Origin of the sequence: Marispirochaeta aestuarii, from assembly GCF_002087085.1 — a bacterium.
GTDB classification, from domain to species: domain Bacteria; phylum Spirochaetota; class Spirochaetia; order JC444; family Marispirochaetaceae; genus Marispirochaeta; species Marispirochaeta aestuarii.
The window spans coordinates 114,545-172,215 of record NZ_MWQY01000009.1; the positions used below are offsets into that span (position 1 = coordinate 114,545).

General features: G+C 54.6%; 55 protein-coding genes (2 of these 55 running past the window's edge). 33 read left to right on the top strand and 22 right to left on the bottom strand.

The window, feature by feature from the left end:
- The 13 genes from citF to B4O97_RS09550 form a co-directional block, all read right to left on the bottom strand.
- Positions 1–926 carry the 5' portion of a citrate lyase subunit alpha gene (citF, locus tag B4O97_RS09490; protein ID WP_083050345.1) on the bottom strand. It extends 613 nt beyond the left edge of the window, so 926 of the gene's 1,539 nt are visible here — the first part of the coding sequence; it begins with the start codon at positions 924–926; its stop codon lies off the left edge, out of view.
- On the bottom strand, positions 919–1,815 hold the full coding sequence (locus B4O97_RS09495; protein WP_083050346.1) for an aldolase/citrate lyase family protein: 897 nt from the start codon (positions 1,813–1,815) through the stop codon (positions 919–921). The genes citF and B4O97_RS09495 overlap by 8 nt, the downstream gene beginning before the upstream one ends.
- A gap of 4 nt (positions 1,816–1,819) precedes the next feature.
- The gene (citD, locus tag B4O97_RS09500) at positions 1,820–2,110 is read right to left on the bottom strand and encodes a citrate lyase acyl carrier protein (RefSeq protein ID WP_083050348.1); all 291 of its coding nucleotides are present in this window, start codon (positions 2,108–2,110) and stop codon (positions 1,820–1,822) included.
- Entirely contained in the window at positions 2,107–3,081 is a 975-nt protein-coding gene (citC, locus tag B4O97_RS09505) for a [citrate (pro-3S)-lyase] ligase (protein WP_158084234.1), read from the bottom strand. Before citC ends, citD begins: the two co-directional genes overlap by 4 nt.
- Positions 3,082–3,221: 140 nt before the next feature.
- Positions 3,222–3,860 (bottom strand): response regulator, encoded by a 639-nt coding sequence (locus B4O97_RS09510; RefSeq protein WP_083050352.1) that lies wholly within the window; start codon positions 3,858–3,860, stop codon positions 3,222–3,224.
- Between the two features lie 4 nt (positions 3,861–3,864).
- A complete protein-coding gene (locus tag B4O97_RS09515) occupies positions 3,865–6,948 on the bottom strand; it encodes a ligand-binding sensor domain-containing protein (RefSeq protein ID WP_143305630.1) in 3,084 nt (1,027 codons plus the stop codon).
- Positions 6,949–7,011: 63 nt separating this feature from the next.
- Entirely contained in the window at positions 7,012–7,557 is a 546-nt protein-coding gene (locus B4O97_RS09520; RefSeq protein WP_083050355.1) for a DUF1847 domain-containing protein, read from the bottom strand.
- Between the two features lie 15 nt (positions 7,558–7,572).
- The gene (locus B4O97_RS09525) at positions 7,573–8,856 is read right to left on the bottom strand and encodes an FAD-dependent oxidoreductase (protein WP_083050357.1); all 1,284 of its coding nucleotides are present in this window, start codon (positions 8,854–8,856) and stop codon (positions 7,573–7,575) included.
- Positions 8,856–10,172 (bottom strand): radical SAM/SPASM domain-containing protein, encoded by a 1,317-nt coding sequence (locus B4O97_RS09530; RefSeq protein ID WP_083050358.1) that lies wholly within the window; start codon positions 10,170–10,172, stop codon positions 8,856–8,858. Before B4O97_RS09530 ends, B4O97_RS09525 begins: the two co-directional genes overlap by 1 nt.
- Before the next feature lie 205 nt (positions 10,173–10,377).
- On the bottom strand, positions 10,378–11,055 hold the full coding sequence (locus tag B4O97_RS09535) for a methyltransferase domain-containing protein (protein WP_083050360.1): 678 nt from the start codon (positions 11,053–11,055) through the stop codon (positions 10,378–10,380).
- A 37-nt stretch (positions 11,056–11,092) separates the two neighbouring features.
- Entirely contained in the window at positions 11,093–11,533 is a 441-nt protein-coding gene (locus tag B4O97_RS09540) for a MarR family transcriptional regulator (protein ID WP_083050361.1), read from the bottom strand.
- A gap of 80 nt (positions 11,534–11,613) precedes the next feature.
- The gene (locus tag B4O97_RS09545) at positions 11,614–12,123 is read right to left on the bottom strand and encodes a 3-isopropylmalate dehydratase small subunit (RefSeq protein ID WP_083050363.1); all 510 of its coding nucleotides are present in this window, start codon (positions 12,121–12,123) and stop codon (positions 11,614–11,616) included.
- The gene (locus tag B4O97_RS09550) at positions 12,120–13,394 is read right to left on the bottom strand and encodes a 3-isopropylmalate dehydratase large subunit (RefSeq protein ID WP_083050365.1); all 1,275 of its coding nucleotides are present in this window, start codon (positions 13,392–13,394) and stop codon (positions 12,120–12,122) included. The genes B4O97_RS09545 and B4O97_RS09550 overlap by 4 nt, the downstream gene beginning before the upstream one ends.
- 142 nt (positions 13,395–13,536) lie before the next feature.
- Between B4O97_RS09550 and ald the strand changes: the two genes are divergently transcribed.
- Entirely contained in the window at positions 13,537–14,646 is a 1,110-nt protein-coding gene (gene ald / locus B4O97_RS09555) for an alanine dehydrogenase (RefSeq protein WP_083050366.1), read from the top strand.
- A gap of 86 nt (positions 14,647–14,732) precedes the next feature.
- On the opposite strand, the gene B4O97_RS09560 is transcribed toward ald, so the two are convergent.
- On the bottom strand, positions 14,733–15,713 hold the full coding sequence (locus B4O97_RS09560; protein WP_198947049.1) for a tripartite tricarboxylate transporter substrate binding protein: 981 nt from the start codon (positions 15,711–15,713) through the stop codon (positions 14,733–14,735).
- Positions 15,714–15,896: 183 nt separating this feature from the next.
- Here B4O97_RS09560 and B4O97_RS09565 point away from each other — a divergent pair, with 183 nt between their 5' ends.
- The 10 genes from B4O97_RS09565 to B4O97_RS09610 all read left to right on the top strand — a co-directional run bounded on the left by B4O97_RS09565 (position 15,897) and on the right by B4O97_RS09610 (position 26,897).
- Positions 15,897–17,903 (top strand): sigma 54-interacting transcriptional regulator, encoded by a 2,007-nt coding sequence (locus tag B4O97_RS09565; RefSeq protein ID WP_158084235.1) that lies wholly within the window; start codon positions 15,897–15,899, stop codon positions 17,901–17,903.
- A gap of 91 nt (positions 17,904–17,994) precedes the next feature.
- Positions 17,995–18,519: a tripartite tricarboxylate transporter TctB family protein gene (locus B4O97_RS09570; protein WP_083050369.1), complete on the top strand. Its 525-nt coding sequence runs from the start codon at positions 17,995–17,997 to the stop codon at positions 18,517–18,519.
- 12 nt (positions 18,520–18,531) lie between these two features.
- Positions 18,532–20,052: a tripartite tricarboxylate transporter permease gene (locus B4O97_RS09575; RefSeq protein ID WP_083050371.1), complete on the top strand. Its 1,521-nt coding sequence runs from the start codon at positions 18,532–18,534 to the stop codon at positions 20,050–20,052.
- Between the two features lie 129 nt (positions 20,053–20,181).
- A complete protein-coding gene (locus B4O97_RS09580) occupies positions 20,182–20,619 on the top strand; it encodes a GatB/YqeY domain-containing protein (protein WP_083050373.1) in 438 nt (145 codons plus the stop codon).
- 111 nt (positions 20,620–20,730) lie between these two features.
- Positions 20,731–21,456 (top strand): GntR family transcriptional regulator, encoded by a 726-nt coding sequence (locus tag B4O97_RS09585; protein ID WP_083050374.1) that lies wholly within the window; start codon positions 20,731–20,733, stop codon positions 21,454–21,456.
- A 24-nt stretch (positions 21,457–21,480) separates the two neighbouring features.
- On the top strand, positions 21,481–22,569 hold the full coding sequence (locus tag B4O97_RS09590; protein WP_083050376.1) for a zinc-dependent alcohol dehydrogenase: 1,089 nt from the start codon (positions 21,481–21,483) through the stop codon (positions 22,567–22,569).
- A 23-nt stretch (positions 22,570–22,592) separates the two neighbouring features.
- Entirely contained in the window at positions 22,593–23,861 is a 1,269-nt protein-coding gene (locus tag B4O97_RS09595; protein WP_083050377.1) for a nickel pincer cofactor-dependent isomerase, group 22, read from the top strand.
- A gap of 61 nt (positions 23,862–23,922) precedes the next feature.
- Positions 23,923–24,477: a chromate transporter gene (locus B4O97_RS09600; RefSeq protein WP_083050379.1), complete on the top strand. Its 555-nt coding sequence runs from the start codon at positions 23,923–23,925 to the stop codon at positions 24,475–24,477.
- The gene (locus B4O97_RS09605; protein WP_083050380.1) at positions 24,474–25,013 is read left to right on the top strand and encodes a chromate transporter; all 540 of its coding nucleotides are present in this window, start codon (positions 24,474–24,476) and stop codon (positions 25,011–25,013) included. Before B4O97_RS09600 ends, B4O97_RS09605 begins: the two co-directional genes overlap by 4 nt.
- Positions 25,014–25,268: 255 nt before the next feature.
- Positions 25,269–26,897: a DEAD/DEAH box helicase gene (locus tag B4O97_RS09610; protein ID WP_083050382.1), complete on the top strand. Its 1,629-nt coding sequence runs from the start codon at positions 25,269–25,271 to the stop codon at positions 26,895–26,897.
- 35 nt (positions 26,898–26,932) lie between these two features.
- Here the strand turns inward: B4O97_RS09610 and B4O97_RS09615 are convergent, their stop codons facing one another.
- The gene (locus B4O97_RS09615) at positions 26,933–27,598 is read right to left on the bottom strand and encodes a lysophospholipid acyltransferase family protein (RefSeq protein WP_158084236.1); all 666 of its coding nucleotides are present in this window, start codon (positions 27,596–27,598) and stop codon (positions 26,933–26,935) included.
- 113 nt (positions 27,599–27,711) lie between these two features.
- Here B4O97_RS09615 and B4O97_RS09620 point away from each other — a divergent pair, with 113 nt between their 5' ends.
- Genes B4O97_RS09620 through B4O97_RS09630 form a run of 3 tightly spaced genes read left to right on the top strand, consistent with a single transcriptional unit; the run spans position 27,712 to position 31,735 of the window.
- Complete coding sequence (locus tag B4O97_RS09620) at positions 27,712–29,610, top strand: aldehyde ferredoxin oxidoreductase family protein (RefSeq protein WP_158084237.1); 1,899 nt, start codon at positions 27,712–27,714, stop codon at positions 29,608–29,610.
- Entirely contained in the window at positions 29,583–30,107 is a 525-nt protein-coding gene (locus B4O97_RS09625) for a hypothetical protein (RefSeq protein ID WP_083050385.1), read from the top strand. The genes B4O97_RS09620 and B4O97_RS09625 overlap by 28 nt, the downstream gene beginning before the upstream one ends.
- 2 nt (positions 30,108–30,109) lie before the next feature.
- Positions 30,110–31,735 (top strand): iron-containing alcohol dehydrogenase, encoded by a 1,626-nt coding sequence (locus B4O97_RS09630; protein ID WP_158084238.1) that lies wholly within the window; start codon positions 30,110–30,112, stop codon positions 31,733–31,735.
- Positions 31,736–31,752: 17 nt separating this feature from the next.
- Here B4O97_RS09630 and B4O97_RS09635 read toward each other — a convergent pair whose 3' ends face one another.
- On the bottom strand, positions 31,753–32,970 hold the full coding sequence (locus tag B4O97_RS09635; protein WP_083050389.1) for a pyridoxal phosphate-dependent aminotransferase: 1,218 nt from the start codon (positions 32,968–32,970) through the stop codon (positions 31,753–31,755).
- 1 nt (position 32,971) lies between these two features.
- Entirely contained in the window at positions 32,972–33,829 is an 858-nt protein-coding gene (locus B4O97_RS09640) for a hypothetical protein (RefSeq protein ID WP_083050390.1), read from the bottom strand.
- A gap of 105 nt (positions 33,830–33,934) precedes the next feature.
- On the opposite strand from B4O97_RS09640, the gene B4O97_RS09645 reads away from it, so the two are divergent.
- From B4O97_RS09645 to B4O97_RS09660, 4 genes are all read left to right on the top strand, one after another.
- On the top strand, positions 33,935–35,095 hold the full coding sequence (locus B4O97_RS09645) for an HD-GYP domain-containing protein (RefSeq protein ID WP_083050392.1): 1,161 nt from the start codon (positions 33,935–33,937) through the stop codon (positions 35,093–35,095).
- 65 nt (positions 35,096–35,160) lie between these two features.
- On the top strand, positions 35,161–36,336 hold the full coding sequence (locus B4O97_RS09650; protein ID WP_083050393.1) for a hypothetical protein: 1,176 nt from the start codon (positions 35,161–35,163) through the stop codon (positions 36,334–36,336).
- A gap of 27 nt (positions 36,337–36,363) precedes the next feature.
- Positions 36,364–36,660: a J domain-containing protein gene (locus tag B4O97_RS09655; protein ID WP_083050395.1), complete on the top strand. Its 297-nt coding sequence runs from the start codon at positions 36,364–36,366 to the stop codon at positions 36,658–36,660.
- A gap of 64 nt (positions 36,661–36,724) precedes the next feature.
- Entirely contained in the window at positions 36,725–38,389 is a 1,665-nt protein-coding gene (locus tag B4O97_RS09660) for a nucleoside kinase (RefSeq protein ID WP_083050396.1), read from the top strand.
- On the opposite strand, the gene B4O97_RS09665 is transcribed toward B4O97_RS09660, so the two are convergent.
- Entirely contained in the window at positions 38,383–39,999 is a 1,617-nt protein-coding gene (locus B4O97_RS09665; RefSeq protein WP_143305632.1) for a hypothetical protein, read from the bottom strand. The genes B4O97_RS09660 and B4O97_RS09665 overlap by 7 nt on opposite strands.
- A gap of 136 nt (positions 40,000–40,135) precedes the next feature.
- Between B4O97_RS09665 and B4O97_RS09670 the strand changes: the two genes are divergently transcribed.
- From B4O97_RS09670 to B4O97_RS09705, 8 genes are all read left to right on the top strand, one after another.
- Entirely contained in the window at positions 40,136–41,410 is a 1,275-nt protein-coding gene (locus B4O97_RS09670; RefSeq protein ID WP_083050400.1) for an SPL family radical SAM protein, read from the top strand.
- Between the two features lie 98 nt (positions 41,411–41,508).
- A complete protein-coding gene (locus tag B4O97_RS09675; RefSeq protein ID WP_083050401.1) occupies positions 41,509–42,108 on the top strand; it encodes a hypothetical protein in 600 nt (199 codons plus the stop codon).
- Entirely contained in the window at positions 42,101–42,439 is a 339-nt protein-coding gene (locus B4O97_RS09680) for a transcriptional regulator (protein ID WP_083050403.1), read from the top strand. Before B4O97_RS09675 ends, B4O97_RS09680 begins: the two co-directional genes overlap by 8 nt.
- Entirely contained in the window at positions 42,436–43,194 is a 759-nt protein-coding gene (locus B4O97_RS09685) for an outer membrane lipoprotein-sorting protein (RefSeq protein ID WP_083050404.1), read from the top strand. The genes B4O97_RS09680 and B4O97_RS09685 overlap by 4 nt, the downstream gene beginning before the upstream one ends.
- A 14-nt stretch (positions 43,195–43,208) precedes the next feature.
- The gene (locus tag B4O97_RS09690) at positions 43,209–44,396 is read left to right on the top strand and encodes a hypothetical protein (RefSeq protein WP_083050406.1); all 1,188 of its coding nucleotides are present in this window, start codon (positions 43,209–43,211) and stop codon (positions 44,394–44,396) included.
- Positions 44,397–44,407: 11 nt separating this feature from the next.
- Positions 44,408–45,100 (top strand): ABC transporter ATP-binding protein, encoded by a 693-nt coding sequence (locus B4O97_RS09695; RefSeq protein ID WP_083050407.1) that lies wholly within the window; start codon positions 44,408–44,410, stop codon positions 45,098–45,100.
- Positions 45,097–46,314, top strand: a complete 1,218-nt coding sequence (locus B4O97_RS09700) for an ABC transporter permease (RefSeq protein ID WP_083050409.1) — start codon at positions 45,097–45,099, stop codon at positions 46,312–46,314. Before B4O97_RS09695 ends, B4O97_RS09700 begins: the two co-directional genes overlap by 4 nt.
- Positions 46,315–46,326: 12 nt before the next feature.
- Positions 46,327–47,559 carry an ABC transporter permease gene (locus tag B4O97_RS09705; protein ID WP_158084239.1) on the top strand — a complete coding sequence of 411 codons (1,233 nt, stop codon included), beginning with the start codon at positions 46,327–46,329 and terminating at the stop codon, positions 47,557–47,559.
- Here the strand turns inward: B4O97_RS09705 and B4O97_RS09710 are convergent.
- Positions 47,556–48,443 carry a carbohydrate kinase family protein gene (locus B4O97_RS09710; protein ID WP_158084240.1) on the bottom strand — a complete coding sequence of 296 codons (888 nt, stop codon included), beginning with the start codon at positions 48,441–48,443 and terminating at the stop codon, positions 47,556–47,558. The two genes, B4O97_RS09705 and B4O97_RS09710, sit on opposite strands and share 4 nt — an antisense overlap.
- On the opposite strand from B4O97_RS09710, the gene B4O97_RS19495 reads away from it, so the two are divergent.
- From B4O97_RS19495 to B4O97_RS09735, 6 genes are all read left to right on the top strand, one after another.
- Complete coding sequence (locus B4O97_RS19495) at positions 48,427–48,708, top strand: hypothetical protein (RefSeq protein WP_158084241.1); 282 nt, start codon at positions 48,427–48,429, stop codon at positions 48,706–48,708. The genes B4O97_RS09710 and B4O97_RS19495 overlap by 17 nt on opposite strands.
- Positions 48,709–48,744: 36 nt before the next feature.
- The gene (locus tag B4O97_RS09715; RefSeq protein WP_083050414.1) at positions 48,745–49,860 is read left to right on the top strand and encodes a branched-chain amino acid ABC transporter substrate-binding protein; all 1,116 of its coding nucleotides are present in this window, start codon (positions 48,745–48,747) and stop codon (positions 49,858–49,860) included.
- 186 nt (positions 49,861–50,046) lie between these two features.
- Positions 50,047–50,955 carry a branched-chain amino acid ABC transporter permease gene (locus B4O97_RS09720; protein WP_083050415.1) on the top strand — a complete coding sequence of 303 codons (909 nt, stop codon included), beginning with the start codon at positions 50,047–50,049 and terminating at the stop codon, positions 50,953–50,955.
- 12 nt (positions 50,956–50,967) lie between these two features.
- Positions 50,968–52,215 carry an ABC transporter permease subunit gene (locus B4O97_RS09725; RefSeq protein ID WP_083050417.1) on the top strand — a complete coding sequence of 416 codons (1,248 nt, stop codon included), beginning with the start codon at positions 50,968–50,970 and terminating at the stop codon, positions 52,213–52,215.
- Positions 52,208–52,999 carry an ABC transporter ATP-binding protein gene (locus B4O97_RS09730; protein WP_083050419.1) on the top strand — a complete coding sequence of 264 codons (792 nt, stop codon included), beginning with the start codon at positions 52,208–52,210 and terminating at the stop codon, positions 52,997–52,999. Before B4O97_RS09725 ends, B4O97_RS09730 begins: the two co-directional genes overlap by 8 nt.
- Positions 52,992–53,702, top strand: coding sequence for an ABC transporter ATP-binding protein (locus tag B4O97_RS09735; RefSeq protein ID WP_083050420.1), 711 nt, complete (start codon positions 52,992–52,994; stop codon positions 53,700–53,702). The genes B4O97_RS09730 and B4O97_RS09735 overlap by 8 nt, the downstream gene beginning before the upstream one ends.
- Before the next feature lie 148 nt (positions 53,703–53,850).
- On the opposite strand, the gene B4O97_RS09740 is transcribed toward B4O97_RS09735, so the two are convergent.
- A complete protein-coding gene (locus B4O97_RS09740) occupies positions 53,851–55,962 on the bottom strand; it encodes a thioredoxin domain-containing protein (protein ID WP_083050422.1) in 2,112 nt (703 codons plus the stop codon).
- Between the two features lie 223 nt (positions 55,963–56,185).
- On the opposite strand from B4O97_RS09740, the gene B4O97_RS09745 reads away from it, so the two are divergent.
- Positions 56,186–56,545, top strand: a complete 360-nt coding sequence (locus tag B4O97_RS09745; RefSeq protein WP_083050423.1) for a 4a-hydroxytetrahydrobiopterin dehydratase — start codon at positions 56,186–56,188, stop codon at positions 56,543–56,545.
- A 110-nt stretch (positions 56,546–56,655) separates the two neighbouring features.
- On the opposite strand, the gene B4O97_RS09750 is transcribed toward B4O97_RS09745, so the two are convergent.
- On the bottom strand, positions 56,656–57,498 hold the full coding sequence (locus B4O97_RS09750) for a methyl-accepting chemotaxis protein (protein WP_083050425.1): 843 nt from the start codon (positions 57,496–57,498) through the stop codon (positions 56,656–56,658).
- A 3-nt stretch (positions 57,499–57,501) separates the two neighbouring features.
- Positions 57,502–57,671 carry the end of an oxygen-binding di-iron domain-containing protein gene (locus tag B4O97_RS09755; RefSeq protein WP_394701370.1) on the bottom strand. The gene runs 595 nt beyond the window's last position, so 170 of the gene's 765 nt are visible here — the last part of the coding sequence; the start codon falls outside the window, past its right edge; it ends in the stop codon at positions 57,502–57,504.

Here is a 57,671-nt window from a genome sequence, read left to right on the forward strand (position 1 = left end):
ATTCCCCCAAGGGCCCAGCTGCAGGTGACCCCGCGCCTGCGCATGTAATCCGAAAGGTAGCGGGTTGTCGCCAGGGAGGCGCCGCCGGAACCGGTCTGCAGGGAGAAACCGTCTTCAAAATAGGGGGAATAGGCGATTACATCAGCAGCGTTCTGGGCGATCAGGAGGTCCTTGGGGTTACTGGTTATACGGGTCGCCCCTGTGGCTATGCGGCTTGAGTCCCCCACGGAATCCACGACAACGATATGGTCCACCAGGTCCTGATCGATACTGAAGGGAGTGTTCGGGTATTCCACCAGATTGTCCGTAATAAGTACGACCCTGGAGGCATGCTTGGCGTCGACAATCGCATAGCCCAGGGACCCGCAGGCGGATGTCCCGGTAAAGCCGTTGGCATTTCCGTATACATCGCTGGAGGGTACCCCTAAAAACGCGACATCGATCTTTATCTGGCCCGTCTCCACGGCCCTGGCACGGCCGCCGTGGGAATGAAACAGGACCGGCACATCCATGATTCCAGCGGAGATCTGCTCACCGAGCCTGCTCCTGAGGCCGCTGGTTATTATGCGGCTTATGACCCTGTTCTTAATATGCGGAAGCAGTTCGTCATGGACAGTCGTCAGGGAAGAACTTGCCAAAGTCAGGTTTTTTATTCCCAGGTTGGCAATGACATCCAATACCATGTTGACGACCTTGTCGCCGTTGCGGAAATGGTGATGGAACGAGATCGTCATGCCGTCTTTAAGCCCGGTTTTCAGAACCGCCTGCTCCACCGTATCCAGCAGTTTGTTCAGCCGGGGAAGGTTGCGGTTTCCCTTTTCCTGACGCACCAGCGGGGTATTGGCAAAGGCCCCCTGGAAGGGTTTCAGCTTTTCACAGCCGGGTATTGAATCCGGGATTTCCCGGCCAATCGCGTTCTCAGACATGTAACTCCTCCTCGGGGATACGCTGGCCCGAAGCCTTGGCCATTTCGATTACCCGTTCGGCCCGGTCGACCATGGGCTTGTCCACCATCTTGCCGTCCACGGTAATAACACCCGTGTTGCGCTTCTTCGCTTCCGCAATGCCGCGCATGACCCGGAGGGCGGCCTCAACTTCCGCCTCGGTGGGGGCGAAAACATCGTGGACCGGCCGGATCTGCCGGGGAGATATGATGGACTTGCCGTCGAAGCCGAGCTGTTTGGCCATGCGGACCTCTTCCACAAAGCCTTCCTCATCGTTCAGGTCGGAAAACACCGTATCCAGGGCATAGATTCCCGCGGCCCGGGCGGCAGTTACCAGGGCGGAACGGGCATAGAAGATCTCCGAACCTGCCCGGCTCCTGGAGGTTTTCATGTTGGTGACATAATCCTCCGCTCCAAAGGCAATGCCGATGAGCCGGGAACTTGCGGTGGCTATCTGGTAGGCGTTCAGGATTCCCAGGGGACTTTCGATGGCGGCCATCAGGGCGATGCTGCCCTCTTCAAGGCCAGCGGCTTTCTCCTCCTGCCGAATAAGCTCCTCCACATCCTGGATGTCCCGGGCGGTCTCGGTCTTGGGAAGCCGGATTATATCGGGTCCAGCGTTGACCATGGCTTTAATGTCGTCCCGGCCGTAGGGCGAATCCAGGCCGTTGATCCTGACCACCGTTTCTGTGCCTTCGTAGTTCAGGGTGCGCAGAGCGTGGAAAACCAGGAGCCTGGCGCTGTCTTTTTCGTTTACGGCGATGGAATCTTCCAGATCGAACATTATCGCGTCGGAACGGTATATATGGGCATCCTTGACCATGGCGGCATTGCCCCCGGGAACGTACAGCATTGTTCTTCGCAGTTTCATAGGCTCAGCGTCTCCACCGCATCTGGCTTATGCCCGCGGCACGGTATGCTGCCGCTTCCAGGCGGGCCCTGACGGTGCAGTCCAGGGCACCCTTGTCCTGCAGGCTTACATGAACATCCTTTATTCCAAGACCTTCCAGGACTTCGTTGACTACGGCGATAATCCGGTTTCCGAACTGCTTTTTTACGATGCTCTCCAGCTCGATCTTTATGCCCGGATCCGTGGGGGGACTGACGGTAACAAGAACATCGCTGGACTCCAGAGTCCCGGCAATGCCTTTTTTGGTGATCTTCACGCAGATCCTCCTTGAAGTTTGTTGCGGATATCCTCCGCTTCCGCGGAAGTCAGGTATGTGTAGGTACTGGGAGGTACGATTTTCGCCGTCTCTTCTGTTTTACCGGCGGCAATGAGGCGCCGGACCTCGGATGCACTGATGGCAGTATTGTCAGATTCCCGGCGCTCAATCTCCACGACATCGAGACGGTATTCCGGCAGGATTTCGTGCATGCTCTGGTTGTAGCGCCTGGTTACCGGGCAGAAGGGTTCCTGGCCGACATAGCGGCGCCGGATTCCGGCGGCAGGGGCGATTTTCTCCCCAAAGATCGTCAGGTCCAGGCGGGTATGGGCATCGAAAATCTTTCCCTTGTCCTTGATGAAGTAGCTGGGGAACGTGGCGTTGGAGATAATATAGTCCCCGCCGGGGATCACCCGTACATTCTCAAGGTCCTGCACCCCATCCTCAATCAGCTTTTTCCGGACGTGAAAGGGAAACACCGAGCGATCCTCCTGAACAACAAATAAAAGAACCAGGGGATTTTCTCCGGCAGCACGTTCCACAAGGTATCGATGTCCCAGGGTAAAGGGGTTGCAGTTCATTACCAGGGAAGCTGCGGGCAGGCCCATGGGATTGAGCCTGGAGAGTCCGGAAAGAAACAGACTGAAGTTACGGCTGTTGTCTTCCAGGAGGAGGACCTCCTCCGTGGAGGCTATCTCGGTATATCCCAGGGCGTTGAAATGCGCCCTGTTCTGCGGCAGTGTGTAAATAAACAGGGAATCGATGCCCCGGTTATGGGCCCGGACCTTCAGATAGGTCAGGACTTTGGCGGTAAGATCTTCGCCCCGGTGCTCCTCATCGACGACGACACCTTTTACAACCTTTCCGGAAAGGGATCCGGTGGCCACCATGGTCTCACCGTTGAAGATACCGATGGAATACTCAATATCGTCCTCATAGTCGAGGCCGTGGCGGGCCAGAAACCTGACCACCTGTTCCCTCTCCGTCGGAACCCGGGGCGACAGGCTCCGGACAATTACATTTGCTCCCCAATCCATGAGTACAGTGTGGGGCAGGAAATTTCAGCTGTAAGTAAGAGTATCTTTGATTTCTTTGTAGGATTTTTCCTACATCAGCCCATGGGCATCAGCTTGTGCCTGAAGACATACTGGGTAAGCTGAGCATTGTTTTTCAGGTTCATCTTCTCCAGCAGCCGGCTGCGGTAGGTACTTACGGTTTTTACGCTTATGTAGAGTTCGTCGGCAATCTCCGAAAGGGTTTTTCCCGATGCTATGGAGAGCATGACCTGGGTTTCCCGTTCAGACAGAAGCTCATGAGGCAGGGCGGTACCGGGGTGCCGGATGGTCTCCAGCAGAATACTGGAGGTCGTTTCGTTCATGTAATGTTCCCCCCGGGCCACCTGACGCAGTGCCCGGACAAGCTCTTCCGGTGCTGTCGCTTTATTCAGGCAGCCCGCCGCGCCGAGTCTCAGGGCCCGGGCCGCGTACTGGGTCTCCGGCTGTATGCTCAGCATCAATACAGGCAGGTCGGGGAACTCCTGCTTTACCTCCGCCAGGACAATCATTCCGTCCTTGTCCGGCAGGCTTATATCCAGGATAAGAACATCAACGGGGTTCTTTCGCAGCATGGAAAGTACATCGCAGCCCTTCCCGGTTTCGTATATTCCGGAGACCGAAAGGGACTCTTCCATGAGCTGAATAAGCCCCCGGCGCAGTACCGGGTGGTCGTCTGCTATCAGTACACGCAGCATGTCATCATCCTGTTACAGGGACTCTCAGGAAAACGGTGGTTCCCAGGGGAGTGGAATGGATCGATATTTCACCGCCAAGATGCTTGGCCCGTTCCTGCATACCGATTATACCATAGGATTCAGCGTCGGTAAGTTTGTTTTTCGCCATACCTACTCCGTCATCATGGACAGTCACGTAGAGAATGCCCTCATTAGTCACAAGGGACAACGAGGCACTGGCAGCGTTTGAATGCCGGACTATATTCGTTACCGTCTCCTGAATAATGCGGAATACCGCCGTGGCCCGCTCCACATTCATCTCCGGGGTGGGACCGACGGAACGCTGAAAACGCAGAGACGAATGGCGCTCCGTCTCGTCCAGGAGCCAGTCCACAGCTTCACCGAGGCTGAGATTGTCCAGGATAACCGGACGCAACCGAGTCGCAAGGTCCTTTGACCAGTCCAGGGTTTCGTTGATAATGCCGAGCATCGATTCGTAGCGGGCCTGACGCTGTTCAAGCATTGAAGCAGCGTTTCTTGAGAGCCAGAAGATATGCATCTTGAGGGTTGTAAGCAGCTGCCCCAGTTCGTCATGTACATCCCTGGCGATGGCCTTGCGTTCCTCCTCCCGGATGTCCTGCACATAGTTGGAGAACTGCTGGAGCATGCGGTTCCGCTTATCGAGGCCGGCAATCCGGATCCTGCCGATAACAAAGAAAACCGAAACAAGCAGCCCCCCCATCAACAGGGCAAAGTACCAGGTCTGGTAAAAGGGGGGTACCACGGTTATTTCGAGATCAGCATAGTTGTTGCTCCAGACCCCGTTACTGTTGGTGCCCATAACCTGAAGAATGTAGGACCCCGGAGGAAGACTGGAATAGTAGAAGGTGTTCTCTGTCCTCAGATAATGCCAGTCGGTATCAAAGCCGTTAAGCCTGACGGCATATTTGTTTTTCCCGGAATCGGCATAATCCAGGGATGCAAAGGAGAAACCGATAAAACTGTCCCCGGGATAAATGGTCAGACTCTCTGTCAGACAGATATTCCTTTCCAGATAGACCCGGTCCCGCACCGGCAATCCCACCGGGATTTCCTTATTGAACAGGCTGAAGCCGGTGATCCGGATATCCGGGGAATAGGAGTTGACATGGATTTTTTCCGGATCGAAGCTCAGAAGACCCCGGGCTGTTCCGAACAGAAGGTTTCCATCGGAGCTGCGAAAATAGGCGTTCCGGCCGAACTGGTTGGAGAGGGTGCCATCGGATCTCCACAAGTTGGTAATCTGCTCGGTTATAAGGTCAAAGCGGGACAAGCCGTTGGCGGTACTGACCCAGAGGAACCCGCTGTCATCCGGAAGGATACCGAAAACATTGTCGTCGGACAGACCGTCCTGTACCCGGAAAGCATGAAAACTCCCTTTTTCCCGATCAAAACGGTTTAAACCGCCTCCGGAGGTTCCCACCCAGAGATTCCCTTCGCCGTCCTCGGATATGCAGTTTACGCTGTTGTCGCTGAGGCTGCGGAGGTCCCCGGGGTCCCGGGTATAATTGCGGAACCGGTCCTCTCCCCGGATCTTCATGCTCAATCCCCCGTCCCAGGTACCTATCCAGAGATTACCAGCGGAGTCCTCGTAGAGGGCCCGAATCGAGTTTCCCAGCAGGGATTCCGGGCGACCGGGAATATTCATGAAACGCTCGAATCGGTTCTCTTCAGGAAGAAACCGGTTCAGTCCGCCTCCTTCGGTCCCGATCCAGAGATACCCCTCCCGGTCCACCTGAAGAGCCCATACTACGTTCGAACTGAGAGCAGAGGGATTATCGGGGTCCGCGTAATACCGAAGAAAACGGCCGTCCCTTCTTCTGTACTGCATGAGCCCGTCGCCGTCGCTGCCGATCCAGATATTGCCTTCAGGATCCTCCGCCAGGGAGTAGAGATGGTTGCTGTTTATGCCCTGCGGGTCACTTTCGGAATGAAGATAGTGGCGTAGAGTCCCCTGCCGGTCCATCCGCAGGAGGCCCTGGCCGTCGGTGGTTATCCAGAGATCGCCCTCCCCGGATTCGAGAATCTTCCTGACATCGTATCCGCCCTGGAGCAGATAGGTAAAACCCCTGGCCCGGGGATTATAGCGGTCGACTCCGCCTCCCCTGGTGGCCACCCAGACGATACCGGATTTATCCACATAAATATCTCGGATAAAATCGCTGCTCAGGGAAAAGTCGTTGTTCTGATCATGGACAACGGTACGGGTCGTGTAGCCTCCGTCCACAAGCACCAGTCCGCTCCGTTCCGTACCTGCCCAGATAGTACCGAAATCGTCCTCAGCAATGCAGCGTACGCTTTTTTCCCCGAATACCTGCCGGAACGAGGGCTCCCCTGACGCAGAATCGGCGACATAAAGCCCCTCGTTCTCAAGACCCACCCAGATCCTTCCCAGGGAATCTTCAAATACCTCCCGGACGGTGGACTTGTCAAAGAAGTTGTTCAGAGAAAACCCGTCCCGGAAGAGGGAAAGCCCTCCCCCCTGGGTCCCGATCCACATACGATCTCTTGAATCCCCGAGAAGAACCCTGATAACATCACTTTCGAGGCCTTCAATTCCCGAGTGGGAATAGCGGATGAATTGTTCCGTTTCCGGTAAAAAGATCGCAATGCCCGCATCCCCGGTTCCGATCCAGATTCGTCCGGCGGAATCCTCTTCCAGACAGAAGACCTTCTGGCTCGGAAGGGAGTTGGGGTTTCCCGGTTCCGCCTGGTAGACAGAGAAGGAACCGTCGGAAAAGTCATACCGGTTGAGTCCTCCTCCGTCGGTCCCGATCCAGAGGCGCTGTCTGGAATCCTCGAATATGTCAAAGATAACCGAACCGGAGATACTCTCGGGACGCGCCTGTTCCGGCTTGAAAACCTGAATGTTCCGGCCGTCGTAGCGATTAAGTCCCGAGAAGGTACCGAACCACATGAAGCCCAGATAATCCTGATAAACCGCGAAAACTGAGTTGTTGGAGAGTCCCTCCCGCAGGGAGAGATGGATAAACTGCATTGGCTCCTCGGCATACTGCGGGACCGGTGCCAGCAATACGCCGAGAAGAACCAGAAGCATGGTCTTCTTCACGCCTGAATAGTATCGTATAATGAGCGGTACTTCAAACAGGAAATGACCGGGAATCCCCGGTTCTTACAGCCCTTTCAACGGTGAATGTCCGTGTACGCGGTCTTTCACCGCCAGGGTCGTTACGTCGCCCTCGATGTACCGGTTGAAGAGGATATCGTGGCCCAGGCAGAGTCCCATGGTTACCGTAAGATCCGGCCCCGCGGCATTCAGCTGGGCAGCCTGCCCCAGGGGGTTGCAGGAAACCCCCTTGAGTTCGCTTTTGCTGTTGACCAGGTTCTGCGGCAGGGCACCGACGGTGCAGGATACGGCCTCGACCTTTGCCCCGGACTCCCTGAGGCGGACGCGGGCACGGGCGGCCTGCTTCTCCATTCCGTAGCAGTAGGCAAGACCGACCTTTTTTAGTCCCTGGTCGCGGATATATTCAACCAGCTCCTGCACCCTGTCGAGAGTTCCAGCCCTGCCGCCGTCAACAAGGCGGGCAGCGCTTTCCACGATGCTTGCGTTCCGGTCCTCGCGATAATCACAGACCAGGGAATCCGGGTCGAAGGTTTCCGCTCCGCAGCTCACGGTGCTGCGGCAGGATCTGGCGGTACAGAGGGTGCAGTTCACAGCAGGCCTCCCTGCTTATTCCATCTCTTTGGTAACCGCAATGGCTGCTATTGTGCCGTCGGAAACCGCGGTGGTTATCTGCCGGTAGCGTTTGGATTTAACGTCTCCCGCAGCGAAAACCCCGGGAAGGTTTGTACGCATCTCCTCGTCGGTCTGCAGGTACCCCCACTGGTCCAGTTTCAGCCGGTCGTCGAACATCTCTATATTGGGCATAAAGCCTACGAAAACAAAAATTCCGTTGGTCCGGACCTCCCTGCGCTCCCCGGTCTTGAGATCTTCCACAACGACTCCCATATCCATGCTGCCGTACTTCCTGAACTCCCTCGGTTCATGCTCGAACAGGAACTCGATTGCCGGATCGGCAAAGGCCTTCTCCTGAGCCTCCCTGTTGGCCTGCAAATGGTCGAACTGGTGTACCACGGTGATCTTTTTGGCGAATTTGCTGATAAACAGGCTCTCTTCGATGGCGGAGTTGCCGCCCCCGATAACCACAACCTCTTTATCCTGGAAATACTTGGCGTCGCAGGTGGCGCAGTAGGAGATACCGTTTCCGGCGTATTCCTGCTCTCCGGGAACACCCAGGGGCCGCGGCCGGGAGCCGGTGGCAATGACCAGCTTCCGGGCTTTGATGGTCTCGTAGCCGTCTATTTTGAGACACCTGCAGTCCAGATCCACGTAGTCGATCTCCACTGCCGCCCGGAACTCGACACCGTTGGCTTTAGCCTGCTCACTCATATAATGGGAAAGCATGTAGCCGTTCTGAGCCTCCACAAAGCCCGGGTAGTTGGAAACCTGGTGGGTAGTGGCAACGTAGCCGCCGGGAAGGGCTATATCCACGAGGATGGTCTTTAACCTGGCCTGGGCGAGATAAACACCTGCGGTAAGACCCGCGGGGCCGCCGCCGAGGACGACCACGTCCGTTTCGGTGGTCTTCTCTTCAATCTTAGCGCGGATCTCTTTTACCTTTTCCTCCGGCAGCAGGGCGTCGAGGTTCCGCATGATGTCGGACCGCTTGATTCCCCCCGCAAGCCTGTCTCCAACGATCTCCCCGTCTTTATAAAAAAGCAGAGTGGGTGATCCGGTAACATCCAGCTTCTTTGCGAGTTCACGGTTTTCCTGACGGAATATCTTTACAAAAGCCACATCGTCCCCATACAGCTCGCTTAAGGGTTCGAATTTGGTAGCCAGCGCCTCACAGGGAGGGCATTCCGTGGAATAAAAGTCCAGTACCGCCAGCGGTTTGTTCAGTACCGCCGCCTCATACTGGTCCTGATTGATCTCTGTAATTTTTCCAGCCATTATTTGTCTCCTGGTATAGTAAAATAGAGGGGTATTCCCATGCTCAGCAGCTTGTCCGTGGGCCGGCAATCCGGTGACAGAATTTTACCCTTTGTGTTTTTCGCCACTGCGGCACAGCCGCCGCCGCAGGTAAGCTGCAGATTGCAGTTCGCACATTCGGGAATGGAGGTGACGTCCCGGTCTTCCCACTCCTCTATGGCCTCGTCCCTCCGGGATATTTCCGGATAAAAAGTTCCCAGTTCCTCTCCCTTTTTACCCACCGTGGCCGTACAGGCGTAGACCTTTCCGGTATAGTCCAGGGCCCATTCGGTCTTGGTCCCGGGACAGGAGTCAAAGAGGGGGTCCGGCAGTTCTCCGTGTTCAAAAAGGAATTTGGTCACCGAATACGCGGGCCGATGGAACTCCAGAAACTCTGGGTTCTCTTTTATCAGCGCATAGAGTTCCTCATACAGGCTGATCCGGGAGTAGAGCTTCTTCTGATCGATCTGACAGGTATGAAGTTCGTAATTTCTGCCGAGCTGGGTCTTGAAGAGAGGATTCCCTGTCCATCCCCGTGCGATGGCGAACCGGGCGAGCTCCGGCAGATGGGGCAGATTCTCCCTGTCCACAACTGCCCGCAGGTTGATCGGGATTCCCGCCGCCAGAGCCGCGTCGATCCCCCGGACGATCCGGTCAAAGGTGGCACCGCCTCCATGCAGGGGACGCCGTCTGTCATGGACCACCCCCACCCCGTCGAGGGTAACCTGGACCTCCCGGATACTAGCTGAGGATAAAAGGGGAATATAGTTCTCCAGCTCATACCCGTTGGTCACAACCGCTACGCTCAGCTTACGATCCGCCGCCTTTGTCAGGATTCTCTCCAGCACATTCCGGGAAGCTGAGGAAGGGAGGAGGGGCTCGCCGCCGAAAACAGTTATGTACTTTTTTCGTCCCGCCAGTTCCGTATCGAGCCAGCGGAAAAAAGCATCGGTAAGCTCCGGATTACGGCTGTCGTTCGCGTGGTCATAACTCTCCTGGTAACAGTAGGAGCAGGCAAAGTTGCAGGCATAGGTGGGGACAAAGAAAACCTGAACCTCCTCCGCTTCCCTGGCTTCGATAAAAGAGAGGTAAGCATTGCGATAACGCCTGTTTTCTTCCCCTTCATCAGACAGGTAACCCTTTTCAATGAACTCCGTCGGATCCGCGATGTTTCCCTTTTCATACTCCCGGGCCAGTTCCGGGGAAAGGATATCCGCCTGCTTTGACAGGGGATTCAGCAGGATATAATTATCCGAGTCCTTCAGTTTCCTGAAGATGTTATGTTTCGAGCGGGTCATTTTCTCTTCCTGAGCTTTGTAATCTAAAGTTCCCGGGGGAGTACTCCCCCGGGATGCAGGTCCTAATCGTGGCAGCCCGCGACAATCTTTGAGGTCTTGGCGCAGCACTGGGCTACGGCCTGACCGGAAGAAGGAGTCTTCTTCACCAGGGAAAGCATTTTTTTCTTCATGCCTGTCTCCTTATCTCCTCTTCAATTATATAGTATCAGCTTTTCTTTCCGGGCTTGTATCCCCGGATAGTCCAGCTGGATACTTCAATTTCTCCCTTGGGGTAGGGAGCGCTCTCTTCCAGAACGCTGATTTCGGCGAAGCCGGCGTTCTGAAGATGCATAAGGTATTCATCACGGGTTACGGAACCCGCCCAGCATTCCGCGACCGCCTCCGGGTCGTTACGGTATTTTTCCGGGACCGGCGCGGTACTGTAAATGTCGCTCACCACAAAACGTCCACCGGGCTTGAGTATGCGGAATACCTCGTTCCAGACCTTCTGTTTGTCCTCGGCATGATTGATGGTGCAGTTGCTGATAACCAGATCAACCGTTGCATCATCGAGCTTCAGGTGTTCCAGGTCGGTTTTAATTACCTGTCCGTTGCTGATGCCGAATTTCTCCAGGTTGCGTTCAGCTTTGCGGATCATACCATCGGATATATCGATTCCGATAACCCGCCCGCCCGTACCTGTCTCTTCCGCGAGGCGTATCAGGTCGAGACCCCGGCCGCTGCCCAGATCGACGCAGGTCTCTCCAGGGGCAGCTGCCGCATGGTTGATGGCACCTCCACAGGAGAGACAGCAGGATGTTTCTGCCAGCTCACTGTATCGTACATTTATACTGCTGACCGTGCTTTGCGACTGTGCAGTGCAGCAGGATTGTGTTTCCGTCATATCATCTCCCTGTATAGTTCTCTTTGAAGTCCGGGTATCATACAACCTGCAGCAGAAGTTTCATGCCCTGTCGAACCTGTTCGATCTGCCTGGTGTCAAGCTTTTCAAGGAAATCACGTTCGCAGGTGTCCTTTATCCGGCTGAGATCCTTCAGATGCTCCTTCCCTGCAGAGGAAAGTCGTATTATTGAGCTGCGCCGGTCATCGGCATCCTGTTCCGAAACGAGCAGTCCCCGGTCAAGAAGGCCTCCGATAATACGGCTTCCTCTGGATGTTGAGACCCCGAGCCTCATGGACAGCTCCTTTGAGCTCATGCTGATATTATTCAGCAGGAAAATCGTCATGACCTCCCGGGGGGAAAGTCCGTATCTGCTGCCGATTTTTTCCTCGATATTACAGCGGTTTTTGAAGTCTATTACGAGATCGATAAGTCGTTCAGGTTGTTTAAGCGCTTCGTTGCCCACAGCAATTGTTGCCATGAGCAACTAATATCAGTTATATAACTTTTTGTCAATATGGTTTTTTTATTATATTATTCCTCAAAGGCAAAGGCTGCCAATCAACGTGTCTTCCCCCGGGTCTTATCAAGAAATATCGCCTTTATGCCCCCCTTGTCGAGGATATTCATGGCGTAGGAGGAGAGCTTCTCCCCTTCAAGGACTTTTCCAGTCCGGGAATTAGTAACGGTCCCCTGTTCCAGATCGATTTTTAGTGTGTCTCCGCTTTCCACCCGGGAGGAAATTCCCTTGCACACCAGAAGCGGCAGGGCCAGGTTGATGGCGTTGCGGTAAAAGATGCGGGCAAAGGACTCGGCCACCACCGCCGCAACGCCGGCATGCTTCAGTGCTATGGCTGCGTGCTCCCGGCTCGAGCCGCAGCCGAAGTTTGTACCCGCAACGACGATGTCCCCGGGCTGAAGCTTTGAGGCGAAGGAGGGATCAGCCCCCTCAAGGCAGTGCCGGGCTATCTCGTCAGGTTCCACCAGCTCGAGGTACTGTCCCGGGTAGATCTGGTCCGTGTCTATGTTTTTTCCAAAGAGGTGGGCTTTTCCTGTGTATCCGGTCTTCATACTGATGCTCCTTGAGGGGTGTCGAGGTATTTGCCGGGATCCGCCAGGCTGCCTTCCAGGGCGGAGGCGGCCACCAGGGCCGGGGAACCAAGGTAGATCTCTGCTTCCGGGCTTCCCATGCGTCCCGGGAAATTTCTGTTCGTGGAGGAGACGCAGACTTCTCCCCTGGCCAGGATTCCCGCATGAGTCCCCAGGCAGGGGCCGCAGCCGGGGGCGTTGAAGGTTGCACCGGCTTCGATCAGGGTCTGTACGTAGCCCTTTTCCATGGCTTTTTTGTATACCTCCATGGAGGCTGGAATTACGACCATCCGCGTGGCAGGGGCTATTTTCCTTCCCTTTACCACCTGTGCCGCAGCCTCCAGGTCCTCCAGACGTCCGCCGGTACAGGAACCGATGAATGCCTGGTCCACCTTCACCGGGGAAACCTCCGAAAAAGGAAACACATTGTCCACACTGTGGGGACAGGCAAGCTGGGGCTCCAGGGAGGATACATCGAAGAAGTGCTCCCCGGCGTAGGTGTAGCCCGGATCGGTCTCGTCCAGGATGTAATCAGTCCCGAAACGCTCTTCCACGTAATCCAGCACGGCCCGGTTGGGCTTCATCCAGGCGGTCTTGGCTCCCATTTCCACCGCCATATTGCAGACGGCCATCCGCTCCGATACCCCCAGGCCTTCCACGTACTCCCCGCAGAACTCCACCGCCTGGTAGACCGCCGCATCCGCCTTGAGCTTTCCGATGATGTGAAGAATCACATCCTTGGCATAGACCCCGGTCCGGGGCTTGCCGGTAATCTCGATTTTTATTACTTCCGGGACCCTGAACCAGAGTTCCCCGGATATCAGCACCGTGGCAGCGTCGGTTGCCCCGATTCCGGTACCGAAGGCCCCGAAGGCCCCGTGGGTAGTTGTATGGGAATCCGTGGCCACCAGGATCATACCCGGACGGATCAGCCCAGCCTCGGGCATAACCTGATGACAGACCCCTGCATTGATATCAAAGTGATGGGTAAGGCCCTGTTCCCTGGCGAAGTCCCGCATCTCCTTGTGGATCTGGGCGGTGCGTATCGTCGGGGCCGGGGAATAATGGTCAAATACAAAAGATATCTTCGTCGGGTCCCAGACCTTTGTGCCTCCCATCTCGTAAAAGGAACGGACCACCTGAAGGTACAAATCGTTGAGTTCGATAAAATCAACCGAGCAGTTCAGGATCTCCCCGGGTGTAACGGAATCGACCCCCGCCGCCCGGGCGAGCATCTTTTCTACTGCGTGCACTGAAATCTCCTTATTCTATAATATCAGGGACAGTATAGCAGAGAAAATACCGGGAGGGGGATCGATCTTCAGCTAGAAAAACAGCGGTTTTTTGCTGACTCCCATGGTATAAAGATAGAGTAGTCAACCCAGGGAGGTACCCATGATACTAGGCTGTCCAAAGGAAATAAAAAAGCAGGAATACCGGGTGGGACTGACGCCCCACTGCGTTTCCGCCTATTCCCGGCGGGGACACAAGGTTCTGGTTCAGAAAGGAGCCGGGGAAGGTTCCGGTTTCGAGGACCAGGAATACGCGGAAGCGGGAGCCAGACTCGTGGAGACAGCCGCGGAAGCCTGGGCCGCCGATATGGTGGTCAAGGTAAAGGAACCCCTGCCGGAGGAGTATCGGTTCTTCCGCAGAGACCTGATTCTCTATACCTATCTGCACCTGGCTGCGGCGGAGGAATTGACCCGGGAGATGCTCGAAACGAAGGTAAAAGGTATCGCCTATGAAACAATCCAGACCGATGACGGGCACCTGCCCTGTCTTACACCCATGAGCGAGATCGCAGGACGACTGAGCGTACAGGAGGGGGCCAAGTACCTGGAAAAGACCTTCGGAGGCCGGGGTGTTCTGCTGGGAGGGGTCCCTGGAGTCGAACGCGGAAAGGTGGCCATCCTCGGCGGCGGTGTCGTCGGCATGAACGCCTGTAAAATCGCCGTAGGCATGGGAGCGGAGGTAACCATCCTGGATATCAGCACAGCCCGGCTGGCCTACATGGACGATATATTCCAGACGCAGATAACAACCCTGGTTTCCAGTGAACGGAATATTGAAAAGATCGCCCGGGAGAGCGATGTGATTATAGGGGCAGTCCTGATTCCCGGAGCAAAAGCACCGCGGCTGATCCGGAGGGAACACCTCAAGCTGATGAAAAAAGGCGCCGTGCTGGTGGATGTCGCCGTGGACCAGGGGGGCTGCTTCGAAACAACCAGGGCCACCTATCATGATGACCCGGTCTATCTTGTGGATAATGTAATCCATTACTGCGTGGCAAATATGCCCGGTGCCGTCGCCCGCACATCCACCCTGGCCCTGACAAACGCCACCCTGAACCATGGCCTGCTCCTTGCCGACAGGGGGGTGGAAGCCGCCTGCGCGGAATCAGCCCCTTTACGAAGGGGTCTGAACACCCTCGACGGCAGATGCACCCACCGGGGTGTGGCGGAGGCCTTCGGCATCGCCTACACCGATCCCGCAACACTGCTATAGAGTCGAAATTCATTACCCGGGGAATAAAAAAAAGCCCCCGATGCATCCTTCAGGATGCAGTCGGGGGCTGAGGATACAATTTTTCCCTATTTGCCCATGATAGACTTGTACATCGCTTCCTGCTTGCTCAGGAAGTCGAAGGTGTCGTCAGGAGTCATATAGGTGGCGGTTACCAGCAGAGTCTTTTTGGCCTCGGCGGCGTAGTCGGGGTTGTTGACCACGTTTTTCAGGGCTGCGGTAAAGGTCTCTACGATGCTGTCCGGGGTCTCCTTGGGAAAAGCATAGTAGAAGAATTTTGTAAAGGAGACGTCATAGCCCATTTCCTTGAAGGTGGGAACATCGGGGAAAGATGGATTCCTCTTATCGGACATAACGCCCAGGGCATGAAAGTCGCCGCTTTTGATATAGTCGGAGACAAGACCGTACTGGGTACCGATAATATCAATCTGGTTACCAAGAAGTGCCGCAGTCTTGGCAGCAGCACCGCCGACGTCGACGATATTCAGCTTTACACCGGCGGCCTGCTGGTATGCCAGCAGATGCAGGTGAGTGAAGGAACCTACCTCGGTTGCAAAGGAGATACTCTCGGGGTTCTTCTTTGATGCTTCTGTAATGTCCCTCATGTCCTTGTAGGGAGCCTTTGCGCTTCCAACAAAAGCATTGGTTTCGTCGAGAACAGCGAGTCCGCCGAGTTTGTAGTCCTGGAAGGAGTAGTCAACAAGGCCGAGAAGCTTGTTCAGCAGAAGTCCGGGATGGAAGAAGAGAATGGTGTTGCCGTCGGGTTTGGCATCCAGTACTCTCCGGCTCCCCAGGGAACCGCCGGCTCCGCCGACATTCACAACAACCACCGGCTGTCCGAGTTCCTTTTCAAGGTACTTTGCGAGAATACGGCTGTTGACATCGGTGTCGCCGCCGGGACCTGCAGGAACGATTACTTCGATAGGCCTGGTGGGCCACTCAGCGGATTTCGCAGCTGCCTGCCCGCCCTGTTCAGCCTCACCGTTGGCGAACATCAGGGGCGCCGCCAGCGCAGTTATCAATAAAACAATCAGTAGGCGTTTCATCATGAAACCTCCCTTTGTGGTGATGATACAAATACAGAAGCAGGAATCGTGCCAGTCCTTCCCCCGGGGAATTCGGCTGATTTGTAGTAATTTTATGTTTCACGGATTGTTTCTAAGTGTTACATCATGTTACACTCTGAACAGCCAATGAAACACAACGATGATTCTTTCGAGGAATATACGAGGATGAGTAAACACGAAAGGGATCACAGAGAAGGATCCTCTGAGCTGGCAGTCCGCTTGATCCTGATTGCCCCTTTCAAGTCATTTGCCGATCGTTTTGAAGCCACGTTTCATGAGCATAATGCCAGGCACGTGAGCGCCCCCTATGAAATTTACAAGTACGACCTGAATACCCTTATCGCCGAAGGAGCCGAAGAGATAAAATCCATAGACCTGGATTGCGATGTGGTTATTGCCCGGGGTTTTACCGCCGCGGATCTTGCAAGCCGCAATACCTATATTCCTGTTGTCGAGGTTGCCGTGGAGGCAACGGATATCCTCGACAGGATGGTAGAGGCCCGCCGTCTTTTTCCTGACAGCAAGATCGCCGTTGTAGGGTCCTCCAACATGGTGATGGGGATCGAACGGATATCCACCTTAAGCGGAATCGAAGCCCGGGCTTTTACCTGTGAGGACAGGGAGGAGATCGAGAAAATCGTACATAATCTGGCCCGCAGCAATTACGGGGTCGTAATAGGCGGGGTACGGACCATTGACTATGCACGCAACATGGGGATGGAAGCTCTGCTGCTGGAATCCAGCAGAGAGGCTATGTGGCATGCCATTACCCAGGCAAAAAAGTACGCCTATATAAACCGCAAGGAACGGGAGCGCCGGCACAGTCTTTCCACGGTGCTGAACCAGACGAATGAGGGCATCATATTCCTGAACAGAGAACACAAAATCGACGTTTTTAATATGGCCGCCTCTCGTATTCTCGGGATACAGTCGAACAGAGCCCTGGGAAAACGAATCGACCAGATCCTTCCCAGCCCCCAGTTCACCGGCTTTCTGAGCAACTCCAAGGTTCAGAAGGACGAGATCATCGAGCTGAGCAAAGCCCGCCTCGCCATAAGCAAGAGTCCCGTCTACATACTGGGGGACCGAATCGGTACGGTAATTACATTTCAGGATGAAACCCACATCCAGCATCTCGAGAGCCGGGTCAGGGTCCATCAGCACGCCCATGGTCATGTGGCCAGACACACCTTTGATGATATTCTGGGCACAAGCCAGCCCATACGATCCGCGGTCAGGATGGCAAAGCAGTACAGTCAGGTGGATTCTAACGTCATAATCACCGGACAGACCGGTACGGGAAAGGAGATTTTTGCCCAGAGTATTCACAACCACAGTTCCCGCAGGGACGGCCCCTTCGTGGCCGTCAACTGCGCTGCCCTGCCGGAATCTCTTCTGGAGAGCGAACTCTTCGGATACGTTGAAGGGGCCTTCACCGGCGCGGCGAAGGGGGGCAAGGCGGGTCTGTTTGAACTGGCCCACCGGGGAACGATTTTTCTGGATGAGATTTCCGAGATGCCCCCCCTGCTCCAGGGACACCTGCTGCGGGTTGTTCAGGAAAAAGAGATACGGCGGCTGGGTCACGACCGGGTTATTCCCATCGACGTCCGGATAATCGCCGCTGCAAACCGCGATCTTGCAAGCCTGGTCAAGGCCGGCCAGTTCCGGAGCGATCTGTACTACCGTCTGCACATACTGCACCTTCATCTTCCGACCCTGGACGAACGCAAAGACGACATACCTCTCATGGTGGAACACTGGGTGCGCTGGTACTCACGGGAGTTCGGTTTTTACGACGTGCGGGTTACCGAAGAAGCCAGACATGCCCTGGCAGCTTATTCATGGCCCGGAAATCTTCGTCAACTCATGGGAGTATGCGAACAGCTTGTGGTGCTGCATCAGAAAGATACCATCGATGCAGAAAGCGTGCATGCAGTAATGGGGGGAGATCATGGTGCCGGCATGAACAAGATTGCGCCGGATCCCGAGTCGATTGCTCCATCGGATATACGCGGATTCAAACCTGTCCTGCCCCAGGATAAGGAACACTTCGAGCGGGAAAAAATCCTGTCCGTACTCCAGCTTTGCGCCAACAATCGCACCCTGGCGGCACGCATGCTGGGAGTAAGCCGCACTACCCTCTGGAGGCATATGCAGAAGCTCGAGATCTGACGCAGCCGGTGTTGTGCAGATCCTTTGGCATGGATATTGCATCTCTTGATGACGTATCAATTCTATTGACAACCGCAAGGAGGTTTTCTTAATGCTGGATTTCTTTCGTAAAAACAGGGATACCGCCCTGGGACTGATGTTCATCCTGCTGTCCATCGGGGTCTACATCGCGTCCTTTTCCATACGGGAGGTGGTGGACATCTCGGTGGGTCCGCGGTTTGTTCCACGCCTGGTGGCTGTCGCAATGGCGATACTGGGTGCAGTTCTGATTGTGCAGAATATTATCATACGCCGAAAAATAGCAGAAAAGGTCGGGGAAGAACTGGCCGTGGAAGCTGTAACCGAGGATCCGGATACCACCCCGGTGGACCAGATAGATCAGCGCGCGGTTCTTGGAACCATCCTGCTCCTTATTCTGTACGTATCCCTGATCTGGACCTTCGGCTTTGTCCCGATGACCATACTGTACCTGTTTTTCCAGTTCTGGGTACTTACCCCGAAGGACAAGCGTCGCTGGTGGCTCCTGATTCTGATCGCGGTGCTTGTTCCCCTGGGGATAAACTATCTGTTCGTTAACTGGTTCAGGCTGATGCTGCCTTCCGGAATGATCTGGTAGAGGAGATTGAATATGCTGACCATGATTCTTAACGGTTTCAACGAAGTTCTCGCCCTGCAGCCGATGCTGCTGATCATTGGCGGTGTCGCCACGGGTATTATTTTCGGCGCGATTCCCGGTCTGACCGCTACCATGGCGGTTGCCCTCTGTCTGCCCCTTACCTTCGGCATGACCCCGATTTCCGGAATGTCCCTGCTTGTAGGGCTCTACATCGGAGGCGTCTCCGGAGGATTGATTTCCGCCATTCTCATCAACATTCCGGGGACCCCGTCCTCCATATCAACCACCTTCGACGGTGCCCCCATGGCACAGCGGGGACTGGCGGGCAAGGCTCTCGGCGCCGGAATGCTTTACTCCTTCCTGGGGGGACTCTTCAGTATTATCATACTCACCTTTGTATCCCCGCCTCTGGCCCGCTTTGCCCTGCGATTCGGTCCCTTTGAATACTTCGCCATCGCAATCTTTTCTCTTACCATGATTGCAACGGTAAGTGCCGGTTCCCTTATCAAGGGACTCCTGAGCGGTATGGTCGGAGTTCTACTTGCCACCGTCGGGGTGGCGCCCATCGACGCTTTTCCGCGCTTCACCTTCGGGCTGTATGAACTGTCCGGAGGGTTTAACCTGCTGCCGGTTCTGATCGGTCTCTTCGCCATATCAGAAATCCTGAAAACTGCGGAGACGGCTATCAATCCCGATATAAAGGTGATTCAGAAGTACAAGGTCAAGGGCTTCGGCCTGTCCATGAAGGAGTTCCTGGGTCAGACAAAGAATTTTTTCCGTTCCAGTCTGATCGGTACAGGAATCGGTATTCTGCCGGGCATCGGCGGAGGAACCGCAAATATTATAGCCTATATCTCCGCCAAGAAGGCCTCGAAGCACCCGGAAAAGTTCGGGACCGGGGTTCTGGACGGCGTGGTGGCCTCCGAATCCGCCAATAACGCCGCTGTCGGGGGTGCACTGATCCCCCTGATCACCCTGGGTATTCCCGGCGATACCGTAACCGCCATGCTCCTGGGCGGTCTGATGATCCACGGTCTTGCTCCGGGGCCCATGCTTTTTGTCACCAGCGGCAACGTCGTGTACGGTATTTTCGTCGCCCTCTTCATAGCCAATATAATCATGCTGGCCATGGAGTTCTACGGCATGCGTATTTTCGTGCGCCTCCTGGATATACCCAAGTACTACCTGCTTCCGGTAATCATGGCCCTCTGTGTTGTCGGGGCCTACGGCTTGAACAACCGGGTCTTTGATGTCTGGTCCCTGGTCTTCTTCGGCCTCCTGGGATACGGGCTCCTGAAAACCGGTTTTCCTTTGCCCCCGGTCATTCTGGGCTTCATTCTCGGACCCATCGCGGAGACCAATCTGCGCCGGGGATTGATGCTTTCAAAGGGAGATTTTACCCCTTTTCTGACACGACCCATAGCGGCGATCTTTCTTGGAATCACCGTAATTTCCATTGCCCTGTCCATTTACAATGAACAGCGCCGGGCCAGGCAGCGAATTGAAGAAGCTGCTCAGGAACTGCAGGAATAACAGTTCAGGGCCTGTATTGATCGAGGGTAGAGAATTCCCCCCGGAAATCTCTACCCATTTTAGTCCCGACGCCAGCCTTCACAGATATCCGCAAATCGTGAATAATACCTCTGTATCGGAGGTAAAAAGATGCCAACTGTCCAGGAATACCAGAAGCAGCGGATGCTTATACGAAAAAGCGACCCCAGGCGGGCCGACGTGCTCGGTCTGATCCTCGATACCGCCAAAAAGGCGGCAAAGGAAGAAAACCGGGAAACCACTGAGGCCGATTTTATCGCAGCAGTGAAGAAGCAGATCAAGGCCATGGAAAAGACCGTGGAACTGGTGCAGGCAAACAATGGAGATACCAGCAGCCAGGTAGCTGAAATCGCCATAATGCGGGAGTATCTTCCTCCCATGATGAGCGAAAAGGAGCTGAACGCCGCAATTGACAGGATCCTGGCGGAATTCCCGGAAGAGGAACGGATTAAAAAGAACCAGGGAAAGTTCATGGGCAGACTTAAAGTCCTGGGAGATTCCGTCGACATGGGAATGGCAGCCAGGATTCTGTCTGGAAAACTCGGCTGATTCATTACATGAAGAGATACCGGTTTTTTTCTTCGTTTTTTTTAAATTTCATATTTAAAATTCTTCAATTATAAAGTAGAATATATACTCAGAAATACGGCGGAATTAGACATGAGTTCACTAGATCAGAAAATTTTTCAGAAATTCGAAAAAGCCAGCCGGGCGGATACCATATACGAAATCATCAAGGACGGCATCCTGCAGGGGGTATGGAAGCCCGGGGACAAGATCGATGACCAGGAACTGGCAAAGAGACTCGGGGTAAGCCGACTTTCGGTACGGGAAGCCCTGTCAAAATTTGTGGAAAACCTCATTATCGAAAAGCAGCACTGGAAAGGATACCAGGTACGTCAGCTCCAGTGGGAAGAGATCGAAGGGGTTATGGAGATCCGGGTAGCCCTTGAGAGCATTGCAATTGAGCATGTTGCACGGAATGTAACTCCAGAGCTCATTATAGAGCTGGAAGGAGCACTGGACCAGGCAGTCCGGGATATGGAAGCGGATGATCATGCAGCTTTCAGAGTCTCAGACTACACCTTTCATGAAATACTTCATCGGGAATGCGGTAACATCTGGATAACCAATATTATCAGCAATATCCGGGTCCTTATCGAGATAATCCGACAGATCTCCCAGGAGGAACATTTCCGGGATGTAGCTGCAGCGAGTATTGCCGAGCACAGGGCCGTACTGGACTGTCTCAGAAATGGGGACACCCGGGCTGCGGCAGAAACCCTGCGTCAGCATTTCCAGAAACACACCGAACGCGTACGGTCCGAGTATAAACAGCCTGAGACCGCTGAGCACACTGAGGATTACGCAGCGTCAGAAAAATAATAGTCTGGAAATAAGGAGTACTTGATGAGCAGCATGAAGGGTCTCGTTACCTACCCTGATGGCGAGATCAAACTTACAGAGGTTCCCGTACCCCGGATCGGGGATAATATCTTTGCCCCCCGGGACGTACTGTGCGAAGTAGAATACTGCGGTATATGCGGAAGCGACATTCATAAGTGGCTTGCCGAGGACAAGGGAGACATAAAGTATCCGCCCAACTCGGTTGTAAGCGGTCATGAGATTGTCTCTGTCGTGAAAGAGGTGGGAAGCGGGGTCACCCGCTTCAAACCCGGGGACCGGGTGGTCCACGAGATCGTAACCTTCTACTGCGGAGAATGCCCCGCCTGCCTCGAAGGCCGCTACAATATATGCAACACCATTCCCCCCATGCAGGGACGGGCCCACTTTATGACCGGGGGCGGTTTCGCAAGGTATGTTGTCTGGCCGGAACAGCAGCTCCACAGGCTTCCGGATTCAGTGGGCAGCAGGGAGGCTGTACTGATGGAACCCACCGCCGGCAGTATTCACAGCGTTATTACCCGCATGGGCATCAAGGCCGGGGAATCCGTTGCCATCCTGGGACCGGGAGCCAGAGGACTTCTGATGATGCAGGTCTGTAAAGCCATCGGTGCAGGTCCCATTATCATGACCGGCCTTACCCGGGACGAACCCTTCCGGCTGGCCATGGCGAAAAAGATGGGAGCCGACCGGGTCGTCAATGTGGAAAAAGAGGACATCCGGGAGGTGATCAGAGAGATGACCGGCGGGATCGGGGTCGACGCGGTACTGGAAAATACCGGGTCAGTGGAACCGATCGCCGAATCTCTGGATATCGTACGCAAGGGCGGCAAGGTTCTCTGGGCGGGAGGCGGAATCCGCGGCGGCATTGTTGCCCCGGTGGATACCTACAAGATCATTGTCAAGGAGATCGATGTAAAGGGAGAGATCTCGCAGATTCCCTACGACTGGAAAACAGCGATTCATCTGGTATCCACGGGAAAGATTGAACTTGCTCCCCTGGTTACCCACGATTTTATCCTGGACGACTGGCGAAAGGGTTTTGACCTGGCGGCTACCAGTGCAGAGTGCCTGCGGGTCGCCCTGAAACCCTGAAATCCCGGGAGAGCAGTCAGCGAATGAGTATAATACAGAGCCTGTTGAATCAGGTCCCGCTTCCCAGAATGGTCAGGGTCCGGCAGCACTTCGAGCGACCGGTACTCTCCGATCCCGTGGGTGAATTCCTGTCCCGTTTTCGCAGCAGCTCTCTCCTCGAAAAGATCACCAGGGGTATGAGTATCGCCATTGCAGTGGGAAGCCGGGGTATCAGCAACCAGCCTGCCATTGTCAAAGCCCTGGTTTCCGAACTCAAATCCGCCGGGGCGGAGCCTTTCATTGTTCCCGCCATGGGTTCCCACGGAGGTGCCGTCGCGGAAGGTCAGAAGGCAATGCTCGAAGGTATGGGCTTTACCGAAGAGTATCTTGGCGTCCCCATCCGGGCGACCATGGAAACGATCTGCCTCGGGGACGCAGGGCCTGATCTCCCCGCCTATATCGACAGATACGCCCACGAGGCCGATGGAATTGTCATTGTAAACCGCATAAAACCCCACGTGGCTTTCCGGGGACCCTACGAGAGCGGACTGGCCAAGATGATCACCATCGGCCTGGGAAAACAGCGTGGCGCCGAGGTATGCCACAATCTGGGATTCGGGAAAATGGCGGAGCACATTCCCGTGATTGCAGCCAGAATCCTGGAGGCGAGCAACATCCTCTTTGCCGTGGCTCTTCTTGAGAATGCCTATCACGAAACCTGCCAGGTTGAGCCGATAGACGCAGAGGAGATCCTGAAAAAGGAACCGGCTCTTCAGGAAAGGGCCAAGGAGCTGGCACCGCGCCTTGCCTTCGACGAACTGGAAGTCCTGATTATGGACGAAATCGGCAAGGACATCAGCGGAACCGGTTTCGATACCAACGTGGTGGGCCGTTACCACACACCCTATGTTACCGGAGGCCCCCGGATCGCCCGGGTGGCGGTACTGGATATTACCGACGTGAGCCACGGCAACGGAAACGGCCTTGGTATAGTGGACTTTACCACCCTGAGGGCCTTTAACAAGTTTCGCTTTGACCAGACCTACCCGAATTCCCTTACATCTACTGTACCGGCAAGCGTGAAGATTCCCATGGTACTGGAGAACGACCGCCAAGTCTTTCAGGCAGCGATTCGCACCTGCAACCTGAGCCGCAAGGAAGATGCCAGAGTTGTCCGTATAAAGAATACCATCTCCATGGATGAGATAGAGATATCGGAAAACCTGCTTCCCAGTGCCCGGGAAAATCCCCTGCTGGAGATCGTATCCGCACCCTGTGAACTGTCCTTCGACGAAGAGGGGAACCTCTTCTAGTGTACGAGAAAGCAGACGTGCTTGCCGGGGTGCCTCCTTTACGCTACACTGCCGCCGGAATATGAAAGACTTTTTCAAGGACCTCATGGTCCTCTACTCACTGTTCTTCAAAATCGGTCTCTTTTCCATCGGCGGCGGGTATGTAATGCTTCCGATGCTGCGCCTTGAACTTGTGGAAAAGCGCAAATGGGTGAACGACCGGGAACTCCTGGATTACTACGCCATCGGACAGGCTACTCCGGGGATTATTGCCGTCAATACAGCCACCTTCGTGGGCTACACACGGCGCGGGATTCCCGGCGCCCTTGCATCGACGGCGGGCATGGTCAGCCCCTCGCTGATTATAATTCTGGCAATCGCGATCTTTATTCCCATGATGGAGACCATGCCCCTTTTCCAGAAGGCCTTCAGGGGAATACGGGTGGCCGTTTCGGTACTTCTTGTTTCGACCCTCATCTCCCTTACAAAAAAGGGCTGGAAATCCTGGATAGACGGCCTGCTCACCCTGGCGGCCTTCAGCGCGGTAGTCCTCCTGGGGGCCTCACCCTTTCCGGTGATTCTTGCAGCGGGATTTCTGGGACTTCTTTTACGCCGTCACAGGAGCGGCCTCCAATGAGCTTCATCTCCCTTTTTATCACCTTTTTCAATATAGGGCTCTTTACCATCGGCGGAGGGCTGGCAAGTCTGCCCCTCCTCTACGAGGCGGTTGTGGACGGCGGCATGATCAGCCGCAACCTCTTTGTCGATATGCTGGCCATAAGCCAGTCGACCCCGGGACCCATAGGCATAAATATGGCCACCTTTGCCGGCTACCAGATCGCCGGGATTCCCGGAGGATTTGTCGCCACCCTGGGGATGGTAGCCCCGTCGCTGATTATAATCGTGCTCATTGCCGCCTGGTTTACCAACTTCTCGTCCCATCCCCTGGTACAGGATGTGATGGGGGGTATCCGTCCCGCGGCCCTCGGCCTTATAGCCTCGGCAGCCTGGTTTATATTCCGGGAAGCCCTTTTTATCCCGGGTACCGATATGCAGATCAGTCTCCCCGCTGCGGGTCTGTTTATTGCCCTGGCTGCTGCCTACAAGCTGAAACCCGCCACTCCGGTTGTCTATATTCTTGCCGGGGGTGTTCTGGGAATCTTTCTGTTCTGAACCTGATGTCATCAGAAGCAGATACCCTATTGATTATTCCCGGCCGCCGGTGTAAAGTGCTGTTCAGACCTTCCCTTTGAGGGGAAGAGTTAAAAACGAATCTTAGCAGCACTTCCTGCTTCGCTATGGACGAAGCTTCAATCCTGGGTACATGGGTATATGTTTTTTGCCTCATGCTTATTGCTTTCGATTGTGTGTTAGGAATCGTTAGAAATACCGTCCGCTGATTTTCACGGACGACGCACAGGCGGAAACATGACAGAATTCTCATCCCTCGGTTTAACCGAAGAGCTCCTCAAGGGGACCTCCAAACTCGGGTTTACCACACCCACCCCGATTCAGGCCAGGGCGATCCCTGAACTTCTGAACTCCGACGGGGACTTCGTTGTACTTGCAGGCACCGGCACGGGTAAAACAGCGGCCTTCGGCCTTCCTCTGCTTCAGAAACTGGATCCCGGCTTTCGCGGTACCCAGGCCCTTATTCTGAGTCCCACCAGGGAACTCTGCTGCCAGATAGCCGAGGATCTCAAGCGCTTCTCAGCCTTTCTGCCCGAGGTTTCCATCGTTCCCGTCTACGGCGGGGCCAGCATGGGGCTTCAGATCCGGGAGCTGAAAAGGAATCCCCGGATTATCGTTGCCACCCCGGGACGACTGATCGACCACCTGGAACGGGGAAATATTGACCTTGGCCAAATCCGGACCCTCGTTCTGGACGAAGCAGACGAGATGCTCTCCATGGGCTTTCGCGAGGAACTTGAATCGATCCTGGCCCTGACTCCCGGAGATAAACAGACCTGTCTCTTTTCCGCAACCATGCCCCGGGATATCCGCGCCATGGTTCAGAACTTTCTCGACAATCCCCGGGAAATCTCCTCCCTCAAGAGCGAGGAAGAGGCAAGTACCGTTGACCACAACTACCTTATGGTCAATCACCGCGACCGTTTTGAAGCCCTGCGCCGTTTTATCGCGAAACAGCAGAATTTCTACGGCATCGTCTTCTGCCGCACAAAAGACCAGACCCGCGAGATCGCCGTGAAGCTTGCGGAGGACGGACTTTCCGCTGACGCAATCCACGGCGACCTTTCCCAGATGCAGCGGGATTACGTTATGCAGCGCTTTCGCAAAGGAGCAGTCAGCATCCTGGTCGCCACCGACGTTGCCGCCCGGGGCATCGATGTGGACAGCCTGACCCATGTAGTACATTACGAACTACCCCATGACGCCGAGTCCTACGTACACCGCTCAGGACGTACCGGCCGTGCCGGAAGAGAAGGCATGTCCCTGGCAATCGCTACCCCCGCAGACCGCCACAAGCTGCGTTCCCTGGAGCGGCGCATAAAGAGCGGGGTAAACCGCATTGAGGTTCCCACGGGGAACGAAATCCTGCAGCACAGGATAGACACCTTTGTGACGGAGCTGGAAAACGCCGAAGAACTTCCGAGGGAATCAGCCGACTGCATGAAAGGTGCCATCGAACGCCTGCGCGGCCTCTCCCAGGAGGAACTGATCGAAAAGATCCTCCACACCCAGTTCAGGGAACAGATTGAATACTTCAGCAAAAAGCAGGACATACGAGCCGCCGTCCAGGGGCCCCGGGAACGAAAGGGCGGTTTCAGGGAACAGGACAGCAGAAAACGCGGCCCCCGGGGCAGGAACGAAGTGGATTATGTAAAGGTAAAGTTTTCCATGGGAAGCCACGAAGGCCTGACAAAATCGGAGATTATCGGTCTTGCAAACCGGGCCATGAAGGGAATGCGATTTCCCATCGGAGAGGTTCGGCTCAAAAAGAGCAGTGCAACCATAGAGGTCCCCAGGGATATTTCCCTGGAACTTGCCCGGCGGATCGAGGGCAAGGTAATCCGGGAAAAACGTCAGACCGCATAAAGGTCTATAAAAAAGCGGGCCTGTGCCCGCTTTTTTTATTCAAGCCTTTCGATCAGATCTTCGCCGATCTCATCGACCCGGGAATACTCACCCCTCAACTCCGGAGGTAAAAGCAGGGCCATCTGCTTCATCATCTGGTCGGTGAGGAGTCTCCGGCTCTCCTTGTTTACCCTCTCCGGGGCCGCCAGCTTGAAGGGCGTACCTACCTTGAAATGGATCTGCGTACGTTTAAAACGCTTCAGATTTTTCCAGAGATTCTGGCTCCCGTAATGTGCAACCGGCAGAATCGGAACATCGTTCTGCAGGGCCAGGGTAACCACTCCGGGATTTCCCTTTTGCAGGTGCCCGTTTCGGGAACGGGTTCCCTCGGGAGCCAGACCGATAATCGCTCCCTCGGAGAGGAGTTCCCCCACCTTTCGAAATGCCGCCGAAGGCGGTGCGCCCCGTTTCAGGGGAATCCCGCCCCAGCGCCGTGCGATGTTTTTTACCACCGGGACCCGAGAGAGTTCGACCTTCATGACACCGTATATCCTCCTCGGACGCATGAGCAGATAAAAAAGCGGGGCCTCCAGAAAATTTATGTGGTTGAACACAACCAGGAGAGGACCGGTCCGGGGGACCTTCTCAAGCTCGGAAGATTCAATACGGCAGGCGACACGAATAAGCAGATACACGAATGAGTCAAAAAGACGTCCCAGCATGGGTTTCCTTCTCCTGTTCCTGTTGAACTGTATGATCCTCGATAAGGATCCTTGACAAGCCCTGAATGTGCCTTGAGAATATAAGCATATCTCAAGTATGTTGTCGAGGATGTATGAAAGTAAAGGGAGCAGCGGGAAAGTATCTGTATGTGGACCTGACAGGCAGGACATGGAAGGAATACCCGATACAGGAAAGAGACCAGCGTCTGTACCTGGGCGGCAAAGGTCTGGCGATCAAGATCTACTATGATCTTTTACGTGAGCGACTCAAGGATATCCCCCCCCTGGGTCCGGAGAACCTTCTGATCATCTCAACGGGTGTGCTCCTGGGAACGAAGGCCCCCTGTTCTGCCCGTTTCGAGGTTCTTACAAAATCTCCCCTGACAAACCTGCTGGTAGGTTCATCCTGCGGCGGCCCCTTCGGCGAGGGCCTGCGTACAGCCGGCTGGGACGGCCTGATCCTCAGTGGAAAAAGCAGGGAACTGCTGCTGCTCAGGGTCAGCAGCGATGGGGCTTTCTTTGAATCCGCGTCAAAGCTGAAAGGTCTGGGGACCGAGGCAACCCAGGAAAACCTGCAGCTGAAAAAAGACGAGGCATCCCTGTGTATCGGGCCGGCAGGAGAAAACCTGGTGCACTACGCGAACATCCGGTCCGGTCACAGATTTGCAGGGCGCGGAGGGGTCGGAGCGGTTATGGGGGCCAAAAACCTCAAGGCCGTCGTTGTAAAGGGCTGGTCCCACACCATCGAGCCTGTTGATCCGGAGGGTTTCAGCAGGATTTCAACGAAAACCCGGAAAATGATCCAGCGAAACCCCATATCCAAAGCCTATAAAGCCTACGGAACCTCGGCAAATGTTCGCTACGGCATGAAAGCCGGGTTCTCTCCGGTACATAATTTCCGTGACAGGTACCACCCGGAGACAAAAAAAACATCCGGCGAATACATGGCGGACCGCTACTCATCGCGCTTCTCCACCTGCAGGCACTGCGTCATCCTCTGCGGACACAAGGGCCTGTTCCCCGACGGAAAGACCCGCCAGCTTCCGGAGTATGAGACAGTAGGGATGTTCGGGAGTAATATCGAAAACTTCGATTCCGACCTGATCGGTGTCTGGAATGAGGAAATGAACGACCTGGGCATGGACACCATTTCCGCCGGAGGTTCCATAGCCTGGGCCATGGAAGCGGCGGAGAAGGGTTTTCGTCCAAGCAGCCTGCGCTTCGGCGACACCCGGGAGATATCCGGTATGCTCAGGGAAATCGCCTTCCGGCAGGGCGAGGGTTATGAACTGGCGGAGGGAACCCGGGTCCTGAGTGAAAAATACGGCGGCCGGGAGTTCGCAATCCAGGTGAAGGGGCTGGAATGTGCCGCCTACGATCCCCGGTCATCCTGGGGACAGGGGCTCTCCTACGCTGTCTACAACAAGGGAGGCTGTCATCTGGGCTCCTACCTGGTGGGACTTGAACAGATCCTGAAGTACATGCCCCCCCATACAACCCTGGGAAAGGCATCCTGGGCGGTCTTCTGCGAGAACCTCTATGCGGCGATCAACTCCCTGCAGATATGTCAGTTTACCAGTTACGGAATCCTCACCGAACCTCTCATTCCGCGCCGGGTACCCCGCTGGGTTCTGCGGGTGCTGACCATCCTCACTCCCCGGATTTCCCAGCAGCTGATGGACTGGACTCCCCTGAACAGGATGTTCAGTACCGTAACCGGTATAAAACTCAGCAAGAACGGGCTGCTCCGGGCTGGAGAACGCATAACCAAGCTTGAACGCTGGATCAACCTCTGCATGTCTGAAACAGCCGCGGATGATTCCCTTCCCGCCCGCTTTACCGAAGAGAAGAAGACCCGCTTTCCGGGCAGGAATACGACAGTACCGATTCGTACCATGGTAAAAAAATACTACCGACTCCGGAAGTACAATCCCGCGGGCATTCCGCAGCGGGAGGATCTGGAGCGGCTTATGGAGGAAGCCCCGTGCCCCGCCCCCTTCGAATCCGAGTAAAGCGCTGCCGGACTCTCTATCTCCGTCTTCTTCTCTGTATCCTTGGCCGCGCCATTCCCCGGGCGATCCGGCTGTCCCGGGAAGCACAGGAGGAATGCCGGAAATTCCCGTCGGACTTTCGCATTCTTCTTGGCCTCAGGGCTCCGGGTCCGGCTCTGATACTTGAATCCGACGGCCTGGGACGCCTCTATCGTGCCGCCGGCGCAGAGACCTCCCCGGACCTGGAGATCAGGCTCAAGAGCGTGGAAGCGGCCTTTCGTCTTTTCACCTTCCAGGAAAGTACAGCCGCCAGCGAGGCGGGAGGAAGACTGACAGCCGCCGGGAGCCTTGCCCTGGTACTCTCGTTTATCAGAATAATTGATGTGGTGGAGATCCTGCTGCTGCCCCGGGTCATTGCACAGCGGGCCGTAAAATTGTGGCACAAGCCGGACCGGCTTATTCTCAAACGTCTGGCTCTCTATTTCAGCCTGCTTCTGCCTGCCCCGAAAAGGAGATGACAATGAAGCGTCGTATTCTGCCCACCGGGACAGTAATATGCGGAACAGCCGCGGTGGAACAGATCGGGTATGAGTTCAGTGTCCGTGGTATCAGACGTATAACTGCAGTCAGCGACAGTAAACTGCTCAATAAATCCCGGAGCCTGCTCTCCGACATGGAACCTGACCCCGGAACAGATATCAGGATAATAAGCTCTGATGAAGAACCCCCGGAGGATACCGGGGGCCTGATACTCATGGGAAGTGCCCCACTACCTGAAACGAAAAGGCGATGCCCCGTATTGAGGATCCCCCTGGTCCCTGATGATCTGTCTTCCCGGCTGCCGGGAACGGATATCCTGGTGCTGGACCGACGGTTTTTCCGCCGCGAGGGTCTCCTCGATCAGTTTCTCAGGGAGCTCTACCGGGAGAGTCTCAGCGAGGAGAGCAGTTATCCTTTTCCCCTGCAGTTTCCCGGAATCTTTCAGTTTTCCGCCGATACCGAACTGATATGGGGAGACGGAACTCTCGGGGAGCTTGGAGAACTCCTGTCACGGGACAAAGTACGGGCGCCCATGCTTGTCACCGACAGAGGGATTGTCGCGGCGGGACTGCTCAAAGGTCTGCTGGATTCCCTTGACCCCGGTCTGGATATTATTGTCCGGGACAACGTACCTCCCGACTCTGACCTGCAGCTCATCGGCAGCCTTACTGAAGATTACCGGGCATACCGGCGGGACGGGATTATTGCCATGGGGGGCGGATCAGTTCTGGACACAGCCAAGGGGATGATAATCAACCTTGAACTTGGGGGAAAGAATATTCTTGCCCTGGAAGGATCGAACCTGCTGTCTCCTTCGCCGGTGCCTGTGTACATGATACCCACAACTTCGGGTACCGGCTCAGAGGCCACCAGGGTCGCGGTTATCGCCGACCATAATGAAAAAAGAAAACGCCTCTTTGTCTCCCAGTTTCTCCAGCCCCGGGCGGCAATTCTCGACAGCTCCCTGACCATTTCGCTGCCCCCTTATCTGACTTCCATTACAGGAATGGATGCCATGAGTCATGCAGTGGAAGCCTTTACCTGCCTTGGCAAAAATCCGTTAAGTGATCTTATGGCCTGGCGAGCTCTGGAACTCCTGTCTGCACATCTGGAACAGGCGGTCACATTTCCGACCCAGGCGGTCCACCGACGGGGAATGGCCTTGGCATCGAATCTGGCTGGGCGGGCCTTCTCAAACTCCATGGTTGGGATGGTCCATACAATAGGGCATGCCATCGGGGGAGTCTGCGGAGCTCCCCATGGATCCTGCATGGCAGTATTGCTGCCCTTTGCTCTGGAGTATAACGGAGACATCATCACCGAAGCCCTGGGAAAACTTCTCGTACCCCTGAAGGGCATTGACAACTACGAGCATACCGCGGCGAGTGCACGGGGCCCTGCAGTCATCAGACATATACGGGAACTGAACAGGTCGCTGCACACTGCCACCGGAGGCAGGCATCCGTGTTCCCTGAAGGAGATAGCCGTAAAGCCTTCAGATTTCAAGGCCATTGCGGAAGCCGCCCTGGGTGACGCATCCCTGATGTATAATCCCAGGGAGCTGAGATACGGGGATATAATCGAGATTCTGAAAGAGGCCTACTGATTCAGGAACATGAACCTTCAGATCTGCCGGTATGTCTCGAGAAAGTCCTTCAGGGCTCCCAGAACGTGCTCCAGTTCGTCGACCCGGGGAAGAAATACGATCCTGAAATGGTCCGGTTCGGGCCAGTTGAAACCTGTTCCCTGAACCATCAGCACCTTCTTCTCCTTGAGAAAGTCCAGAATGAACTTCATGTCGTCCACGATTCCGAAACGGCCGGTGTCGATCTTCGGAAAGAGATAGAGTGCCCCTTGAGGTTTTACACAGGTAATTCCCGGAATGTCCGTCAGCATTCTGTAGGCGATGTCCCGCTGTTCCCGCAGACGGCCGCCGGGAAGCAGCAGATCCTTGATGCTCTGATACCCCCCCAGGGCCGCCTGGATTGCATACTGGGCCGGCACATTGGCGCACAGCCGCATGTTGGAGAGCATGGAGAGGCCTTCGAGGTAATCCTCGGCATGGGTCCTGCGTCCGCTGATGATCATCCATCCGGCCCTGAAGCCCGCAGCCCGGTAGACCTTGGAAAGTCCGTTGAAGGTCACCATCAGAATATCATCCGCCAGGGAGGCTGTAGGGGTATGGCTTGTGTCATCGTAAAGGATCTTGTCGTAGATTTCATCGGAAAATACGATCAGGTCGTGCTGCCTGGCGAGTTCCACGATCTTTTCGAGGATCTCCCGCGGGTAGACACTTCCAGTGGGATTATTGGGATTGATAACAACGATACCCCGGGTCCGATCAGTTATCTTCGAAGCCATATCCTCGATATCGGGATACCAGGAAGACTCTTCGTCGCAGCGGTAATGGACGGCCTTGCCGCCCGAAAGGGTCGCAGCCGCCGTCCAGAGCGGATAGTCCGGCGACGGTATCAGCACCTCGTCGCCATTGTCCAGAAGACCCTGCATTGCCATCACAATCAATTCGCTGACGCCATTGCCGATATAGATGTCCTCGATCCCGACCCCCTCGATGCCGATCTGCTGACAGTACTGCATCACCGCCTTGCGGGCAGGAAAAAGACCCTTTGAATCGATATAACCCTGGGCATCGTGAAGATTGAGCACTATGTCATGCAGGAGCTCGTCGGGGGCGTTGAAGCCGAAAGCGTAGGGATTACCGGTATTCAGCTTCATTACATGAAAGCCCTCCTCCTCGAGGCGCTGGGCTTCGCTCAAGACAGGTCCCCGGATATCGTAACAGACATCATCAAGCTTACGGGACTTCCGTATTTCCCTCATCCTATTTTTCTCCGTTCTCCGTTTTCAGGCTTCCGCCGATATCAGAATCCTCGTCATCAGAGGTATCAAGATAGTAGAGCCATTCAACAGCCTCATCCAGAACCGTTCCGAGAACAACAATATGGACCGCTGTTCTGGCCTTTTCAGCGATCCGCAGGAATTCGGTCCGCGTATATTTCGAACGCAATCCGGCAACCAGGGTATTCTGGTACCGCTTTGCCTCTTCGTCCTGGACTGCACAGGTGTCGAGCATATAGGCCGTCAACAGATTCAGTATCGGCGATTTTTCTTCCGTCAGGGAGAGAAACTGGATTTTTGCTTCCTCCAGCCTTCGCTGTAAAAGGAGGGCAAAACCGTAACACCAGACAATCCAGGGTCGGTCCTCTCCCCGGATTTCCAGGAACTCCCTGAAATAGTTCTCAGCCCCGGGAGGGTCATTATTCAACAGGTAGGGAATACCCAGGGAAAGCGCGAAAGAAGGCATTGCCGCAGGCCGCTTGTCCCGCAAAAGTTCCTCAATCCTGCCGATTACATTGAGACGCGAGCTTATAAGTGCGGCATTGATTGCCATGCGGACTTCCTGTCTGCGGACACGCCCCTCTTCCAGGCGACTCAGGACATACCCAATAATGCCGCCCCATTCTTCCCGTTCCAGCAGGGAAAACAGGCGCCAGTTCCGGATAAAATAGACATTAAGGATTCCCATTATCAGGAAAAAAACCAGGGGCAGGTACCAGTTGTCAGCCCAGAACTCCTTTGTATACTCCCATCCCAGTACAGCCAGGGGCATAAAAAAGATGATTAAGAAGGAGAACAGGATAACAACGTTAAAAAGTATAAAAATTACCTTAAATTTCACCGAAATTCTCCTATAATATAAGAAGGAGTGTAAAGAATATGCCAGACCGGGTCAACGGCATGGTATTTTACTGGATTTTTACACAGATGAGGGCAGCATATTATTGTGAATAAGGTCGGTTTAGACAACTTGGAAGTCAATTCGTATATAGATGCCCCGGTTTTCCTCGATGATGCGTATATAATTCTTTCGCCGGATATTCCGGTCTCACAGGAATTATTAACCCGTCTTTCCAGCTGGCATTACACCCAGGTGTATACCGACGGACAGCCGGCGGAGAAGCCCAGAAACACCGGAGAAAACGCTGAAGAGAGCAGGCTCGGGTTCCTGAAAGAGGATGTCCACGAGAGCGCCGAGCGGCAGGAGGTAAGCTCCTTCTATCAGCAGAAGGTAGAAGAGGTCCGGAGTATCTACAGCAGGTTTGCCGAACGGGAAGAACTGCGGATAGACGAGGTTACGGATATCATCAAGGATATCATATCAACCTTGAAGAGTTCCCGTCGTTTCCTGCTGAGCGTCCCCTTTATCTCCCAGCCCGAAGAGGACTATCTTGCGTCGAGCTGTCTGAAGACAGCCATTCTGAGTCTCGCCGTGGGCGAATTTCTCAAGCTCCCCCCCCACAGACTCATCGAGGTAGGCAGCGCCGGACTCCTGCATAAGATCGGGATGATGAAAATCCCCAGAAATATCTACATGAGCGACCGTCCTCTGAGCCCCAACGAGAGAAAAACGATCTACGCCCACCCCATAATCGGTTTCAAAATACTGAAGGCAGCAGCCTTTCCCGCCACTGTCGCCCTGGCGGTGCTGGAACATGCGGAACACGTGGACGGAACCGGGTATCCCAGGAAACTCACCAGCGACAAAATATCCCTCTACGGGAAGATCGTGGCTGTGGCAACAGCCTATAACGGGGCGGTCTCCCGCAGACCCTACAAGAAGGAGCGGGACGGTCATTCCGGTATCATGGATCTTCTGAAGGATATCGGCAAACACTTCGATGAACGAATTCTTCGAGCCCTGGTTTACACCCTTTCGATTTATCCCATCGGCACCTACGTGGAACTTACCAACGGGGCCAAGGGGGTAGTTGTGCGAACAAATATAAACGACCCGAAGTATCCCGCCATAAAGCTTCTCCTTAACGAAAAGGGCACCCTCTACGCCGAAGCCCCTGTTCTGCAGACCAAGGAAGGAGACCCGATCCAGATTGCCCGCTCCCTTCCCCCCGACGCGGTCAGGGAATTGGAGGAAAGGCTGGGATAAATTCCCTTTCCATCGTTGACAGCCGGGGGGACTTCGGTCTACGGTTGCTCTCACGCAAAACAACCATGAGAAAATCACACACCCAACGCGAAAACAGATCTTCAAAGGTACCCATTGTCCTCCGGCAGCTACTGATTGCCGAGGGAGCACAAAAACAGCAGCTCAAGGAGGAACTCCAGCGAATTCTGTCGGATCCACGGGAGCTCTTAACCTGCGGTATACTGGATTCTGAACACCGGCTGTATAAAAACGCCCAGACAGTGGACGATGCCCTTGAATCGGTGACCAATGGGATGGAGGACCCTGCCCTGCTGGAGCAGCTTTTGCAGGTTCCTGATGATTCCCTGGTGGGCCCCTGGAAAAACTGCGTTTTATGCATTAAGGCCCTGTATGACGGAGACACAAAAAAACTGCAGCGTCTGAAAGAGCAAATCCCTTCGGAAACACCTCCCTTCAAACTCGCGGAACTCGCTCTGATGATGGCCTCCGGGAATATCCCTGAGGAGGAGAAAAACAGTCTTCGAGGCTGCTTTTCTTCCGAGATCCTTGAATCACCGGATTATGTTATCAGTGCCGGAGAACAGATGGAGGATGCCCTGGAAATGGGCTTGATTGACCTTTTCGCGGATACCGCTGCCATGCTGGTCCGGGATCTCGAACGGGACTATACGGAGGCGGCGGAAGACTTCGCGCTCTGGTGTTTTTCCCGGCTGGCCAGGGAAGACCATTCTCCCGCACCACTGTTAAAGCGTTTCAGGAGCATTTTCGGGGAATCCGGAACCCTGCGTCTTGCGGCCCTGGGAATAGCGGAAGAAGACGCCGATGCCGCTCTTTACTACTGGCTGAAATTTATCGTTTCCCTCCTCGAGGAACGACAGATCGAAAGGGAGACCCTTGCCGCCGCCTTATACATCGCCGCACACCTGGGAGACATGGGGATCCTTAAGGAAGGAGATTCCGATACTGATACGCAGAGCAGCGAAGACCTCCTTCTGCTACGCCAGTTTCAGAAACTGCTTCAGAAAATCAGTGAAGAAGCAGGGCAGCAGTTTCCGGATATTTCGATCTCCGCCCTCGGAACCCCGGAGGACTGCCGCAGAACAGCAGTTCTTTTCAGTTCCGGTTCCGAAAACAGAATCACAGGCTACAGAATTCCGGAAACTGAACGCCCGGAAAGCAAAGAGGAACAGCGAATCCTTCCGGAAAAACAGGAACCGCAGCAGCTGGAACTCTTCGCCTGAACATACCCTTAACAGGAGAAAAGCCGAATGGCCATCTTTACCTATGATCCTTTCGCACGCCTGGGCATCTCCCGCGATGCCGACGCCGACACCATCAATACAGCATACCGACAGGCCCTTGAGACTGCATCGGGAAAAGAAAAAGAAGAGCTACAACGACAGTGTTCCCTGCTTCTGGATTCCCAGGGACTGCAGATTGCCCGGCTTGCAACACCCGTGGGGGGAACAAACTTCACTGAGCTTACGGAAGGACTTCCCGCCCGCCCGCGCTACGTGGGACCTGGGAGATGGAAAAAGGTTCTCCGGAAAATGCTTCAGGCGTAGAGCTTGCGTCATCGGTTGTTTTGCCCTACTCTTTTGATAACCCTATCCCCTGGAGGCACCAACAATGCAGACGATCTTTTGCACCCTGCCGTCAAAAAAGCGGATCAAGCTTGACTACGGGACCAGGGTATCGGAGCTTATCCGGAGCGAAGCGGAATTCTCTGCACCTCCCAGGCCGATCATTGCCGCTCTTGTAAACAACGAACTTGTCAGTCTCTCCTTCAAGATAGAGATTTCCTCCAGCCTGGAACCCGTTTCCCTGGACTCGGTGGTGGGGATGCGGATATACCGCAATTCCTTGAGTTTTCTGCTCTCCCGGGCTGTCTCGGAACTCTTTCCCCGGAGAAAGCTGATTATCGGTCACTCCCTGGGGCACGGCTACTACTTCTACTTCAACAGTGAAGAAGAGATAAGTGCCGACGACCTTGAAGGCATCGAGAAAAGAATGCGTGAGATAGTTGCCAGGAATGAACCGATAGTCCGCCGGGTGATCTCCTACGGTGAAGCTCTGGACTATTTCATGAAAACCGGACACCACTCCCGGGTTGAACTCCTCCGTTTCCGCAACGAAGCCAAGATTCCCGTCTATGAAAGCGGGGAACACCGGGAAATAGGCTATCAGCCCCTGGTGCAATCAACGGGACTCCTGAACCTCTTTGAGCTCAAGCCCTATTCCCCGGGATTTCTGCTGCGCTACCCCTCTTCAGCTGCCCCCGACAGGGTAGCCAAGTTTTCTGACAATCCTGTCCTCTTCTCGGTTTTCATGGAATATAAGGCCTGGGGCAAGATACTGAACGTAAACAGCGTCGGAAAACTCAACCGACTGGTGGAATCCCAGAAGATCGGCGACTTTATTCAGGTTGCCGAGGCGCTCCACAACAAAAAGATTGCCTCCATCGCAGACCGGATAGCAGAGCGCCGGGGGACCGTCAGGGCAGTTATGATCGCCGGCCCCTCCTCCTCGGGAAAAACGACCTTCACCAAGAAACTGGGAATCCAGCTGAAGGTCCTGGGTTTTAATCCCATAGCCATATCCCTGGACGACTACTTTGTACCCCGGGAAAAAACGCCTCTGGACGAAAATGGGGACTATGACTTCGAGGCGCTGGAGGCCATTGACATCGAGCTGCTGAACCAGCATCTGATTCGGCTCCTGAAGGGTGAAGAGATTGAAATCCCCCTCTTCGACTTTATAATTGGAGACCGCAGACCTTCAGGGAAGTATCTCAAGCTCAACCGTAGAAGCATCCTTCTTATGGAGGGAATCCACGGCCTGAACGACGCCCTTACCCCCCAGGTAGATCCGGAGACAAAATACAAGGTATATGTTTCCGCCCTTACTCAGCTTAATCTGGACGATCGCAACCGGATTCCCACTACCGATAACCGGCTTCTGCGCAGGATGGTCAGAGACCACCAGTTCAGGGGACACAGTGCCCTGAGGACTCTGCAGATGTGGCCTTCGGTGCGGCGGGGAGAAGACAGAAATATCTTCCCTTACCAGAACAACGCCGATTCCGCCTTTAACTCCGCCCTGGATTACGAGCTGGCGGTCCTGAAGAATTATGCAGAGACCCTGCTCAGAACAGTTAAACCCTTTCACCGGGAATACGCCGAGGCGATGAGGCTTACAAGCTTTCTGCACAACTTCATCGGCATACCCGACAGGGAGGTCCCCAGGGACTCAATCCTGCGGGAGTTTATCGGCGGATCAAAGTTTCACTATTGAAAAGAAAGGTGGAAATAGAGACTTCCTCCATCGGGGCGGGGCAGAAACCGGAGACTCACCAGCGGGAAATCCCCGGTCTCTGAGCTTTCCTTCGCGGATGCAGCACCGGATTCAAAGGGATCAGGGAAGTCCGTCAGTTCCGCCAGGGCCAGACAGAAGGCCCCGCCCAGCCAGAAACCCAGAGCAAGATTACGCTTCAATTCAAAGCTGTCGAAGCTGTTCTCCCAGGCAGAGTAGCGCGCCGGACTGGATACCTCCTGATAACGGTACCAGTCCGCCAGAGAATCCGTCCTGCCGATACCCGCGAGGGAAGCAAAAACGTTACCCCCCGAAAACAGGGCAAGCCCGCTTCCCACCAGCACCCGGTCCCAGAAGTTTGATGCCAGAGCTTCCCTGTCTCCAGGCTGCGCCGGAGCTGCCAGAACTGCCGCACTGCCCAGGGTCCACAATCCCAGGACCATCCCCTGCCGGGCAAGTACCCATGGAAACTCCCGGTCATACTCTTCGTCGTAATAGGTATCCGAGTGTCCCCGGGCACGCAGATAGGAACTCTCCGCCAGGGGATCAATGCTGTCGAGGTAGAGAAGGTGCCCTGCCAGGGCGGTTCCGATACCTGCGTAGAGGTACCATTTGCCACGGTAACTGAACTTCAGATCCCCTGCATCTCCTCCGATCAGGGGAAACCCGGCGGTAACGGGGGCGGCCGCGTGCATTGTCCAGGCAGCGGTGGAGGAAATGGTACGGGCTGCCCGGTAGAAATCTTCCGCAGTACCGTAGCTGTCCCTGTCGGCCGGGAGCAGGGCGTTCCGGGCCAGGTAATCGCTGGAAACGCTTTCCGCTCCGCTCATGAGAGTCAGCATATTGGCCAGGCCTCCGAGCTGATACAGTGCGATTCCCGTTGTGAAAAGACGTTCTCCGGTGCTGGTCTGTACCGGTGCTGCAGGCTCTGTATCCTGAAGCACTGTTTCAGACGTCTCCGATTCAGCGGGTACATCCCCGGCTTCTTCCCCGCCGCTGAGTTCCCCGGCGGAATCTGCCGAAGGAGCTTCCGCTGTATCTTCAGGAATTTCTTCCTCCGGGACGGAGGGTTCCTGATCAGGTCCCCGGGCAATTACCGCTTCGGCCAGTCCCATCTGTACAGCGAGATTTTCTCCAACCTCGGCAACCGTGGCGTCGTAGTTTCGAATATCGATGAAGAACTCTTCCGCCCTGCCCTTTCTCGCGCCGTCGGCGCTGATCCCCTGGAGGCTCAGGATATAACCCCCTCCGCTCCTTTCCAGGCTGAATACCGCTATCCCATCAAGACCAAGCCTGCCGGCCAGATCCCGGGCACATTCGGGATCATCGCACCCGGCGATTTCCGCAGCGGTCAGTCCTTCGGCCTCCCGCTTTTTCTGCAGTTCTTCTCCGGCCAATACCCGTCCGCCGGTATACTCCCGGATAGTATCACCTGCAAGGCCTTCCCCTACCTTCAGCAGATAGGAAGGAACCCCTTCGCCTCTGATGGAAACAAGACCGATCTCCTGGGCTGATCCGGGAAGGGAGAAAAACAGACAAAGAAGGGTAAGATAAAAAAAAGGTGATCCCCCGATCCGTACAATCCTGTTCATGCAGCCGCCCTCATCCTTATACAAGGGATAATTCCTGTTTACTTTAGCATAGTTCAGGTAAAAACTCTTCCCAAAAAATTCTCAACCCTCCCCACTCTGTTGCAGAAAGTTGAGTTTTCTGCCTAGGATATCCCGAATGAGCACAAAGATTCCCGGAGACAAACTCGCGCAGTTCAGAAACGCAGCGATATATTCCTCCCTGGACCGGAAAGATCAGTCCTCCCTGGAGGAACTGGCCTCGAACCGGCGGCTCTCCGTCCAGCAGCTCAGGCAGGTCCTCGAAATCGCCCGGGACCTCCAGATGTGGGGAATCGGCCCCATATCATCATGGATAGAAGAGCTGCCTCCCGCGGATCCACGGGAGGGAAAGCGGCAGGCGGTGAAGACCGTTGATACCCTTGTCTCCCGCTGGGAGGAGGAACGGCGAAGAGGTCCGGAATATACGGGAAATGCGCCTGTGTATGGAGCTTCCCCCCGCAGCATCATGGAGAGCACCGCACCCGCGACGATTCTTGGATCCTGCCCCGTAGCCTCGGAAAAGACCCGCTGCTGCAATCTTCAAACCCTGGACGCGGTAATAAACTGCGGTTTCGGCTGCACCTACTGTACCATCCAGTCGTTTTACGATCAGGGGAGGATCTACCTTCACAGCGATCTGGGCAGAAGACTCAGGGAACTTCACCTGGATCCTGAAGGGATCTACCACATCGGAACAGGACAGTCTTCAGATTCCCTCATGTGGGGCAACCGGGAAAACCTGCTGGCCGACCTCTTCGATTTTGCCCGGCGTAATCCTAATGTGATTCTGGAGCTTAAAACAAAATCGGACAATATCTCCTGGCTGCTGGAGAACAGCCCTCCCCCCAATGTACTTGTTACCTGGAGCCTCAACAGCGAGCAGATGATCCGCTGGGAAGAGCGCGGTACCGCCCCCCTGGAAAAACGCCTGGACGCGGCAGCCCGGACAGCCCTGGCCGGTTATCTGGTGGGCTTTCATTTCCATCCCATGGTTCCCCATGACAACTGGAGAGAATCCTATGCTGCCGTCTTCTCCAGACTTCTCTCCGACTTTGATCCTTCCCGGGTCGCCATGACCTCCTTCGGGACCCTGACGTTCATAAAACCGGTAATCCGGGCAATCCGTGAACGGGGACAGGCAACCCAGGTTCTGCGTATGCCCCTGACAGAAACTGCAGGTAAATACTCCTATCCGGAGGATACAAAGGTGGACCTCTTCCGCTTCGGCTACGAGAGCCTCGCGGCCTGGCACGAAAAGGTCTTTTTTTATCTCTGTATGGAGCCCGCCGGACTCTGGGAACCGGTTTTCGGCTTCTCCTATCCAGACAACACAAGCTTCGAAGAGGCCATGAAGCTCTCCTACCGCAGCAAGATACTGTCCCCACGATTTTGAACACTATATCCTGAATAAGGCTTGACAAACCTCATATCGCAAAGTAACTTTGTAATGCAAAGTTACTTTGCGCAGCAAATACCGATAAGGAAGGGCTAATGGAAGCAGATAAAGAGGAACTCCGTAAATACCTCAGGGATCTAAAGGAGATGAAGGACCTGGTGGCACGGCACGAGGAGCGCCCCATCGTTGAGTACTGGGACTTTGTTGCCTGGGGAGCACTGCTCATCCTGGGAACCCTGCTGCACGCCCGGTTCTTTCCGGATACAATAAACACCGCCCTGCTGGTGATCTGGCTTCCGGTCTTAATCATCGGAGGCTTTATAGAGACCATGGCCTGGGTTTACCTGGTAAAACGGCTGGAGATGCCCCTGTCTTCCCGAAGAAACCAGCGCTTCTACCTTGCCTCCGTGGTAATCCTTATCGCGGTAATCTTCATACTCTACTACCTGATTCACCTGAAAGGCCCCATTCCGGGGATGTTGCTCCTATTGCTGGCGGTGCTTTTTGCCTTCGTCGCCCAGATGAGTTACCTGGGCCTGTTCATTGAGACGGTACTGACCCTGGCTGCCGGGATCGTGCTTACGGTTCTGGACGTACGGGGCTCTGCGGCATCGGTGGGGGTCGGTATTTTCGCCGGCCTGGAATTCATTGTTATGGGAATACATACGAGGTTTCTGGAAAAGCGGAATGGATAAGCTCTACACCCGCTTTGACGGGGTCTTCTTCGAAAAAACCCGCCTCTCCCTTTTAACCCTGATAATTCAGGAGGAGAGCGTCTCCTTCAACACCCTCAAACAACAGCTGAATATGAGCGACGGGGCACTCTACACCCATCTTGAAAAACTTGTAAGCGCCGGGTACGTGGCAAAGAGGCGGGAGATCGCCGGGACTTCCGTCCAGACCCTCTATTCCGCCAGTGAGGAGGGGAAAGAGCGCTTCAGGGAGTATCTGGATTTCCTTGAAGATATGATTACCAGCCATAAATCTTTCACTGATGATTCCGGAACAAAAGGAGAAACGCCATGAAACTCACAGGACTGATAGTGCTGATATTCGCAGGGCTCCCCCTCTGCGGTGTATTCGCTCAGATTCCATCGGGGGACGAACTGCTGCGCATGACGGAGGAGACCATCAATCCTTCGATCTATCGCTCACAGATGAGCATTACAACGGTAAAACCCGGGCAGAAAGAGAGTACCCTCGGTATGGAGGTTTATTACAAGGAGGACACGGGGACATTTATGGAGATGACCTCTCCGGCACGCAGCCGGGGCCTGCGCTTTCTTGAGAAGGAGACCAATCTGTATATGTACAACCCGAAATCCAACAGCAGAAGACCCCTGAGACTCTCCCCGGAACAGTCCTTTCAGGGAACGGTCTTTTCCAACAACGACGTTTCCGATCCCAAATATACCGACGACTACAGTGCGTCCCTCTCCGGGGAAGACAGCTTTAATCATCCCGATACCGGAAAGACAGACTGCCTGATAGTTCTGGCGAAGGCAAAACGGAAAGAGGCTCCCTATGGAAAGATCAGAATCTGGCTTCATAAAGACAGTCTTCGTCCCCTCCGTTTCGATTATTACGCCAAATCCGGACTGCTCTTCAAGAGCATGATACTCAGTGATTACAAGGAACTTGCCGGTGCCATGCGTCCGGCCGTCATGCACATGGACTCCTACGAGATTGAAGGCGCCTGGTCAGAGGTGATTATCGATTCCATGGAGGCCCTCCCGGATATTCCCGACAGCCGCTTCAGCACTGCTGCCCTGACACGGTAGAGGACGGGAGTGAAATGACGGGAAATCTTCGGGTAACAGGATTTTTTCTCCTCCTTGTAAACCTGATGTCCGGGGTATCGGTGCTTGCCCAGGAATACTCCGTCTTTGGCGAGATTGAAATGGAAGGGAGTTTTGCCCTTACACCGAAGGGAGAAGCCGACAATTTCCTCGACTCCTTTCTGGGAGCTGAAGCGAACCACCGCCTCGATTATGAAGAGTTCAGTTTTACCGCCAGGCACAGGGTGGAGGTCGACCGGCAGGAAGAGCTGCACCATTATCTATACGAGGCCTACATCGATTACCGGGCCGCGGAAATCCTGAGCATAAGTGCGGGAAAACAGCGCATTCCCTGGGGTCGGGGGGTTGCATTCTTCCCGACGGATGTTCTGCACCCCAGTCACACCCGGGAGGACGTGGAGGGTTTTACCGGCTTGAGCCTTATTCTCAATCCGGACATGAACCTCCAGCTTGCGGGGGCCCTTGATTTCAGCACGCCCCTTGCCGGGGCGACCCCGGAAGAAAACGAAGACTTTTACCGGGATCTCAAGTACGCCCTGTACCTGAGCCTTCTTGCAGGGAAGGTCGACCTGGCCTTTTCCGCCGTTTACAGTCCGGAGGAGACCCTTCGACCGGGATTCGGAATGTCCTGGGATATCGCCGGATTCATCGTAACTGCAGAAGGAGCCGTGGAGTTCAACAATTCCACGGAGTATCCGGACACAGACCTGTTCAACTTCGAGGCTCCAGGCGCTTTCCGGCCCTACCCTCTGGTAGCGGCGGGAATAAGCCGGAACCTTACACCGCGACAGATGCCGGATCTGAGTCTGATGTTTGTAACGGAGTACCTCCATGCCGGTACCGGATACGATAAAAAAGAACGGGAAGAATACTTTAACATCATCGGCACATATCTGGCCTCCGGGAAAGAGCATCCGGAGATTGAATATCTGGGGCGGAATTACCTGTTTGCCCTGGCCAGCCTCGAACTTTACATGCGCTTCAGCCTGGAACTCTCCGCATACGCAAGTCTCGATGATCAGTCGCTTTCGTACGCTGCGACGGGTACCCTGCTCAGTATTCGGGGGATGGACCTGAGTCTCAAGGGCGAACAGATTATCGGAGGACAGCGGTCCGTGTTCGGGTCCCTGAAAGCCGGTGAGGGAGAGTATCGCGTAACACTGAAATCGACCATCTATTTTTAAGGGAGTTGATTATGCCGGTTTTGAAAATCGAAGACATACACAAGGATTACCTGCTGGGAAAGTCCGTTATTCATGCCCTCAAAGGGCTTAGTTTGAGCGTCGAAAAGGGGGATTTTATCTCTGTTGTCGGTCCATCGGGCTGCGGCAAAACCACCCTCCTGAATATCCTCGGCTGCATAGACAAGCCAAGCTCCGGCAGGGTCTATTTCAGGGGAGAGGATCTTTCAAAAATGACGGACAATCAGGAGGCGGACATCCGGCTCAGGGAGATAGGTTTCATCTTCCAGTCCTTTAACCTTGTTCCGGTATTGAGCTGTTCCGAAAACATCGAGTTTCCCCTTATTCTGGCTGGGGTTCCCAAAAAGGAACGCCGGAGGCGGACGGCACGACTGGTGGAAATCGTGGGACTTGCGGATTTTGCGGAGCATAAACCGGATGAACTCTCCGGAGGACAGCGTCAGCGGGTGGCGATTGCCCGGGCCCTTGTAAACAATCCGTCCCTGGTCATCGCCGACGAACCGACGGCGAACCTCGACTCCGAAACGGGAAACTCGATCCTGGAGACCATGAACCGCCTTAACCGGGAGGAAAAGGTCACCTTTATATTTTCCACCCACAATCCGGAAATCATGCAGTACGCCAGGACCATCATACATCTGAAGGACGGTGCCGTTACACGTGTAGACCAGGGGGTCCCGGCATGATCTTTATCCGCGTCGCCTGGCAGAATATGCTCGTCCACCGGCGGCGGACCCTGCTCATCCTGTTTTCCATAAGTCTCTCGGTGGCAGTCATCCTGTTTGTCTCGGGAATGGCGGAAGGCCTTAAAAAGAACTTTTTCCGGGGCATGCTGGAAGAAAGCGGGCACCTGCAGATCCTTCCCGCGGGGACCGATGATGCCCTGGATCCCTACGATCCTGATCTTCTGATTCAAAACCCCGACGAAATAGTCTCCGACCTGTCCGCCAGGAAGGGGGTACAGAGAGCGGAGAAGGTTCTGAGCTTCGGGTGCATGCTCCTGGCCGGGGACAGAAATCTTACCATCGAAGGCCGGGGTACTAATAAAGAGACCCGGATCTTCTCCAAAGCCCGGGATGGCATATACGCGGGAGGTTTTCTTGCAGACGACAACGGGGGTAAGCCGGGAATCTGCATCAGCGCAGGTATTGCTGATCTCCTGCATGTGGATCTCGGGGACCCGCTGGTGGTTCTCGTGGAAGACAGCACCGGAAGCCCCTGGTACATCGAGTATTCTGTAACCGGGCTTTACGCAACGGACAGCAGGGAGTTTGACGAGGGTAGCTTCTATCTGCGCCACGAAGACGCCGAGGAGCTTCTGTATTTTCCGGGTAAAACACGGGAGATCCGGGTTGTTCTGCTCGATCCGGCCCTGGCGGGTCCTCTCGCTGACCAGCTTGATACAGGCGCGGCGCCTTACAGGGGAACTGAGATAAAAACATGGCGGGAGATCCACGGCAGTTATCTGGTGCTCCTCGATTTCTTCGATATCTTCATGGTCTTCATGAATATCTTTACCGTGCTGGTGGCCGCAACAGTTATAACCAACTCCATCCTGATGAATATCTTTGAACGTACCAGGGAGTACGGCACCCTGAGGGCAATAGGAATGAAGCGGTACCAGCTCTTCGGGTTTATCCTTACCGAGGGTTTCGTACAGGGCGTCGCCGGAAGCCTTTTGGGACTCGTTCTGGGGATTCCCCTGGTACTCTATTTTCAGGCCTACGGCATGAACTGGGGAGAGATTACGGAAAGCTTCGGACTGGGAGAGACCTTCTACTTCGCCTTTGCCCCGGAACACGCCATTGCCGGTCTCATCTCGGGGATTGCCATCGCCTGTACAGGCTCCCTCTACGCCGGCTGGGTAAGCTCCAGGATGAGCATAATGGAATCCCTGTAAATGGAGAGTGATATGGCACTTATACTGGTCGCCCTGAGAAACGTATTTCGCAACAGACGACGGAGCATTCTCAATATAATTGCCCTCTGCCTGGGGACCTGCCTGATGGTTCTGGGTCTCGGCTGGGTGGAGGGCTATCACAGCTACGTCTACACGGCAATGCAGAATTTCGAGTCCGGTGAGGTTCAGCTGATACCGGAGGGGTATCTGCAGGAGGAACGGCGACTTCCTCTGGACCTGAACCTCAGCGGCTACCGGGAACTGAAGGACCGGCTTCTGTCTGTTCCCGAGGTACGGGAGGCCACCGGGCGAATCGATTTTTCTCTGCGCCTTTCCAACAGAAAGGAGTCGATCTACCTGGTCGGCCGGGCCATCGATCCTGAAAGCGAAGCCAACACCACGGTTCTGGCGGACTACATACACTCCGGCGACTACCTTTCGTCACAGCAGGGAGGAGTTCTGATCGGAAAAGCCCTGGCGGAACGGATGGCGGTGCAGCCCGGAGACACAGTATACATCGTTGCCCAGGACAAATACGGGGTGGAAAACTTCATCGACATACGGGTGGCGGGAATCTTCAATTACGGTTTCCCCCCCATCGACAAAAACGTGGTGTTCATGGACCTGGCCAGTGCAATGGATCTTCTTAGCATGGAGGATGAGGTTACACGGATCGTGATGAGGTTGAACCAGGGGATATCTCCGGAGAAAGGGGTATCCCTCTTACGCAGGCAGGATATCGGGGGCGAGATACACAGCTGGAAAACCTTCGCCCAGGCGACCGTATCGGCAGTCGAGACCGACACCCGCAGTTTTTACCTGATGCTGATCATCCTGTATCTGCTGATAGTGCTGGGACTGCTGAACTCCATGTCCATGAGCGTCCACGAAAGAACCCGGGAAATCGGTTCCCTGCGGGCCCTGGGAATGAAGAGGCGGGAGGTCCTGGGACTCCTTCTGGCGGAAAGCGGCTGGATCTCCCTCATTTCCGCGGCAGTCGCCGTTGTCCTGTCCATGCCCATGGTCTGGTACCTTGGCAGCGTTGGCCTGGACATTACATCCCGGATGCCGGAGAGCATCCCCGTCCCCTTCGGCGAACAGTTCTACGCCGATTTCCGGATACGCCATTTCGCCATTAGCCTTGCTGCAGCGACGCTCTCAGCCATGGTCGGAACAATCAGGCCCTCTGTAAAGGCATCCCGTCTTGTGGTCGCAGAAGCTCTGCGGGGAGGAAGAATCGCTTAAAGCTTCGACAGAACCTCCTCCAGTGAGGGAAAGGAATCCCTGCCGCCGGGTTTACTTACCGATATACCCGCGGCACAGGCGGCGAAGCGCAGGATCCGGTCAAGGTCCCAGGAGTTGAGAAGCCCGTAGGCAAAGGCGCCGTGAAAGATATCCCCCGCAGCGGTGGTATCGACGGTCGTAACGGTAAAAGCGTCGTAGCCTCCCCTCCGGTCTCCCAGGGCCCAGACACCGCCCTTCTCTCCCAGGGTAATAACGGCACAGTTGCCGTTTCGCCGCTGCAGGAGTTCAAGTGCCCTGAACACCTGTTCCGGTCCGGCGAGTTCTTCTCCCAGCATTGCAGATGCAAAAGCCGCGGATGCCACCGGATAATCCACACGCTCCACGAGTTCCCAGGTCGCGCCCCTCAGGGAACCGGCATCCAGGATTGACACGGCTTCAGGCCAGCGTTCCAGGGCCTCCCTGGCGGCCGCCAGGGAATGACCGTCGAAGAGGAGTACCTCGGGTTCACAGAGGAGCAGGTTTTCCGGCAATCTGTAGACATCTTCCGTACTCCGGTGATTGATGATACTGCGGCTGCCGCTGGTATCGTTAACCAGGATGGCGGAAACAGGAGTCGGATACCCCTCGCAGGGAAGAACTCCCCCGGTATCCACCCTGTAAGCTTTAAACTCTTCAATCAGCAGGGAACCGAAGGGATCCCGTCCCACTGGACCTGCCATGGCGACAGAGACATCCCAGTATCCCAGCAGGGCTGCGGCATTGGCTGCCGGGCCACCGCCCGATAAACTGCGGGCGGTTGCCCTGGATTTCGTATCTTCCCGGGGAAAACCGTCGACCCGGAGTATCAGGTCGACGGAGGAATGACCGATGCACAGAATTTTCAAAAAGAACCTCACTTACGGGCAGAATAAAACAGGGACACCTCAAAAAACCGCACTTTTTCCCAAACCCCGCATCATCAATATTTCCAGCGGTCCTCAACTCCTGTTCCTGCAAGAGCTTGCGGATGCTATAAAACATTACATCTTCGACTGTGGCAAAAATACCACGTTTTTAGAGGCACCCATACAAAAGCAGAAAATCCGTGTGTTTTTTAAGGATTCTGCAAAAAATCTCTTGATCATTTGCCAATTTAAAACCATTATATAGTAACTCTCGTTATAAATACAATTCAAGGAGATGGTCATGAAAAGATTGCTTTCCATTGCAATTATTTTGATTGCAGCCGTCGGGCTCTTCGCCAACGGACAGGGCGAAGATACCGTTAAAATCGGCGTTGCAGGAGCTCATTCCGGAGACCTGGCGTCCTACGGTCTTCCCTCGGTAAAAGCCGCGGAGCTCGTTGTTGAAGACTGGAACGCCAAAGGCGGAGTTCTGGGAAAACAGATCGAGCTGGTTATTGAGGACGATCAGTGCAAACCCGAGGTTGCAACCAACACCGCCGCAAAGCTGGTTGGCGAGCAGGTGGTCGGCGTTATAGGTCATATCTGTTCCGGAGCCACAAAATCCGCTCTGGGAATCTACAAGGATTCCAACATTCCGGTAATCTCTCCCTCCGCAACCAACCCGCCCCTTACCAAGAGCGGAGACTATCCCAACTTCTTCCGCACCATCGCTCCGGATGACGCTCAGGCAAAACTGGATGTGGATTTCGCGGTTGACACCCTGGGTCTCACCAAGATCGCCGTTCTCCACGACAAGGGAGATTACGGCAAGGGATTTGCCGACTTCGCCAAGGAGTACCTTGATCAGCGATCCAATGTCGAGGTAGTTGTCTACGAAGGTATCCAGGTAGGTGCCGTTGACTATTCCGCCATAATCAACAAGGTAGCAGCCTCCGGTGCCGAAGCGATCATCTACGGAGGTTATCACCCCGAAGCTTCGAAACTGGTCGGCCAGATGAGAACCCGCGGAATGGACACCATCTTCATTTCCGACGACGGCGTTAAGGACGACACCTTCATCAAGGTCGCCCAGGATGCCGCCGAAGGTGTTTACGCCTCCGGTCCTGTCGACACGACATCCAATCCCCTGGCAGTGAAAGCCACCGAAGATCACCAGAAAAAATTCGGAGAGGATCCCGGTGCCTTCTTCCTGAACGCCTATGCTGCAACCCAGGCTCTTCTCAATGCAATTGAAAAAGCCGGCTCCACCGAGTACGACGCAATAGTCAATGCTCTGCGCAGCGAATACGTGGAGACCCCCCTTGGAAACATCAGCTTCGATGAAAAGGGCGATGCAATCGGGGTCGGTTTCTCCGTTTATCAGGTTCAGAACGGGGTTTACGTAGAGCTCAAATAAACTTGCTAATTCTGTCATATTCATGTAATATGACACGTTCTTTCAGAAATCTTGAGAACATTCGGAACAGGCCCGTACAGGGCCTGTTCCTTGCTTCCGAATCAATACTCACAACGTGTACGCAACTTTGCCGCAGGAAATGCAACAAGGCGGTTTTATTATAGAAGGAGCCTGCAGGAAACCACCATGAATCTAGATTATTTAATTCAGCTTACGCTGTCGGGAATGACGCGGGGCAGTATCTACGCGCTGATCGCCCTCGGGTATACCATGGTTTATGGTATCATTCAGCTTATCAACTTTGCCCACGGCGAAATATACATGATCGGTGCTTTTACGGCCCTCATTATTGCCACCGTCCTTAACATGACCGGGATGCCCGGGGTAGCGGTTTTTATCATTGCCATGATCATTGCCGTTGTTTACTCCTCCGCATACGGAGTAACAATGGAAGCCATGGCATACAAACCGGTACGTCGTGCCCAGAGGCTGTCAGCCCTGATAAGCGCCATCGGCATGTCCTTCTTCCTGCAGAATTACGTGCTGCTTGCCCAGACTTCGGACTTTCTGTCCTTTCCCAAGCTGATACCCCAGTTTGCATTTCTTGAAGGGGCCAGAAACTTTTTAACCTCCACCCAGATAATCATCTTCGCCGTCACTGCCGTGGTCATGGTGGCCCTCACCATTCTTATCAAGTTCACCAAGATAGGAAAAGCCATGCGGGCCACAGCCCAGGACAAGACCATGGCCCTTCTGGTGGGAATAAATATCAACCAGGTTATTGCTGTTACCTTTCTCATCGGCTCCGCGATGGCGGCCGTAGGGGGAGTCCTGATCAGTTCCCACGTGGGGCAGATCAACTTCTATATCGGTTTTCTGGCGGGCATCAAGGCCTTCGTGGCCGCCGTTCTCGGCGGAATCGGGTCAATTCCAGGCGCTGTCCTCGGCAGCTTTGTACTTGGTCTGACGGAGAGTTTCGGAGCCGGTTACATATCATCGGACTATGAGGATGTGTTCGCCTTTATTATTCTGGTGCTGATTCTGATATTCCGTCCTGCCGGGCTCCTCGGCCGTGCCCAGAGCGACAAGATATAAGGGATACACACAATGAACAACGCTGTACAGGAACTGAAAAAATCCTTAATCACCTCGCTGTGGTTCATGTTTCTGACCTTCCCCATCATGGTCATCAAGGTCAACACGGTAGAAAATATTGTAAACTGGCGCTGGTCCAACATGGTCTTTGTGGGCGTTCTCAGTTTCATCATCTCCTACTTCTGGCGGGGCATGCTGCGAAAAAAGGAACGGGGAGACAAACTGTTTGACCTCTCCAGGTTCATGCCTGCAAAATTGCGGGATCTGGATCTTCGGGAGACCCTTTCTGATAAAAAGATTGCCCGACCTGTTCTTGCTGTACTTCTGGTGGCGGCGCTTGTATTTCCCTTCGCCGCGGGCATGTATCAGACCAGTATAATGACCACGGCCCTTATGTACATCATCCTGGGTCTCGGTTTAAATATCGTTATCGGGCTGGGTGGAATGCTCCATCTCGGCTATGCGGCCTTCTATGCCGTGGGAGCCTACACCTACGCGATTCTGCACCGGGATTTCGGCATCGGATTCTGGGTCGCCCTGCCTCTGGGCGCAATACTGGCCATGCTGTTCGGAATGCTCCTGGGTTTTCCGGTGCTGCGGCTCAAGGGCGATTATCTTGCCATCGTTACCCTCGGTTTCGCAGAAATCGTGCGCATCGTGCTGGAGAACTGGAATGACTTCTCCTCCGGTCCTTCCGGGATCGCCAATATTCCACGGCCCAGTTTTTTTGGAATGAAGCTTTCACTCCCCAACGCGACTATCTACATTTACATGATAACCCTGGCCCTTGTTCTTTTCACGATCTTTGTGGTTCGAAGACTTGAGAACTCACGCCTCGGTCGAGCCTGGGAAGCCATGAGGGAGGACGCCATTGCCTCCGAGTCCATGGGCGTCAATATAACAACAACAAAACTGACGGCCTTCGCCCTGGGAGCCTTCTGGGCCGGCATGGTTGGGGTTATCTTCGCCGCGAAAACGACCTTTGTTAATCCCGCCAGCTTCACCCTGATGGAGTCGGTCCTGGTCCTCTGTATTATAGTACTGGGAGGAATGGGATCCACCACGGGAGTCATTGTGGGTGCCCTTATTATCGTGCTGCTTCCCGAATACCTGCGGGCCTTCTCCGAATACAGGATGCTCCTGTACGGTGCTGTACTCGTCATGATGATGGTCTTCAGACCCAACGGTATAATCCAGAAGGTACGGAAACGGCATACCTTTGACATCAAAGAGGCAAGCAGTGGAGGCAGCAATGAGTAACACCGTACTGAATGTAGAAAACCTTACCATGAACTTCGGGGGACTTCGGGCCGTGGATGATGTCTCCCTCAGCATAAAGAAGAACGAGATTGTGGCCCTTATCGGACCCAACGGCGCCGGTAAAACCACCTTTTTCAACTGTGTCACCGGTGTCTACGCCCCGACGGAAGGTAAAATAACCATCACCCCACCGGAAAAGAGCAGCGAAGTTATTAATGGTCTGAAACCCCACAAAATAACGGAGAAGGGGCTTGCCCGGACCTTCCAGAACATCCGGCTTTTTCAGAACATGACTGTCCTGGAGAATATAATGATCGGCAGGCACTGCCGCCTGAAATCCGGCATTCTCGGCGCGATCTTTCGCAGCCCGGCCACCCGGGAGGAAGAGGAAAAACTCATCCACGAAAGTTACGCCATTCTAAAAAAGATCGGTATAGAGCGCTACGTAAACGATCTTGCCAAGAACCTGCCCTACGGCGCACAGCGTCTTCTCGAGATCGCCCGTGCCCTGGCCACCGACCCTTTTCTGCTGCTGCTGGACGAACCCGCAGCCGGGATGAACCCCAATGAGACCAGGGATCTTGTCGACCTGATTCTGCGCCTCAGGGAAAACGAGGATGTAACGATATTCCTGATCGAACACGATATGAGCCTTGTAATGACCCTTTCCGAGCGGATCTATGTTGTCGACTACGGACAGTTGATTGCCCAGGGCACCCCCGACGTGATCAAGCAGGATAAACGAGTTATCAAAGCCTACCTGGGAGAAGAGGTTCATGCTTAAACTTGAATCGGTATCTACATATTACGGCAATATACAGGCCCTCAAAGAGGTGAGCCTCTCCATCAATGAAGGAGAAATCGTTGCCCTTATCGGAGCGAACGGTGCCGGAAAATCCACAACCCTCATGTCTATCTGCGGAGTAACACCTCCACGGAAGGGGCGTGTCCTTTTTGAAGGTGAGGACATAACCCATCTCTCCAGCGAAAAAATCGTTGCCCTGGGTATAAATCAGGTTCCTGAAGGTCGCAGGATTTTCCCCTACCTTACCGTCAGGGAAAACCTCGACATGGGTGCTTTTCTGCGAAAGAGCAAAACGGAAGTACAGCGGGACCTGGAATATGTTTTCGAACTTTTTCCCCGCCTCGCCGAACGTCGCCACCAGCAGGGAGGAACCCTGAGCGGGGGGGAACAGCAGATGCTGGCAATTTCCCGTGCCCTGATGAGCCGTCCCAAGCTGCTTCTGCTGGATGAACCATCCCTTGGTCTTGCCCCTATCCTGGTCCAGCAGATATTCAAAATAATACGCCAGATAAACAGGGACAACAACACAACCATCTTCCTGGTTGAACAGAATGCCAACCTGGCACTCAAGACCGCCCACAAGGGCTATGTAATGGAAACCGGAAGAGTCACCCTGTATGACACGGCGGAAAACCTCCTGAACAACGAAGAGGTTAAAAAGGCATATCTGGGAGGAGCCTGACGGTATTCCCCGCCTGAACCCTGGGAGCCCTTCTGCATGACGGAAGGGCTCTGTTGTTTCTGCTTCCCTTCAACGAGACCCTGGGCACGATATTCCCCCGGGACAACCGAAGGATGAATCAGACAGGCCTGTTACCGGAAAACCAGGATCATCGGGGAAGCTCATCGAGTTCCCGCCTGAGCTCTTCAACCCGGGATACCGGTTTCCTGCAGATAAAACCGCTGCAGACATACGCTGCAGATCCTGTATCCTCGTTGGCATGATACTCGCGGGTAAAGGGCGCACATTGGGAGAGCAGCTTTTCATTGGCCGCATCTTTTTTCAGTACAACTGCGCCCGGCATAAATCGGCCGTTTATTTCGCGCAGCATCTTTTCGCTCTCCTTTCCATCTCCCACAACGACGATCTCCCGTTCACCAGATCCCTCCTGCCCCAACAAGAGATAGTGACCGGCGGCAACAAAGCTGGTGCTGGCGATCGGTGCCCTGTCTGTTTCATCCGCCCATGCTTTCAACAAGGCCTCTGCCCGGTCCCGGAATCCGCTGTCGGAAGTAATTCTGAATAAAAGGAGCAGGTTATCCATCATCACGGAGGTTCCGGAGGGAATTGCGCCATCGTAGAGATGTTTACTCCTGAAAGGGACTTCGCGCTTCTCCCGCGAGGCGAGAAAATAATCGCCCCTCTCACTGTCGAGAAAATCTTCATCAACTATCCCTGACAGCGATAGAGCCTGCTCGAGAAACTGAGCATCGAAACTGCTGTGGTAGAGTTCGAGATATGCGGATATCAGGAAGGCGTAATCGTCGAGGTGGCCACCGACAGAAGCCGTGCCGGCGCGGTAACTGTGGAAAACCCTACCGTCGTTAGCTCGAAGTCTTGTGCGCAGAAACTCCTCGGTTTCGAGGGCCTTCCGGAGCAGGGAGGAGTCTTCCAGAACACGGGCGGCCCGGGCAAGAGCCTTCAGCATCAGCGCATTCCAGTCGGCAAGTATCTTGTCGTCCGTGGAGGGTGACCGTCTCTCGTTTCTCCGTGACAAAAGAGCCCGTCTCAGATCATCCCAGTCAGAAGAAACCTCACTATCGGATGATCCCGGGCTGCAATGGAGGATGTTGCTTTCCATTGATTTTCCGCTTACCGGATCGCTCCAGTTACCCTCTTCCCGCAAACCGAAGCGGTCAGCCGTTGCCGAGGCCTCATCCTCTCCGACCATTTCCACGAGAATTTCGATAAACTCCTTTCGGCTCCAGAGATAATATTTTCCCTCCTCACCCTCGCTTTCGGCATCCAGAGCGGAGTAGAAGCCCCCTTCAGGGGATGCGAGTTCTCTACAGCAGAACTCGATTATCTCCCGTGCCGTCTTTGCATATTCGGTCTTACCGGTCAGACTACGGGCATTGATGAAAAGCAGGATGAGCTGGCCCTGGTCGTAAAGCATTTTCTCGAAATGGGGGATCCGCCACTGCCGGTCGGTTGAGTAGCGGTGAAAGCCGAAACCTATATGGTCATAGATGCCGCCGGCACGCATCATCTCGAGACTCTTCTCGACCATGGCAATATACTGTTCTCCCCCATGGATATCCCGGGCATGCTCGAGCATAAAATTCAGGAGGTGGGCCTGGGGAAACTTGGGAGCACCGCCGAAACCTCCCCACTCGGGGTCAAATGTTTCGGAAAGCCGTTCAAAAAGCCCTGAAAGCCGGGTACGGGGAAACTCCCCGGAGCGGGAAGAAGACTCGTCGGTATTCCCCTTAAGGGCTTCAATGACGGATTCGGCGGAGGCCAGGACCCTGGGACGCTCCTCCTTCCACAGCCTTGAAATCTCAGGAAGAAGATCCAGGAGTCCTGCCCTCCCCGGCCCGCCCTTTCTGGGCAGGTAGGTGGCTGTAAAGAATGGTCTGCCCTCCGGGGTCGCGAATATTGTCAGGGGCCAGCCACCGGAGCCGTGGATTCTCAAAGCTGCATCCATGTAGAAAGCATCGAGATCAGGTCTCTCCTCGCGATCGATCTTGACAGGCATGAATCCCTTGTTCAGAAGCCGGGCAACATCCTCGTTCTCGAAGGACTCCCTCGCCATGACATGACACCAGTGGCAGGTCGAATATCCAATCGAGATAAACAGGGGAATATCCCTGCTCTTTGCCTCCCCGAGGGTTTGTTCGCTCCACATACGCCAGGCTACAGGGTTATTCGCATGCTGGAGAAGATAAGGGCTGTTCGAACGGCTCAGTTCGTTGAGATTATCGCTGTCATTGCTGCGCATGGAGAACTCCTCTCCCGACCTGGTTCATATCCTTACTACAATGATAATAAAGGAAAGGACAAAAGGAAATCAGTACCCGCCGCGCCCGACGATATGGCTGCCCCTGGGAATTGATGGTCGAAGAGTTCTGCATATTCTCATTTTGGAACTCTTAGACTTGCTAGTATATTAAAAATGACATGCCCGGTGCAGGTACAATTTTCTTTAAACGAGGAGGCAGAACATGGACAAATTACATATGCAGCAGTGTAAACCGTGCAGGGGAGATGAACCTGCACTGACACAGGACGAAATAGAATTATTCCTGGAGCAGGTTCCGGCTTGGAAGCTGTATCAGGCTCAGGAGGGCCCCAGAATTACCCGCGGCTTCTCTTTTGACGATTTTTCCCAGGCGCTCTCGTTTACCGACAGGGTGGGTCAATTGGCCGAACAGCAGGGCCATCATCCCAGGATCACTACGGAATGGGGAAAAGTGGAGGTAAGCTGGTGGACCCATAAGATCAGCGGTCTTCATACAAACGACTTCATCATGGCGTCAAGAACGGACAAGCTGTACGATGAATTTTCAGGAGCAGCTTCGTAAGCTGAAAAACCCACACCCTGTGTGAAGCACATCCTTTCGGCCTTCTGAGAGATATCGCAAGCGGAAGGATGGGGGCCCGGGAGCAGGAACTGGCTGGCCCCCTTCAAACGCTACTGATCCTTATCCATCAGCCTGCTCAGGCCCTTGTACGTGGAGACGAGGGAATGCACAACAACCTGGGAGTCCTTCAGGGAATCGAAGGTGCTCTCCAGGGTTGAGGTACCATCCATCAGCGCGGAACTCTCCTGCTCCAGGGCCGCGGAGATCTCGCTTATGGCTTCTGCAAGTTTTCCTTCTTCCGCCTGGGTTTCACTGAAGCTTTGACGTACCTCGGATATATCGGTACTGAAATTTCCCAGGACCTGGGTAAAGCGTTTGACATAATCGCTCATCTGCCCGATAAAAGTCGAAAACTCATTCAGGGAATCGGTGATCTCCCTGGTAAAGCGGGCGGTCTGTCCCGCCAGATTTCGGACCTCCCCGGCTATAACCCGGAACCCCTTTCCAAACTCCCCTGCCCGGGCAGCCTCGATGGAAGCGTTAATGGCGAGGACATTGGTCTTTTCCGAAACATCCTGAATGGAAGTAGTGATAGACTTTATGGCTTCGGTACGTTTACGGACGTCGTCAAAGAGATTTTGCATCTCTCCCGAAACAGATCTTACTTCCACAATCTCATCCACCCGGCTCTGAAGTTCTCCGTCCAGTCGGCGGGTTTCGTGGATGATTTCGCCCATTTTCTGGTCAATACGACTCGTATTCTCTGAGACATGCTGGGAAGTTGAACGGAACTCCTCGAAGGTTGTAACAATGGATTCCAGGGAATCCCGGATTGCGTCGATATCTTCGGTAATAATCTTCATGGACCGCTCGGTTATCTCACCAAGCATTACCGACTTGTTATATCCCAGAACTATCTTTCTGTTCGCTTTGGAGTCAATAAAATCATCCACAGCTTACGCTCCTGTCAGGGACTTTAGATGGTCTATTCCACAATTCAGATTACCGAACCAGTCGTAAAATTTCCTGACAAGTTCACCCCGCATCATTGCGCCGTGTTGAGGAGCGAGAATAGAAACATCGAGTTTTCGACACATACTGATCCATCGAGCAGCCGCCTGGTTAC

Bases quoted from the DNA above. Each gene is read 5' to 3' on its own strand.
- B4O97_RS19495 (WP_158084241.1), top strand. From the start codon at position 48,427: ATGCACAGAATTTTCAAAAAGAACCTCACTTACGGGCAGAATAAAACA.
- B4O97_RS09700 (WP_083050409.1), top strand. From the start codon at position 45,097: ATGATCTTTATCCGCGTCGCCTGGCAGAATATGCTCGTCCACCGGCGG.
- B4O97_RS09680 (WP_083050403.1), top strand. From the start codon at position 42,101: ATGGATAAGCTCTACACCCGCTTTGACGGGGTCTTCTTCGAAAAAACC.
- B4O97_RS09725 (WP_083050417.1), top strand. From the start codon at position 50,968: ATGAACAACGCTGTACAGGAACTGAAAAAATCCTTAATCACCTCGCTG.
- B4O97_RS09535 (WP_083050360.1), bottom strand. From the start codon at position 11,055: ATGACGGAAACACAATCCTGCTGCACTGCACAGTCGCAAAGCACGGTC.
- B4O97_RS09525 (WP_083050357.1), bottom strand. From the start codon at position 8,856: ATGGCTGGAAAAATTACAGAGATCAATCAGGACCAGTATGAGGCGGCG.
- B4O97_RS09715 (WP_083050414.1), top strand. From the start codon at position 48,745: ATGAAAAGATTGCTTTCCATTGCAATTATTTTGATTGCAGCCGTCGGG.
- B4O97_RS09495 (WP_083050346.1), bottom strand. From the start codon at position 1,815: ATGAAACTGCGAAGAACAATGCTGTACGTTCCCGGGGGCAATGCCGCC.
- B4O97_RS09735 (WP_083050420.1), top strand. From the start codon at position 52,992: ATGCTTAAACTTGAATCGGTATCTACATATTACGGCAATATACAGGCC.
- B4O97_RS09690 (WP_083050406.1), top strand. From the start codon at position 43,209: ATGACGGGAAATCTTCGGGTAACAGGATTTTTTCTCCTCCTTGTAAAC.
- B4O97_RS09705 (WP_158084239.1), top strand. From the start codon at position 46,327: ATGGCACTTATACTGGTCGCCCTGAGAAACGTATTTCGCAACAGACGA.
- B4O97_RS09580 (WP_083050373.1), top strand. From the start codon at position 20,182: ATGCCAACTGTCCAGGAATACCAGAAGCAGCGGATGCTTATACGAAAA.
- B4O97_RS09530 (WP_083050358.1), bottom strand. From the start codon at position 10,172: ATGACCCGCTCGAAACATAACATCTTCAGGAAACTGAAGGACTCGGAT.
- B4O97_RS09595 (WP_083050377.1), top strand. From the start codon at position 22,593: ATGAGTATAATACAGAGCCTGTTGAATCAGGTCCCGCTTCCCAGAATG.
- B4O97_RS09570 (WP_083050369.1), top strand. From the start codon at position 17,995: ATGCTGGATTTCTTTCGTAAAAACAGGGATACCGCCCTGGGACTGATG.
- B4O97_RS09695 (WP_083050407.1), top strand. From the start codon at position 44,408: ATGCCGGTTTTGAAAATCGAAGACATACACAAGGATTACCTGCTGGGA.
- B4O97_RS09605 (WP_083050380.1), top strand. From the start codon at position 24,474: ATGAGCTTCATCTCCCTTTTTATCACCTTTTTCAATATAGGGCTCTTT.
- B4O97_RS09585 (WP_083050374.1), top strand. From the start codon at position 20,731: ATGAGTTCACTAGATCAGAAAATTTTTCAGAAATTCGAAAAAGCCAGC.
- B4O97_RS09545 (WP_083050363.1), bottom strand. From the start codon at position 12,123: ATGAAGACCGGATACACAGGAAAAGCCCACCTCTTTGGAAAAAACATA.
- B4O97_RS09560 (WP_198947049.1), bottom strand. From the start codon at position 15,713: ATGATGAAACGCCTACTGATTGTTTTATTGATAACTGCGCTGGCGGCG.
- B4O97_RS09650 (WP_083050393.1), top strand. From the start codon at position 35,161: ATGAGAAAATCACACACCCAACGCGAAAACAGATCTTCAAAGGTACCC.
- B4O97_RS09655 (WP_083050395.1), top strand. From the start codon at position 36,364: ATGGCCATCTTTACCTATGATCCTTTCGCACGCCTGGGCATCTCCCGC.
- B4O97_RS09590 (WP_083050376.1), top strand. From the start codon at position 21,481: ATGAGCAGCATGAAGGGTCTCGTTACCTACCCTGATGGCGAGATCAAA.
- B4O97_RS09540 (WP_083050361.1), bottom strand. From the start codon at position 11,533: ATGGCAACAATTGCTGTGGGCAACGAAGCGCTTAAACAACCTGAACGA.
- B4O97_RS09635 (WP_083050389.1), bottom strand. From the start codon at position 32,970: ATGAGGGAAATACGGAAGTCCCGTAAGCTTGATGATGTCTGTTACGAT.
- B4O97_RS09670 (WP_083050400.1), top strand. From the start codon at position 40,136: ATGAGCACAAAGATTCCCGGAGACAAACTCGCGCAGTTCAGAAACGCA.
- B4O97_RS09720 (WP_083050415.1), top strand. From the start codon at position 50,047: ATGAATCTAGATTATTTAATTCAGCTTACGCTGTCGGGAATGACGCGG.
- B4O97_RS09745 (WP_083050423.1), top strand. From the start codon at position 56,186: ATGGACAAATTACATATGCAGCAGTGTAAACCGTGCAGGGGAGATGAA.
- B4O97_RS09610 (WP_083050382.1), top strand. From the start codon at position 25,269: ATGACAGAATTCTCATCCCTCGGTTTAACCGAAGAGCTCCTCAAGGGG.
- B4O97_RS09740 (WP_083050422.1), bottom strand. From the start codon at position 55,962: ATGCGCAGCAATGACAGCGATAATCTCAACGAACTGAGCCGTTCGAAC.
- B4O97_RS09665 (WP_143305632.1), bottom strand. From the start codon at position 39,999: ATGAACAGGATTGTACGGATCGGGGGATCACCTTTTTTTTATCTTACC.
- B4O97_RS09630 (WP_158084238.1), top strand. From the start codon at position 30,110: ATGAAGCGTCGTATTCTGCCCACCGGGACAGTAATATGCGGAACAGCC.
- B4O97_RS09730 (WP_083050419.1), top strand. From the start codon at position 52,208: ATGAGTAACACCGTACTGAATGTAGAAAACCTTACCATGAACTTCGGG.
- ald (WP_083050366.1), top strand. From the start codon at position 13,537: ATGATACTAGGCTGTCCAAAGGAAATAAAAAAGCAGGAATACCGGGTG.
- B4O97_RS09575 (WP_083050371.1), top strand. From the start codon at position 18,532: ATGCTGACCATGATTCTTAACGGTTTCAACGAAGTTCTCGCCCTGCAG.
- B4O97_RS09510 (WP_083050352.1), bottom strand. From the start codon at position 3,860: ATGCTGCGTGTACTGATAGCAGACGACCACCCGGTACTGCGCCGGGGG.
- B4O97_RS09685 (WP_083050404.1), top strand. From the start codon at position 42,436: ATGAAACTCACAGGACTGATAGTGCTGATATTCGCAGGGCTCCCCCTC.
- B4O97_RS09565 (WP_158084235.1), top strand. From the start codon at position 15,897: ATGAGTAAACACGAAAGGGATCACAGAGAAGGATCCTCTGAGCTGGCA.
- B4O97_RS09675 (WP_083050401.1), top strand. From the start codon at position 41,509: ATGGAAGCAGATAAAGAGGAACTCCGTAAATACCTCAGGGATCTAAAG.
- B4O97_RS09600 (WP_083050379.1), top strand. From the start codon at position 23,923: ATGAAAGACTTTTTCAAGGACCTCATGGTCCTCTACTCACTGTTCTTC.
- B4O97_RS09615 (WP_158084236.1), bottom strand. From the start codon at position 27,598: ATGCTGGGACGTCTTTTTGACTCATTCGTGTATCTGCTTATTCGTGTC.
- B4O97_RS09620 (WP_158084237.1), top strand. From the start codon at position 27,712: ATGAAAGTAAAGGGAGCAGCGGGAAAGTATCTGTATGTGGACCTGACA.
- B4O97_RS09660 (WP_083050396.1), top strand. From the start codon at position 36,725: ATGCAGACGATCTTTTGCACCCTGCCGTCAAAAAAGCGGATCAAGCTT.